The 57,671-nt window shown below is 37.5% G+C and carries 57 protein-coding genes (1 of these 57 running past the window's edge); 14 read left to right on the top strand and 43 right to left on the bottom strand.

What is annotated here, in order from left to right:
• Positions 1-722: the 5' portion of a cytochrome P450 gene (locus ACFX4N_RS04170; protein ID WP_013056782.1), read on the bottom strand. The gene continues 490 nt to the left of window position 1, outside the view; only the first 722 of its 1,212 coding nucleotides appear in the window; its start codon is at positions 720-722; its stop codon lies beyond the left edge, outside the window.
• 285 nt (positions 723-1,007) lie between these two features.
• Between ACFX4N_RS04170 and ACFX4N_RS04175 the strand changes: the two genes are divergently transcribed.
• Both ACFX4N_RS04175 and ACFX4N_RS04180 read left to right on the top strand, forming a co-directional pair.
• Positions 1,008-1,739 (top strand): ZIP family metal transporter, encoded by a 732-nt coding sequence (locus ACFX4N_RS04175; RefSeq protein ID WP_013056781.1) that lies wholly within the window; start codon positions 1,008-1,010, stop codon positions 1,737-1,739.
• An 83-nt stretch (positions 1,740-1,822) separates the two neighbouring features.
• Positions 1,823-2,365 carry a DUF4825 domain-containing protein gene (locus ACFX4N_RS04180; protein WP_029321421.1) on the top strand — a complete coding sequence of 181 codons (543 nt, stop codon included), beginning with the start codon at positions 1,823-1,825 and terminating at the stop codon, positions 2,363-2,365.
• A gap of 20 nt (positions 2,366-2,385) precedes the next feature.
• Here the strand turns inward: ACFX4N_RS04180 and ACFX4N_RS04185 are convergent, their stop codons facing one another.
• The 3 genes from ACFX4N_RS04185 to ACFX4N_RS04195 all read right to left on the bottom strand — a co-directional run bounded on the left by ACFX4N_RS04185 (position 2,386) and on the right by ACFX4N_RS04195 (position 5,304).
• Complete coding sequence (locus ACFX4N_RS04185) at positions 2,386-2,931, bottom strand: hypothetical protein (RefSeq protein WP_244659730.1); 546 nt, start codon at positions 2,929-2,931, stop codon at positions 2,386-2,388.
• The gene (locus ACFX4N_RS04190; RefSeq protein WP_235567292.1) at positions 2,924-3,289 is read right to left on the bottom strand and encodes a GNAT family N-acetyltransferase; all 366 of its coding nucleotides are present in this window, start codon (positions 3,287-3,289) and stop codon (positions 2,924-2,926) included. Before ACFX4N_RS04190 ends, ACFX4N_RS04185 begins: the two co-directional genes overlap by 8 nt.
• 155 nt (positions 3,290-3,444) lie before the next feature.
• Positions 3,445-5,304, bottom strand: coding sequence for an N-acetylmuramoyl-L-alanine amidase (locus tag ACFX4N_RS04195; RefSeq protein WP_057273069.1), 1,860 nt, complete (start codon positions 5,302-5,304; stop codon positions 3,445-3,447).
• Positions 5,305-5,803: 499 nt separating this feature from the next.
• Here ACFX4N_RS04195 and ACFX4N_RS04200 point away from each other — a divergent pair, with 499 nt between their 5' ends.
• Positions 5,804-6,184, top strand: coding sequence for a plasmid mobilization protein (locus tag ACFX4N_RS04200; RefSeq protein ID WP_013056777.1), 381 nt, complete (start codon positions 5,804-5,806; stop codon positions 6,182-6,184).
• Positions 6,185-6,240: 56 nt separating this feature from the next.
• Here the strand turns inward: ACFX4N_RS04200 and ACFX4N_RS04205 are convergent, their stop codons facing one another.
• The 12 genes from ACFX4N_RS04205 to ACFX4N_RS04260 form a co-directional block, all read right to left on the bottom strand.
• Positions 6,241-6,420 (bottom strand): DUF8096 family protein, encoded by a 180-nt coding sequence (locus ACFX4N_RS04205; RefSeq protein WP_025752091.1) that lies wholly within the window; start codon positions 6,418-6,420, stop codon positions 6,241-6,243.
• A 99-nt stretch (positions 6,421-6,519) separates the two neighbouring features.
• Positions 6,520-7,518, bottom strand: a complete 999-nt coding sequence (locus tag ACFX4N_RS04210; RefSeq protein ID WP_057273068.1) for an N-acetylmuramoyl-L-alanine amidase family protein — start codon at positions 7,516-7,518, stop codon at positions 6,520-6,522.
• Positions 7,519-7,614: 96 nt separating this feature from the next.
• Complete coding sequence (locus ACFX4N_RS04215) at positions 7,615-8,151, bottom strand: hypothetical protein (RefSeq protein WP_013056774.1); 537 nt, start codon at positions 8,149-8,151, stop codon at positions 7,615-7,617.
• A gap of 135 nt (positions 8,152-8,286) precedes the next feature.
• Positions 8,287-9,609, bottom strand: coding sequence for an LLM class flavin-dependent oxidoreductase (locus tag ACFX4N_RS04220; RefSeq protein ID WP_013056773.1), 1,323 nt, complete (start codon positions 9,607-9,609; stop codon positions 8,287-8,289).
• Between the two features lies 1 nt (position 9,610).
• The gene (locus tag ACFX4N_RS04225; RefSeq protein ID WP_377260887.1) at positions 9,611-10,342 is read right to left on the bottom strand and encodes a riboflavin kinase; all 732 of its coding nucleotides are present in this window, start codon (positions 10,340-10,342) and stop codon (positions 9,611-9,613) included.
• Positions 10,343-10,498: 156 nt separating this feature from the next.
• Positions 10,499-11,272, bottom strand: a complete 774-nt coding sequence (locus ACFX4N_RS04230) for an amino acid ABC transporter ATP-binding protein (protein WP_029321411.1) — start codon at positions 11,270-11,272, stop codon at positions 10,499-10,501.
• The gene (locus ACFX4N_RS04235) at positions 11,269-11,979 is read right to left on the bottom strand and encodes an amino acid ABC transporter permease (protein WP_057273066.1); all 711 of its coding nucleotides are present in this window, start codon (positions 11,977-11,979) and stop codon (positions 11,269-11,271) included. Before ACFX4N_RS04235 ends, ACFX4N_RS04230 begins: the two co-directional genes overlap by 4 nt.
• Positions 11,980-12,006: 27 nt before the next feature.
• Complete coding sequence (locus tag ACFX4N_RS04240; protein ID WP_013056769.1) at positions 12,007-12,705, bottom strand: amino acid ABC transporter permease; 699 nt, start codon at positions 12,703-12,705, stop codon at positions 12,007-12,009.
• Between the two features lie 74 nt (positions 12,706-12,779).
• Positions 12,780-13,601, bottom strand: coding sequence for an amino acid ABC transporter substrate-binding protein (locus tag ACFX4N_RS04245; RefSeq protein ID WP_013056768.1), 822 nt, complete (start codon positions 13,599-13,601; stop codon positions 12,780-12,782).
• Between the two features lie 69 nt (positions 13,602-13,670).
• Positions 13,671-13,937 carry a glutaredoxin family protein gene (locus tag ACFX4N_RS04250; RefSeq protein WP_192100716.1) on the bottom strand — a complete coding sequence of 89 codons (267 nt, stop codon included), beginning with the start codon at positions 13,935-13,937 and terminating at the stop codon, positions 13,671-13,673.
• Positions 13,938-13,963: 26 nt separating this feature from the next.
• Entirely contained in the window at positions 13,964-14,488 is a 525-nt protein-coding gene (locus ACFX4N_RS04255; protein WP_013056766.1) for a GNAT family N-acetyltransferase, read from the bottom strand.
• Between the two features lie 10 nt (positions 14,489-14,498).
• A complete protein-coding gene (locus ACFX4N_RS04260) occupies positions 14,499-15,029 on the bottom strand; it encodes a hypothetical protein (protein ID WP_057273065.1) in 531 nt (176 codons plus the stop codon).
• Positions 15,030-15,356: 327 nt separating this feature from the next.
• Here ACFX4N_RS04260 and ACFX4N_RS04265 point away from each other — a divergent pair, with 327 nt between their 5' ends.
• Together ACFX4N_RS04265 and ACFX4N_RS04270 are read left to right on the top strand one after the other, a co-directional pair.
• Positions 15,357-16,382 carry an LLM class flavin-dependent oxidoreductase gene (locus ACFX4N_RS04265; protein WP_057273064.1) on the top strand — a complete coding sequence of 342 codons (1,026 nt, stop codon included), beginning with the start codon at positions 15,357-15,359 and terminating at the stop codon, positions 16,380-16,382.
• Between the two features lie 397 nt (positions 16,383-16,779).
• Positions 16,780-17,601, top strand: coding sequence for a Cof-type HAD-IIB family hydrolase (locus ACFX4N_RS04270; protein WP_013056763.1), 822 nt, complete (start codon positions 16,780-16,782; stop codon positions 17,599-17,601).
• Positions 17,602-17,649: 48 nt separating this feature from the next.
• Here the strand turns inward: ACFX4N_RS04270 and ACFX4N_RS04275 are convergent, their stop codons facing one another.
• Both ACFX4N_RS04275 and ACFX4N_RS04280 read right to left on the bottom strand, forming a co-directional pair.
• A complete protein-coding gene (locus tag ACFX4N_RS04275; RefSeq protein WP_057273062.1) occupies positions 17,650-18,993 on the bottom strand; it encodes a 2-hydroxycarboxylate transporter family protein in 1,344 nt (447 codons plus the stop codon).
• A 143-nt stretch (positions 18,994-19,136) separates the two neighbouring features.
• A complete protein-coding gene (locus ACFX4N_RS04280) occupies positions 19,137-20,846 on the bottom strand; it encodes an NAD-dependent malic enzyme (RefSeq protein ID WP_057273061.1) in 1,710 nt (569 codons plus the stop codon).
• Positions 20,847-21,344: 498 nt separating this feature from the next.
• Between ACFX4N_RS04280 and ACFX4N_RS04285 the strand changes: the two genes are divergently transcribed.
• Positions 21,345-21,749 carry a hypothetical protein gene (locus tag ACFX4N_RS04285; RefSeq protein ID WP_013056760.1) on the top strand — a complete coding sequence of 135 codons (405 nt, stop codon included), beginning with the start codon at positions 21,345-21,347 and terminating at the stop codon, positions 21,747-21,749.
• Between the two features lie 27 nt (positions 21,750-21,776).
• Here the strand turns inward: ACFX4N_RS04285 and ACFX4N_RS04290 are convergent, their stop codons facing one another.
• The 8 genes from ACFX4N_RS04290 to ACFX4N_RS04325 all read right to left on the bottom strand — a co-directional run bounded on the left by ACFX4N_RS04290 (position 21,777) and on the right by ACFX4N_RS04325 (position 31,607).
• Positions 21,777-23,267 (bottom strand): peptide MFS transporter, encoded by a 1,491-nt coding sequence (locus tag ACFX4N_RS04290; protein WP_057273060.1) that lies wholly within the window; start codon positions 23,265-23,267, stop codon positions 21,777-21,779.
• 528 nt (positions 23,268-23,795) lie between these two features.
• A complete protein-coding gene (locus ACFX4N_RS04295) occupies positions 23,796-25,160 on the bottom strand; it encodes an allantoinase (RefSeq protein ID WP_057273059.1) in 1,365 nt (454 codons plus the stop codon).
• A 379-nt stretch (positions 25,161-25,539) separates the two neighbouring features.
• Positions 25,540-26,967: a sensor histidine kinase gene (locus tag ACFX4N_RS04300; protein ID WP_013056757.1), complete on the bottom strand. Its 1,428-nt coding sequence runs from the start codon at positions 26,965-26,967 to the stop codon at positions 25,540-25,542.
• Positions 26,957-27,631, bottom strand: a complete 675-nt coding sequence (locus tag ACFX4N_RS04305) for a response regulator transcription factor (protein ID WP_013056756.1) — start codon at positions 27,629-27,631, stop codon at positions 26,957-26,959. The genes ACFX4N_RS04300 and ACFX4N_RS04305 overlap by 11 nt, the downstream gene beginning before the upstream one ends.
• Positions 27,632-27,806: 175 nt before the next feature.
• Positions 27,807-27,965: a hypothetical protein gene (locus tag ACFX4N_RS04310; RefSeq protein WP_014460408.1), complete on the bottom strand. Its 159-nt coding sequence runs from the start codon at positions 27,963-27,965 to the stop codon at positions 27,807-27,809.
• A 30-nt stretch (positions 27,966-27,995) separates the two neighbouring features.
• Positions 27,996-28,871, bottom strand: coding sequence for a peptidylprolyl isomerase (locus ACFX4N_RS04315; protein ID WP_013056755.1), 876 nt, complete (start codon positions 28,869-28,871; stop codon positions 27,996-27,998).
• Positions 28,872-28,896: 25 nt separating this feature from the next.
• Positions 28,897-29,898 carry an acyltransferase family protein gene (locus tag ACFX4N_RS04320; protein WP_057273057.1) on the bottom strand — a complete coding sequence of 334 codons (1,002 nt, stop codon included), beginning with the start codon at positions 29,896-29,898 and terminating at the stop codon, positions 28,897-28,899.
• 296 nt (positions 29,899-30,194) lie between these two features.
• Positions 30,195-31,607 carry an amino acid permease gene (locus ACFX4N_RS04325; protein ID WP_025752074.1) on the bottom strand — a complete coding sequence of 471 codons (1,413 nt, stop codon included), beginning with the start codon at positions 31,605-31,607 and terminating at the stop codon, positions 30,195-30,197.
• A gap of 362 nt (positions 31,608-31,969) precedes the next feature.
• Here ACFX4N_RS04325 and ACFX4N_RS04330 point away from each other — a divergent pair, with 362 nt between their 5' ends.
• The gene (locus ACFX4N_RS04330; RefSeq protein WP_013056752.1) at positions 31,970-32,623 is read left to right on the top strand and encodes a GntR family transcriptional regulator; all 654 of its coding nucleotides are present in this window, start codon (positions 31,970-31,972) and stop codon (positions 32,621-32,623) included.
• Between the two features lie 177 nt (positions 32,624-32,800).
• Here the strand turns inward: ACFX4N_RS04330 and nhaC are convergent, their stop codons facing one another.
• Positions 32,801-34,207 (bottom strand): Na+/H+ antiporter NhaC, encoded by a 1,407-nt coding sequence (nhaC, locus tag ACFX4N_RS04335; protein WP_029321389.1) that lies wholly within the window; start codon positions 34,205-34,207, stop codon positions 32,801-32,803.
• Positions 34,208-34,535: 328 nt separating this feature from the next.
• Between nhaC and msrA the strand changes: the two genes are divergently transcribed.
• A complete protein-coding gene (msrA, locus tag ACFX4N_RS04340; RefSeq protein ID WP_081113323.1) occupies positions 34,536-35,441 on the top strand; it encodes a peptide-methionine (S)-S-oxide reductase MsrA in 906 nt (301 codons plus the stop codon).
• Between the two features lie 3 nt (positions 35,442-35,444).
• Here the strand turns inward: msrA and ACFX4N_RS04345 are convergent, their stop codons facing one another.
• Positions 35,445-36,140, bottom strand: a complete 696-nt coding sequence (locus ACFX4N_RS04345) for a YqjF family protein (protein WP_013056749.1) — start codon at positions 36,138-36,140, stop codon at positions 35,445-35,447.
• 19 nt (positions 36,141-36,159) lie between these two features.
• Positions 36,160-37,113 (bottom strand): NAD(P)/FAD-dependent oxidoreductase, encoded by a 954-nt coding sequence (locus tag ACFX4N_RS04350; RefSeq protein WP_061859737.1) that lies wholly within the window; start codon positions 37,111-37,113, stop codon positions 36,160-36,162.
• 199 nt (positions 37,114-37,312) lie between these two features.
• On the opposite strand from ACFX4N_RS04350, the gene ACFX4N_RS04355 reads away from it, so the two are divergent.
• Positions 37,313-37,645, top strand: a complete 333-nt coding sequence (locus ACFX4N_RS04355) for a hypothetical protein (RefSeq protein ID WP_013056747.1) — start codon at positions 37,313-37,315, stop codon at positions 37,643-37,645.
• 35 nt (positions 37,646-37,680) lie between these two features.
• Here the strand turns inward: ACFX4N_RS04355 and motB are convergent, their stop codons facing one another.
• The 3 genes from motB to ACFX4N_RS04370 all read right to left on the bottom strand — a co-directional run bounded on the left by motB (position 37,681) and on the right by ACFX4N_RS04370 (position 39,574).
• On the bottom strand, positions 37,681-38,514 hold the full coding sequence (motB, locus tag ACFX4N_RS04360; protein ID WP_013056746.1) for a flagellar motor protein MotB: 834 nt from the start codon (positions 38,512-38,514) through the stop codon (positions 37,681-37,683).
• Positions 38,507-39,301 carry a flagellar motor stator protein MotA gene (gene motA / locus ACFX4N_RS04365; protein WP_013056745.1) on the bottom strand — a complete coding sequence of 265 codons (795 nt, stop codon included), beginning with the start codon at positions 39,299-39,301 and terminating at the stop codon, positions 38,507-38,509. The genes motB and motA overlap by 8 nt, the downstream gene beginning before the upstream one ends.
• 129 nt (positions 39,302-39,430) lie before the next feature.
• Positions 39,431-39,574, bottom strand: a complete 144-nt coding sequence (locus tag ACFX4N_RS04370; protein WP_014460421.1) for a hypothetical protein — start codon at positions 39,572-39,574, stop codon at positions 39,431-39,433.
• A 140-nt stretch (positions 39,575-39,714) separates the two neighbouring features.
• Between ACFX4N_RS04370 and ACFX4N_RS04375 the strand changes: the two genes are divergently transcribed.
• Positions 39,715-39,993 carry a hypothetical protein gene (locus ACFX4N_RS04375; RefSeq protein WP_029321381.1) on the top strand — a complete coding sequence of 93 codons (279 nt, stop codon included), beginning with the start codon at positions 39,715-39,717 and terminating at the stop codon, positions 39,991-39,993.
• Positions 39,994-40,006: 13 nt separating this feature from the next.
• Here the strand turns inward: ACFX4N_RS04375 and ACFX4N_RS04380 are convergent, their stop codons facing one another.
• The 7 genes from ACFX4N_RS04380 to ACFX4N_RS04410 all read right to left on the bottom strand — a co-directional run bounded on the left by ACFX4N_RS04380 (position 40,007) and on the right by ACFX4N_RS04410 (position 50,265).
• Entirely contained in the window at positions 40,007-40,666 is a 660-nt protein-coding gene (locus ACFX4N_RS04380) for a serine/threonine-protein kinase (protein WP_013056744.1), read from the bottom strand.
• A gap of 119 nt (positions 40,667-40,785) precedes the next feature.
• Positions 40,786-42,072 carry a cytochrome P450 gene (locus ACFX4N_RS04385; RefSeq protein WP_192100735.1) on the bottom strand — a complete coding sequence of 429 codons (1,287 nt, stop codon included), beginning with the start codon at positions 42,070-42,072 and terminating at the stop codon, positions 40,786-40,788.
• 107 nt (positions 42,073-42,179) lie between these two features.
• Complete coding sequence (locus ACFX4N_RS04390) at positions 42,180-43,673, bottom strand: aldehyde dehydrogenase family protein (protein ID WP_013082880.1); 1,494 nt, start codon at positions 43,671-43,673, stop codon at positions 42,180-42,182.
• 128 nt (positions 43,674-43,801) lie between these two features.
• Positions 43,802-46,783, bottom strand: a complete 2,982-nt coding sequence (gene pulA, locus ACFX4N_RS04395; RefSeq protein ID WP_098382951.1) for a type I pullulanase — start codon at positions 46,781-46,783, stop codon at positions 43,802-43,804.
• A gap of 79 nt (positions 46,784-46,862) precedes the next feature.
• The gene (locus tag ACFX4N_RS04400; protein ID WP_013056740.1) at positions 46,863-48,257 is read right to left on the bottom strand and encodes an L-cystine transporter; all 1,395 of its coding nucleotides are present in this window, start codon (positions 48,255-48,257) and stop codon (positions 46,863-46,865) included.
• A 252-nt stretch (positions 48,258-48,509) separates the two neighbouring features.
• Entirely contained in the window at positions 48,510-48,878 is a 369-nt protein-coding gene (locus ACFX4N_RS04405) for a hypothetical protein (protein WP_013056739.1), read from the bottom strand.
• A 94-nt stretch (positions 48,879-48,972) separates the two neighbouring features.
• Positions 48,973-50,265, bottom strand: coding sequence for an ATP-binding protein (locus ACFX4N_RS04410; protein WP_013056738.1), 1,293 nt, complete (start codon positions 50,263-50,265; stop codon positions 48,973-48,975).
• A 325-nt stretch (positions 50,266-50,590) separates the two neighbouring features.
• On the opposite strand from ACFX4N_RS04410, the gene ACFX4N_RS04415 reads away from it, so the two are divergent.
• Both ACFX4N_RS04415 and ACFX4N_RS04420 read left to right on the top strand, forming a co-directional pair.
• Positions 50,591-51,967, top strand: coding sequence for a M28 family peptidase (locus ACFX4N_RS04415; RefSeq protein WP_029321377.1), 1,377 nt, complete (start codon positions 50,591-50,593; stop codon positions 51,965-51,967).
• Positions 51,968-52,132: 165 nt separating this feature from the next.
• Positions 52,133-53,611, top strand: a complete 1,479-nt coding sequence (locus ACFX4N_RS04420) for a potassium/proton antiporter (RefSeq protein WP_057273053.1) — start codon at positions 52,133-52,135, stop codon at positions 53,609-53,611.
• A 39-nt stretch (positions 53,612-53,650) separates the two neighbouring features.
• Here ACFX4N_RS04420 and ACFX4N_RS04425 read toward each other — a convergent pair whose 3' ends face one another.
• Positions 53,651-54,418 carry a polysaccharide deacetylase family protein gene (locus tag ACFX4N_RS04425; protein ID WP_013056735.1) on the bottom strand — a complete coding sequence of 256 codons (768 nt, stop codon included), beginning with the start codon at positions 54,416-54,418 and terminating at the stop codon, positions 53,651-53,653.
• Complete coding sequence (locus ACFX4N_RS04430) at positions 54,419-54,562, bottom strand: hypothetical protein (RefSeq protein ID WP_013056734.1); 144 nt, start codon at positions 54,560-54,562, stop codon at positions 54,419-54,421.
• Between the two features lie 139 nt (positions 54,563-54,701).
• Between ACFX4N_RS04430 and ACFX4N_RS04435 the strand changes: the two genes are divergently transcribed.
• On the top strand, positions 54,702-55,211 hold the full coding sequence (locus tag ACFX4N_RS04435) for a hypothetical protein (RefSeq protein ID WP_013056733.1): 510 nt from the start codon (positions 54,702-54,704) through the stop codon (positions 55,209-55,211).
• A gap of 21 nt (positions 55,212-55,232) precedes the next feature.
• On the top strand, positions 55,233-55,808 hold the full coding sequence (locus tag ACFX4N_RS04440; protein ID WP_029321371.1) for a hypothetical protein: 576 nt from the start codon (positions 55,233-55,235) through the stop codon (positions 55,806-55,808).
• A 46-nt stretch (positions 55,809-55,854) separates the two neighbouring features.
• On the opposite strand, the gene ACFX4N_RS04445 is transcribed toward ACFX4N_RS04440, so the two are convergent.
• On the bottom strand, positions 55,855-57,000 hold the full coding sequence (locus ACFX4N_RS04445; protein ID WP_013056731.1) for a toxic anion resistance protein: 1,146 nt from the start codon (positions 56,998-57,000) through the stop codon (positions 55,855-55,857).
• Positions 57,001-57,024: 24 nt separating this feature from the next.
• Complete coding sequence (locus ACFX4N_RS04450) at positions 57,025-57,669, bottom strand: 5-bromo-4-chloroindolyl phosphate hydrolysis family protein (protein WP_013056730.1); 645 nt, start codon at positions 57,667-57,669, stop codon at positions 57,025-57,027.
• Positions 57,670-57,671 lie beyond the last annotated feature (2 nt).

Here is a 57,671-nt window from a genome sequence, read left to right on the forward strand (position 1 = left end):
GCTACTAGCAATAAAATACAAAACCCCAGCACTTCCTCTTCTGTTAAATGCTCGCCGTCGATTTCTGCTTCTAAAAGAAGCGAAATGAGATCTTCTTGTTTATTTTGCTGACGCTCCGCAATAATTTCTTTAAAATACCCTTGTAAAAAAATCACGCCTTCATTACGCTTTTGCATCATTTTCGCAAAAGCTTCGTCTGAATTATTTTCAGCACCGCTCACTAAGTCATCGGAGTATTTTTTAAACAGTGCTCGGTCTTGTATTGGTACTCCTAGCAGCTCTGCTATTACAATAATCGGCAGTGGTCCAGCAAAGTCTTCTACTATGTCAAACTTTTTTTTGCTGCTTACTTCATCTAATAAATAATCTGCAATCTCTTCAATATGACCCTCCAAGTGCTGAATAGCTCTTGGCGTAAAAGCTTTGTTTACTAAGTTTCGTAACTTTGTATGTTTTGGAGGGTCCATCATTAAAATACTTTCTTGGCGTTCTTCCATTGCTCGTTTGGATGAAAAAAGCGACGGGTTTTTTAAAATATACTTTACTGTTTCATAATCAAATACATCCCAGCAGTTTCGGCTTTCATCGTAACGAATAGGTGCCTCTTGACGCAGACTGTTATAAATATCAAATGGGTAAAGCTGCTGTTCAACTGATTTGATTTCTTGCATAGGAATCCAGTTAGCATAGCGATTTTCTCTTTTTACTGCTTTTGAATTCATCTCGTATTCCTTCTTTCGTTTAAAAGTGACCTCGTTAAGTTTTTTAATCTTCTACAGATCAAAGAATTTTTTTCCATATTTGTATCTTTTGATCAGACTATCACAAGGTTTTTTCACTTTCAACGGACATAATCAGAAAATTTTGTCAATTATACAGAAGACTTATTTTATTTAAGGTCTAAATCAGTGATTCTTTTCCATTTTTTTAGTTCATTTATCTTGTTTCATAATAATCATAGAGATGGTTACACTACAAGTAAGTACGTAAGAAAGTAGGGATCTCATGTGATAGATGCCCTTATGTGGGGTGGTGTCTCAGGCTCAGCTGTATTAATTGGAGCTATTATAGCTATTTTTATACCTTTAAAAAAACAGTTGACTGCTTATATTATGGCTTTTGGCACGGGCGTTTTGTTAGGAGCTGCTGCTTACGAGCTCATTCAAGATTCGGTAAAAGAAGCGGGAATCATTGCTTCTTCTTTAGGCTTTTTAACAGGCGCAGCACTTTTTACTCTTCTTGACATCTCCTTAGCTAAAAAAGGCGCTCACAAAAGAAAACGTTCGGACCACCTTGTCCCCGCTAGCTCGGGACTAGCCATTTTTATTGGTACCATTATGGATGCTATACCTGAGTCACTGATGATTGGCGCAAGTTTGATTGAACAGCACCACGTTAGCTGGCTGCTTGTTGTTTCTATTTTTATCAGCAATATACCCGAAGGAATCTCCGGGACAAGCGGACTACTAAAAAGCCAATATAAGCAAAAGAAAATTTTTTCATTATGGCTTTCTGTCTTCTTTATATCAGCTCTTTGTTCTTGGATTGGATATCTATTTCTTCAAAATGCTACCCCAAACATGATGGGTTTTATTGCCTCATTCGCCGGGGGTGGAATTGTGTCAATGGTTGCTTCTACGATGTTGCCGGAAGCTTTTGAAGAAGGTGGCCCTGTTATTGGTTTTATTGCTTCATTAGGGTTATTAACTTCTATTATTTTGGATTATCTTTCTTTTTAGTGAATAAACTTATATTTTGTATGAAACAAAATATATAGGTCTTTCGTCTTTACAAGTAGATATAAATAAAAGGAGTTACCATTATGAAAAAAATATATGCTTCTCTTACACTTTGCACAGTGCTCACTTGCCTATCAGGGTGTGCTTATGCACCTCATAATAATCTGTCTGCCGAAAGAGTCTCTGCTTCTTCTATTCAACATACTTCTTCAAAACATGAGGCTTCAGTAGAGGAAATTACAAATAAGCTTCCAGGACACGTTTATTTAAAAGGTATAGCCTTTCAAGATACGCAAAAACCTTATTACTTAGCAATTAATTACGCTGCAATAAATAATCAGCATACGTTTGAAAAAAGCTGGACGTCTGTGAAAACTAAACGCATACTTTTACATAACGCAACCATCTTACTTTCTGCCGTACAAAATGCTGACAGCGTTCACTTTACTATTAATACGACTGTTCCTCAGACAATCACCATTACTCGAAAAGAGTTAACCGACTTCTACGGAATAGATCTTCGGAATTATAATGACGTGAAACAAGTATGGAAAGAAAAATTCGAAGGACAGCAAGAAAAAATCGAGGAATTTTATGATGCACATCCAATTACGGAAATGCAGTAAAAGCGGCCCATGGCCGCTTTTTAAAGTTGTTTTTTCATAAACACCTGCTCAAGTTTGATTCCTTCATCTGTATATAAATCTTGAAAACCAAATGATTTTAACATTTTCACGAGTAAGCTATTTCTTTTTTGAGGTACATTATATGTATTGTAAGCAATTGGTCCATACATATTAAAAATGGTTGCTAATAAAAAGCCCAGAACGTCCTCTGAATTTGAGATATGTTCCTTAACGCTTCCTTGATAAAAAGTAACAGAATTCACGATGCCTATGGAAGAAAAATTCTTTTGAAATAACAAATAGCCAACTTCTTCGTTTTTTTCATTCAACGTAATAAACGATTCTCCATCATGAATACAGTCAAATTGATTTTTCCACGGAACGTCGTATGTATAAAAGGGTAGGTTTCGAATATCTTTTGCAAGCCTTCGCTTTAACGAATACGTAAGCTGATTCTTCTTTTTAAGTAGAGAAGCGTGAAAACTACCTCTATGCTTTAGAAATAAAAGCGTATCTACAATCTCATATCCGTATTTCTGATAAAGGTGAATGGCTTTTTCATTCACCTTTAAATGCTTCCAGACTGGCTTCCACTACTCCTTGCTGCTGGTATCTCTCAAGTGTAGCTTTTAGTAAGGCTTCTCCAATTCCCATTTTTCGGTAAGGTAAGGCTACGCTTGTACCTCCATTCCAAGCATGTTTTTTTCCCTTGGCCTTTTTTATTCCATTTAACATAATTCCAGCTGGTGTATTATTATAAAAAGCCATAAAAGAATGGTCGACAGATAGCTGATCGAAACCAAATCTACAAGTGAATTGATCTAGTGACAGCTCAATCGGAAGATAATAATCTTCAAAACCTTTATTGAATGCTTGTAATGCATCAGAAAAAGAACACTGACTTAGAGGCTTAATTATAATCACGGGACATTCCTTCCTTTTGTAAAAAGATAATAAGCTAGAAAATCATTATAAGAAAACATCATCAATAACATTCTGAATTTTTGTGGTTTTTAAAAGAAAAGAAAGAGACATACCGTTTAAACACCCTGTCTCTTCCTTTCTTTTAACACTCTATTCTATTGTCTTTTAACCTCTACATCCGACGCTTTCACAAACGCATAGCGGTGATTAAAATAAATTTGATAATATTCGTCTTTTCCAACAATCATTTTGTGATCGTTTGGATTTGTTGTAAAAGTGGGTGCATAGTAATAGTCACTCCTTACTTTTTCTACCCCCACGTACACCTGCTCTGGAGAAATTTTATACTGAAGTGGCACCATAGCTTTAACTGGTATACCAGAAGGATAGGCTGAAGCTTCCGGAAAAGCTCCTCCGTATACTTGAATGCTTTCTTTTCCTGGTTTTGGCGTTAATAATATGCCTGTACCTTTACTTGTATTTTTATTATGCGGATTATAAAACCACGCTTTTTGCCCTCCGTACCAAATCGCTGTCCATTCTCCTTTTGTCTCAGCTACTGCATACGTTTGGCCAGTTACAGCTTTGCTTCCCCAGTCTAACGTTTGTTTCGTTCCCGGTCCTGAAGCTGCAGGCTCATTCAGTAGCGGTGAATCATTGCTGGGAGCTTGATGCAAATACACAAAGTTGGCCGGCTGCTTTGGTGCATCTGATACCTCCGGCTGATTGTTTTGAAAGACTGGATTAATCGTAACGGCTAGTTTGTTTGTGTGCTGGCGCTCAACCGGGCTTCCTACCAAATCCATATAGTGTCCCCAATCCCAAAACGGCCCGGGATCTGAATGCATACCTGATTGAGCCTTAGGAGACAAACCTGGCACCTCGTCATGACCAATAATGTGAGCTCGGTCTAACGGAATATTATATTCTTTGGCAAGGTGGCGTACGAGTCTTGCCGAAGAACGGTACATTTCTTCTGTAAACCACGTGGATCCTTCAAGCGCAAACCCTTCATGCTCGATTCCAATACTGTGCGTATTAAAATACCAGTTTCCTGCATGCCATGCTACGTCTTTGTTATGAATCATCTGTGCGATGTGACCATCACTTGAACGGATTACATAGTTTGCAGCTGCTCTATTTGGGTTAGCAAACAAATCAATCGTTCCATCATAACTTACTTCTGTATCATGAATAACAATATAGCGAACATCTGATTTTTGGCGATTCGCAATATCATAGTTTCCGTAATCTGAAGGACTTTCGCTGAATTTCCCGTAAAATGCAGGGATGTATTCACATTTTAAAGATGCGGGACAATCTGCTTTATTCGTATTGGAATTTTCAGAGCGAGGAATCGATATATCTATGTTTTGAGGAGAAATTTTAAGATGCTGTCCATCTGAAGTTGTAAGCTCTGCTCCTTTTTCCAATGTTTCATATACATCATCGGCAAATACTTGAGCGTTTTCTTTATCCTGAGAAGCACTGTAAGCGGCGACTGCATCGTACCATTTCTGATCAGTGGACGGTATGTTTCCATTTTTGTCTTTTGCGATAAAAGCTAGCACAGCAGCGCCACCGCGAATATTTTGCACAGGATCTTTTTTTAATCTTTCTTTATCTGAGTTAAGCAGCTTAGCAGCTAAGGAGAGCGTTTGCTGTTTGTCATATGCTGGTTTTGAAGGTGCAGCTCCGTTTCCTTTTCCATCTTCTAAAGAAGGGATGTCTGTTAAATGCATAAGACCGTATCCCCCGGCCGCACTAGGTTTTCCATTATGATTTTCCCAGCGCGACTTGTTGTAGGAAATTGCTTTTAAAAGCGAAGCTGGCACACCAAATTCTTTAGATGCTTGTGCAAATGCTAGCTCCAAAGAATCTGACTGATTCTCTGCAGCCAAAGCGACTACAGGCGCTTGTAGCGTATGAATAGACGTATAAGCTGTACACATAACCCCGGCTGCAAGCATGGCTACCCCTATCTTATTTAATTTTAATCGTTTCTTTAGTTTCAAACGTATTCCTCCCCCGTAAAGTATGTAAATGAAGTAAATGAAGTAAATGAAGTAAATGAAGTCAATAAAGACATAATATGACTTTACCTCGTTCTCAACCATTTCGTCTTCTTTCTTTCTATTCCCTTGAGACAATAGTCTAGAAGATTCGACAGAGTTACTAGGAGGAAAGATGTGGTACGAGGAAAAAATCATAAAAATCATCCCTCTTCTTTAAAGCTGCACTCTCAAAAATGGTTGAGTACAAAGGCGGTCCATTCATCCCTTTTGCTGCCTTTTTAATAAAGCAGCAATATTGTAGATAATGACATTCCTTCTATAATTCAACTATTACTAAACCAAATTTCTTAATTTACCAGTTTTTTAACAGACTGTACGTTCGACATTTTAGTAACTTTTCACCATAGTTAACCATGGAAAAGGTTGCTATTATTAAAGACAAGAGAATGTTTACATATGATTGAACGCAGCAAGAACTGCTCTTGAAAGGAGATACCTTATGAGAGGACACAGCATTCCAGCAATTAAGTTGAATGAAGAAGAAAAAGAAAAATTAGAGGAACTTATTGAACACTATAATTTAAAACGAACGTCTCTCATTCGAAAATTTATTATGGATGGAAAAGTTAAGCCTCCTTTAATCGGCAAAGAAGCAGGTGTGGAACTATTGGTTAACCTCCGAAAGATTGAGTCTGAACTAAGCCGGCTAAGCAATAATATGCATCAAATTGCAAAGTACTTACATAAACCAAAAGATAAGCAAAACCATTCACAGAATCTTGAAGAAATACTATTAGAAATGATGAAAAAACAAAAACATGTACAAGAAGATGTAGAGACTATTTCAGAGCAGCTTAGCGATCATTTATACGTTAAATAGAGAAAAAACGCTCTTTTCATTTCAGAAAAGAGCGTTTTTTATAAAGAAGTAGGGATTTAAATGCTTTTTTTCATCCCGCACTTTGCGCATGTACGGATAAAAATAAAGTCTTTTACTAAGCTTTTAAATTTCACATGTCCACAGTTATCGCATCTGCCTGCAACTTTATCCGGAAACTCCTCATATACATATACTTTTGTTAAATCAATCGCTTCTTGTTGCTCTTCCATTTCCATCACACCTTTATGCATCTTTACGATTCAGCTCTTTATATTCTATCAAAAATAAGTAAAATTACTAGGGTGAAAGCTTCAAAAAACAAGCAGGTTTTTTCACTATTTTTTTATCCGTTCAGCTTTGTACCACCATTTTTCTCTATCTAAAAATGCTTTTACATTCAGTATTTTTTTATCCCGAAGTGTAATGATGGCTACTGCAGCTCCTTCTTTGGAAAAGGTTACCGCTGTTTCTAACTTTTCTTTCGTCACAAATACTTTTAATGTTTCCATATTCTCTTTTGTTAATTCCGCAGTTGTGATGGTTTCTCCTTCAATGATTGTATCTTTTTTTTCAATAAAATGTTGTCCATCAATCACCCAGGCTGCACGCGTTTCACCATAAACTTGAAAGAGGGTATTCTTTTTTAAATAACCTGTTCTCTCTGACATATTTGCATCCTTATACGTCTCCGTATCCTCAGTTGTTTTGATCCATAAAGGTTTATATAAAAAAGTAGGCTTTGGACAACCTTCCTCGTCAGAATCTCCCAAAGGATTTGTAGATTTAGGCTCCAAGTTTAAAAACTGTGCAACCCCTTTTGCATATGCCACCCCCATATCTTTTAGAAATTGAGGATTTTTTAAGAGCTTTGCATCATGTTCTGTATCAATAAACCCAATTTCAGTTAGTACAGACGGCATATATGAACGCCTTAACACACTATGATTAGCCAATTTCCTGCCTCGGTTAGAGTGATTGTATTTAGTGAGAACAAATTTCACATGATCGTGAATATCGTTTCGTAACACAATGGTTTGGTTATTTATATTTTTGCTATAAATAAAATCTTCATATCCCGTTTCGCCGCCTGAATTTATATGAATAGATAAGTATACATCAGCACCCCACGCATTGGCTTTGTTGACCCGTTCATTTAATGACAAAAACACATCGGTTGTACGCGTTGTACAAAGAGAAAATCCTTGATAGTGAGTAGAAAGAAAAGAGATGATGTACTGTTGAACAGCTAACACTAAGTCTTTTTCATATAGCCCGCTGGCGACAGCCCCTAGATCTGCCCCTCCGTGACCTGCATCTAAATAAATTTTTTTCATATAACCTGTCTCCTCCTTATCCGTAGCATATGCATGAATAAGCGAAGACGTTTGTTATACAAAACTACTTTTATGTATAAAGCTTTTTGCTATGGCTCATTTAGAAGTCTTTACAACTGATTTACCATAGCTGGTAACATCAAAATATGTATTTGATCCATCGTCTTCATTGATCACAACATCTAAGTCATGAAAATAACGATGAAGTTCTTTTAACAGTGCTTGATCTTTCGTCTGCTCTAGCTGTCCAGCGAGCTTCTCCATATGCTGAAAGTCTTTCTTTAAAACAGAATCTTTTACTTCAATCGTGCCAATCGTATTTTTAATGGCTGTCGCTTCTTCTTGTACGGCAGGCCAGTCTGGGTGCTCAATGGCACTCCACCCCGTCAAATCATTTAGTACGTCATGATGTTCAGCTATAAAATCTTTTGCCTGCTGATCACTGCTTTCCAGCTTATCAACTTTTTGTTGATTCACTTTAATGGCACTTGCCTTTATACTTTGCTGTGATAAAAAAGGAATTTTTCCGTTTTGGTACAATATCCATCCTGTCGCTCCTCCCCCGACTAAAAGAACGGATAAAGATATCGAAATGATCATACGCTTTTTCTTACTTTTATGTCTTTTTTCCATTTGACTCCTTTCCGGGTATTCAAAACCCTTTAGGCCTTATGAACTGAAACGAATAACCTACAAAAAGAATTTTACCATATTTTTAATATTAAAAATATTAAAAAAGAGACTCCTTCGAGTCTCTTTGAATCCACTTCAATTAACTTTCACCTGTGTGTAGCGATTCTTAGGAACATTCAACTGCAAGTTACTTCTTAACGTACTCCCTTCGTATTCTGTACGATACAGGCCTCTTTCTTGCAGTATCGGTACAACGTGTTCAACAAAGTCATCTAAGCCATGGGGAACGCTTGAATGAATAATAAAGCCGTCAGCTCCTTTTTCTTCAAACCACTGTTCCATCAAATTAGCGATATGCTCTGGCGTCCCAATAAATTGTGTTTTAGGTGTAGCAATTCGCAGCGCTGCTTCTCGCAGTGTCCACTTATATTTTTTAGCATTTTCTTTAATTTTGTCTGTTGTACTGCGGAAACTATTACTTCCTATATCTCCTAAGTCAGGAAATGCCTCATCTAATGGAAACTGTGAAAAATCAAAATGATCGAAAAAGCGTCCTAAGTAGTTTAACGCATGTTCAATTGTCACCAATTGAGAAAGTTCTTCATATTTTCTTTCGGCTTCTTCGTTTGTACTACCAATTATAGGACCAATTCCCGGGAAAATTAAAAGTTCGTTTTCATTGCGCCCTTGCGCTGCGGCTCTTGATTTTACATCTTGGTAAAAAGCTTTTGCTTCTTCTAAATTGTCTTGTCCCGTAAACACTGCGTCAGCCGTTTTCGCTGCTAGATCTTTGCCGCTTTCAGAAGAGCCTGCTTGAAACACTACGGGCTGCCCCTGAACTGAGCGGCCAATGTTTAACGGGCCTTCTACAGAAAAAAATTCGCCTTTGTGATGCAATCGGTGCAGCTTTTTCTCCTCAAAAAATTGTCCGGTTTCTTTATTTCGAATAAAAGCATCATCTTCCCAAGAATCCCATAATCCCTTTGTTACTTCTAGAAACTCTTCAGCTATTCTATAGCGTTTGTCATGAGTGGGGTGCTCTTTTCCATAGTTAAGCGCAGATCCTTCTAATGGAGATGTGACAACATTCCATCCCGCTCGGCCGCTGCTAATATGATCAAGTGAAGCAAATTGTCTAGCCACCGTAAACGGTTCGCTATACGAAGTCGATAGAGTGCCGACTAAACCAATATGAGAAGTGACAGAAGCAAGTGCTGATAGAATAGTAAGAGGTTCAAAACGATTCAAAAAATGCGGAAGCGATTTTTCATTAATATATAACCCATCGGCAATGAACACTAAATCAAATTTTCCTTCTTCCGCTTTTTGAGCCTGCTGCTTGTAAAAATCGAAATTAACGCTGGCATCTGACAAAATTTCAGGGTGTCTCCACGCCCCCATATTTCCTCCGACTCCATGAATAATAGCCCCTAGCTTTAATTGTCTTTGATGTGTCATATTACCATTCTCCTTTTTCATATCCATTCATAAATTCTCGTAATTGATTAGTTAAACCGCCTGCTCCAAAGCGAAGGACTCCTTCTTTTTCTGTCTTTCTTTCATTTCCTTCTTGTGCAAATTGTAAAAAAGCGATAACGTGAACTCTTCTAAGGTGAATATTTTCAATTCCTTCGTCATAAAACCATTGATCAATTGTATTGTAAATCCCTTTATTGACTTTGAATTGACTGTGGCACCAATTAAAAAACTGGAGATCAGGCAGATTTAAATATCTCGCTTGCCCTAGCTTGGAAGCTGTAGCTTCACTAGATACATAGCCCATATGTTGAAATCTTTGCTTAGCTTGTAGCGTATCAGCTTTAATTTGATGCTTTAAAAACTCAATAGAAGGGAACTTTTTCTCTCCTCGCACCCGAAAGATTACGTCGCATTGAACTGTCTCTCCATAAATAACGTCGTTAAAATCCAAAATATGAACCTCAAATGTTTTAGATAGTTCCGATCCAAATGTCGGCTTAACCCCTACATTCATAACTCCTATATGTTCAAGTCCCCGCAGATGAACGAGGACACCATACACGCCATTTTTTAATTCCTCATGCTGAGTATCTATATTAGCTGTTGGAAACCCTAAGTATCTTCCTTGCTGCCTTCCAGGTACAACCTGGCCTTTTATAATAAGTTTTTTGCTTGTTTTAGCTTTTAATGCTCCTCTATTCACTACGTTCACCCTTCTCCCCTTAAGTCTAGTAAAAAATAAAAGGTTCTTTGCACAATGTCACACATTGTGCAAAGAACCTCTAGTGATCTAGTCGGTTTGTTTAATTTGATGATTTTATCATATACTTATTATTCCTATGAGTCAAGTTGGTTTTTAATTAAAATATTAGATTGTTTTTTCATAAATATAAGAGTAAGGAGAATGCGTTGGGTTAATACGCTTGAAAAATTGCTTTGTTCGATCTTCTTTTGGGTTTAAAAATATGTCTTCAGGATGACCTTGTTCGACAATCTTTCCTCCGTCCATAAACACCACGTGATTAGAAACTTCACGGGCAAAACTCATTTCGTGCGTCACAATGATCATCGTAATTCCTTCTTCAGCAATTTTACGAATAACAGACAGTACTTCACCCACCAGTTCAGGGTCCAAAGCAGACGTCGGCTCATCAAATAAAATGACTTCAGGATTTAAAGCAAGCGCTCTAGCAATGCCCACTCGCTGCTGTTGACCTCCTGATAACTGACTTGGATAAGCATTTGCTTTTTCAGCAAGCCCAACTTTTTCAAGGACGTCTAAACTGCGTTGTTTCGCTTCTTCCTTTGGCAGCTTTTGAACAATAACTAGCCCCTCCATAATATTTTCAATAACGGTTTTGTGTTTGAACAAGTTGTATTGCTGAAAAACCATCGTTGTTTTTTGTCGAAGAGTTAAAATGTCTTTGCGATTTGGCTTTTGGCACTGAACCGTAAATTGATCAATCGAAACTTCTCCTTCATCTGCTTTTTCTAAGAAATTAATGCAGCGTAAAAACGTAGTCTTTCCAGAACCACTCGGTCCTAAAATGGTCACAACGTCGCCTTTTTTAACAAGTAAATCAATACCGTCCAATACTGTATTATGACCAAATGTTTTTTTTATATTTGTTAGTGTAATCATACAACCCCTCCTCGATTATAAACAGTTAATTTACGTTCAAGCAGCGCTGTTATTCCTTCTATTAACATCGTCAGCATCCAATAAATAAGAGCAGCAGCAATATAGGCTTCTAAAAACTTGAGATTATTCGAAGCTACGATATTAGCAGCACCGTTTAGCTCTTTTTGCGATACGATGAATGCGATAGAAGACGTATGCAAAAGGCCGATGAAGATATTACATAAATTCGGTAAAGACAAAGCAAACGCCTGTGGAAAAACAATTCGTTTCATCGATTGAAAACGATTCATCCCAATAGCATACGCAGCCTCAATTTGTCCTTTTTCTACAGCTAACAAACCAGAGCGAATAATCTCTGACATATAAGCTCCCGCTGTAAAAGACAAAGCGATTAATACAAATACGACAATAGGAATGCTGTTTGCATTGAAGCCCCATCCATAGTCACTCGATAGTTTATTAATAAATAGCGGGAACCCTAGGTAAATAACCATAATATGAAGAATAGCAGGCGTTCCTCGGAAAAATGATACGTATACGTTGGCAATTGGCGTTATTATTTTCACTGAATTGATTCTCACAGCCGCAACAGCAATACCAATAAGCAACCCGCCTAGTAACGGACCGATGGTAATAAGGAGCGTTAAAGGTAATGCCTTTAAAATTTCTACAAATGCTGTCCATATAAACGGTACGTCAATAATCATGTTTACACCTCTTTTAGTAAGCTCGTTTTATACATGAACAGGCTGATCATGTTTTTGCAGCTTCTGTTCTGATTTCACAAAAAATTTCTCTAATATAATCGCCACAAAATAATAAATAATGGCAAGTGCGATATATACCTCCACTGCATGAGCCGTTGCAGCGATAATGGTATCTCCTCTTCCCATCATATCCATCACACCAATGGTAAAGGCTAAAGACGTATCTTTTAAGGACCCAATCACAAGATTTCCAAAGTTAGGAAAGGCTACAACGAGAGCTTGCGGCAGCACAATTCGAGTGAACGTTTGTTTTCCGGTCATTCCTATACTATAAGCTGCTTCAGTTTGCCCTTTATCTACACTATTAATGGCACCGCGCATCATTTCAGAAAAAGACGCCGCCGTGCTCAGTGAATACGTGATAATAACAAATACGAGCGGAGCCATTCTTGAAACGTCAATATGAATCAATTGTAAAAGGGCAGGTATCCCGTAAAAAACTAAAAATAATTGAATTAAAATAGGCGTTCCCCTCATAAAAGAAATATAAACTGCTGCTATTTGACTTAACACCGGTACTTTATAAATACGAGGCAGGGCAATAAACAATCCCAAGGTACTGCCAATCACAAGTGAAGCAATCAAAATCCAAATTGTAATATGCAAATAAGATAATAATTGAGGAATAGAGGTGAAAATCAGCTCTATATCAAATGCTTTTCCCATCTTTTTCTCTCCTTTGTTTCCCTCTACAGGTAGCGAAAGGACCCAAGTTCAAGGCTTGGGTCACAGTAAGTGCTTTAGTTATTTCCAGCTGCTTTTGTATAATCTTCTCCCAGCCATTTTTTACTTAATTTTGTCAATGTTCCGTCTTCTTTTATTTCTTTTAACGCTTTATCAACATCTTTTTGTAAACCTGTTTCATTTTTGCGAAGCATAAAATATACTTTTGAATTTGAAATAGCAGGCCCTACAACTTTTTGCTCTGCGTCCGCTTGTTTATTGACAAAGTCAACTGCAAACGGCGTACTAATCGTGGCATCCGCACGCCCTGTTTTCAGCTGCGTTTTTGTATCATCAGATCCTTGGCCTGAATAGACGATATTAATTTTATTTCCATGTTCTTTGTTATACTTATCGATTAAGTTAGCAGAATTACTCGTTGCTCCTACAATTACCTTTTTACCGTTCAAATCTTTAATTGATTTAATAGACGTATTTTTTTCGTTTACAACTACATGTAGCGGAAAGATATTATAAGGTTCTTTATTAAAAAGGAACTTTTGTTTTCTCTCTTCATTCACTTCCATCTGATGGGCTACTAAATCAATTTTGTTCGATTCTAAGCTCAAAAGTAAATTAGAAAAATCCATTGTCTTAAATTCGAACTTATAGTTTGGAAGACGTTTGTCTATTTCTTTAACAAGTTCTACGTCATACCCTGTTAGATTTCCTTTATCGTCAAGAAAGCAAATGTTCGGAAATTGCGTACCCGTTCCTACAATAATTTTTTGTACTTTGTCTTTGCTTGCGTTAGCCGCTGTTTCTTTATTTGGTGTTCCGCAAGCGGCTAGTAATAAAAGAAGTGATAAAAAGATAGCTGTCAGCTGTAGTTTTTTCATGTGTTTTGTCCCTCACTATGTCTCAAAATAATTTATTGTTTTAATGAATTAATAAAATACATGTTCCAGCTATTTAACGATTGGTGAATAGTCTTCAATCAATTTTTCTATTTGTTCATAATCTTTTTCAATTACTCCTTTAAACTGCCCCTCGTCTCCAATTTCAACGACCGGTACATGGCGAATACCGTATTTAAATTCAAGTAAATCCCGCAAATAATCTTTTCCTTCTACATCGATACTTTCATATTGATATCCTTCCTCATGAAAATATGCTTTTAGTTCCTCGCAATGATGACAACCTTTTCGATTCCATAATAAAATCTTTACTGACATTTTGTCTCCTCTTTTCTTTTTAATTATTAATTAGCTTTTTGCAACTCTTTGTGTTTTTCTAACTCGTATCTTTCAGGATGTAAGATTTTCCTTAAGAATACGCCTTTTCCTTCTTCTCCTTGATCGACTTCAAAAAAACGTTCGTACCCTTTCCTTTCATACATAGGAATCAACCACGGATGTCGATCAGAAGTAGCCAATGTAACGGCAGGTTCCCCCAATTGATCCCGAATAATTGTTTCTTCAACCCATGTTAAGAGTTTAGAACCTACTCCTTTCTTTTTAACCAAAGGATCTACCGCAAACCACCATAAGAAAGGCCAGTTCGTTATTTCTTTATACGTTCTTGCTGTAATCGTAGCTACGATTTTTTTATCACTTTCCAGCACGTAGCAACGGCTGTTTTGAATGTTTTCTTTTACAAGTTCAATCGTTGCCGTTGCGGCTGGAAACTTAATTCCTAGCTCTCGAATCGGCTCGTATGCTCGAAGTGTTAAATTCAACAGTTCTTCAGCATCTTCTACGGTTGCTAATCGAAATAATTCACTCATTTTCTCCACCTCATTTTATAAATGATTGAAGAGATAGATCGGCTTTATAAATCAGCTCATCCACCGCTTCCTTTAAACGACTTTTAGCATTCATATTGTTGATGCCTGCAAAAGACACGTATTCATGCAGCAGAAAAAGACTGCTGAGCCAATAAGGTCTACCTAAAAAAGACGCTAAAAGTTTTAAATCATATTTAGCTTTTAGTAAAGAATTCACATTTTCCCCAACAAGAATCGGCAGAAGTATTTTTTTATGCAATAAATCTTCCGGCAATACTTTTGTTAGTTGTTCAAAAGACTGTACGTATGTTTCATTTACTCCAGATAACAGAACGACAATACTTTTAGCTTGGTTCACTTTTGAAATGAATACCTTTACTTCTTTCTGAGCTTCCTCCGTTAAAGCGTGTACATCATGATACAAAATAGCTTCTGCGTGCACTCCTTTTGAGGTTAAGCAAGCTTCTAGCTCATCTTTTACTGAAGCTATTTGTTGATAATTATGAGAGCTTCCGTTATATAAAATACATACATCGCTCACTTTCTTCCCCTCCTTTTTATAGCAAAAAGGCTCCTGGAGTTTACTCAGGAGCCTTTGGTAGACCAATCAGCTTTAACTGTTTGTTTGATAAAACTGGAGAATGAAGTGAAGTGTCTTTGAAACATACTCACTTAATTCTTATTTATCCAAGTTGTTTTATCGGCTTTTCTGTTTGATGATTCAACTATATAGCCTCAAAATGGCAAAGTCAACTTATTTTTTTAAAAATATTTTTCTTTTAAAAAACTCTTTTCATTTGGAAAATCCTTTGCTAAAATAAATCCCAATTATTCTTACCTTTTTTATCAACTTTAAGGAGTGTTTTCAGTGAAATTAAGTATTTTAGATCAAAGCCCACGTTATGAGGGTGAGCGTGCTGAAGATGCATTTCAGCATACCATTCAATTAGCTCAGCTAGCAGAAGAACTTGGTTACCATCGCTTTTGGGTAGCCGAGCATCACGACTCTGAACATGTTGTAGGATCATCACCTGAAGTGTTAATTTCTCACCTGCTCGCTAAAACGCATCATATCCGTATTGGTTCAGGGGGCGTTATGCTTCAGCATTACAGCCCTTATAAAGTAGCAGAAAATTTTAATGTTTTAGCCTCATTATCTCCAAATCGCATCGATCTTGGAATCGGTAGAGCACCAGGAGGACTACCTCATTCTACTCAAGCCTTACAACAAAACTCTCAGCCCACTAAGTCCTTAACAGACAAACTGATAGAACTTAAACAATACCTAAACGATACGCTGCCGGAAGATCACCCTCTTTACGGTTTAAAAGCCTATCCAAGACCGGAAAAAGCAGCAGATATGTTTTTACTGGGAGCAAGTGCGTCAAGCGCAGAGCTTGCGGGTTCATTAAACCTTCCTTATGTATTTGCTCAATTCATTAATGGTGATCAAAAAGTGCTAGAAGAAGCGATTTCTGTCTATAATCAGCACGTTTCATCTCGCGCACGCTTGCTTGTCGTTGCCCTTTCCGTCATCGTAGCGGATACTGTAGAAGAAGCAAAAGTATTAGCATCCAGCACAAAAATATTTAAAGTATACTTACAAAATGGGAAGTCCGCTACATTAGGCTCCAAAGAAAAAGCTGAAGAATTTGGTCAGCAGTCCAAAGAAAGCTATCGAATTGAAGAAAAAGAAGCAAACGTTATATACGGTACAAAAGAAACCATTCGTCAAAAGCTCCAAGCTTTGAAACAGGAATTTTCTATTGATGAATTTATCATACTTACTGCTATTCAAAATTTCGAACAAAAAAAGCAATCTTATACGCTCTTAAAAGAAGCATTCAATGAAGGAGATGTGCAGAAAACTAATCAGACTCTAGCTGCTTACTAATCCAGAAGCTGAGACAAAAGTATTTTAGTAGAAGTAAAACACGAACTAATAATCAAAATTACCGATTATTAGTTCGTGTTTTTTCGTTAGTAAGATGAACGTAGCTTTCATGTGTTTAGTTGCTTCTGGCTGGTGATTGGAGGGCAAAGCGAAGTCTTGCACGGAAAGCACCAGCGGTGTAACAAGTCATCCATACTAGATCATTTATCTCATTTGTTCGTCTATAGATCCGAGTGATTTCGTTATATCTCAATTTCTTTGTTTCATCTACTTACGAGGAGTTCAAACAAAGTATACGCATGCTTCTTTTTTTCAAAAAATCATTAAATTGAATCGAACGTTTTTTTATAGTACCATATGAAGATATGAGTCTAGTAAAAGAAGGGAATTTACACATATGCCTTACAAAATGATTGTTTTAGATTTGGATGATACACTATTATGCGATGATCACACTATTTCTCCGCGCACGAAAGAAGCATTAATGAACGCGCAAGAATCAGGAGTAAAAGTTGTACTTGCTTCTGGACGACCAACTTACGGAATGGTTCACATTGCGAAAGAGCTAGAATTAGAAAAGTACGGAAGCTTTATTTTATCGTTTAACGGGGCAAAAATTATTAATTGCTTAACAAATGAAGAGCTATTTAGCAGCACATTATCTCCGAGAACCGTTGCACGTCTCAACGATATTAGCCGCGAAGAAGGCGTTTTAATTCATACGTACGTTGGAGATGAAATTATAACAGAAGTAGAAAATAAATTTACGGATATTGAAAGTGACATTACAGGTCTGCCGATCCGTGTTGTTTCATCTTTTACTGATGCCGTTACAGAACCTGTTGTAAAAGTACTCATGCTTGCAGAACCGGAAATGCTGGTTCACGTTGAAAAGAAACTTCAAAAGCAGCTTCAAGGAGAGCTAAGCGTAATGCGCTCTAAACCATACTTCCTTGAATTTACAGAAGAAGGCGTCACAAAAGGGACAAGTCTCCACTTATTAATTCAACAGCTTGGCATTACACGCGATGAAGTGATCGCCATTGGCGACAGTTATAATGATCTTGCCATGATTGAATTTGCTGGACTTGGCGTAGCAATGGGAAATGCTCCTGAAGATATTAAAGAAAAAGCCAACCACGTAACAGATACAAACATGAACGACGGTGTGGCAAAAGTTGTGGAAGAATTTATCTTAAAACCCGTTAGCGTTTCATAAGACAAAAAAAGCAGCTCGTACGAACCGAGCTGCTTTTTTGTTTTGATTTTATACTCCTAAAAGTTTCATAAGAAGCGTAGCTAAAATAACAGTAGAAGCGCCTCCAAGTCTTGTTGCTACTTGAGCAAATGGCATAAGTGACATACGGTTGGAAGCTGATAAAATCGCTACATCTCCCGTACCTCCTAAACCGCTGTGACAGCCGGTTACAATGGCAGCATCCACTGGATGCATTTTCATCATTTTACCTACAAAATAACCCGTTGCTACCATAGCAATAACAACTGCAGCACATACAACTACATAGCCTGGTGTAACAATTTTCACTACATCTTCAAGAGGAATATACAAAATTCCTAGCCCCACCATTAACGGCCATGTTAAGCTCGTAGAAATGAATTTGTACATATGGTAAGCACCTTGCTCCATCTTAGCAGGCATTACTTGCAAACATTTGACTAGCGTTGCCGCTACGATCATTAAGACTGGACCTGGAATTCCTAAAAACTTATGTGCTAAGCCTCCGAAAATAAAGAAACTACATGCAATTAAAAGGCCTGCACCCATTAACGAAAAATCTACTGGCTTATTGATGTTTGTTTCTTCTGAAATTCCATCTCCACCTTTTGTCTTTACAAGAACTCCGTTACCTGTTAATTCTGGCTTTTTCTCTCCAAGACGTTTCATTAAGCCGGCACACACAATCGCAACGATGTTTCCAATAACAGCAGCTGGAATCATTTGCGACACAAAAGATTCTGCTGAACTACCTAAAATTTGAGAATAAGCAAGTGAAAGCGGTAAAATACCTTCACCAATCCCTCCTCCAATGATTGGTACAACAATGTAGAAAAATGTATGTTTTGCCCCGTAACCAAATAACGTCCCAACAGCTACCCCTGCAGCTACAGCGGCTAGCGTACCTAATACAAGCGGTACAAACATACGTGTAAAGCCTTGAATTAAAACTTTGCGGTTCATACCAAGGATACTTCCGGCTACTAAACAAGAAATATAAAGGTATAAAAAGTTTGATGTTTTCATCAAAGTTGTTACCGCTTCCATAGATGCGGGATTTAAAACATTATAAAAAACTAATACGGAAGGTACAAGCAGCGATAAAATAGCTGGTCCGCCAATATCTTTTAAAATCGGAATTTTTAATCCTAAATCACCAAGCAGCATTCCCATTACCATAATAATTGCAAATCCGCCAATCATATCTGGAGGAAGCTCGTTGTAAACGGCCGCGCCATATACAATTAAGGCAAGTAACACATATAGCGGCAGAGGAATAACTCCTACTTTAATATTGTTGATGCGCTTCCAAAAACCCTTATTTTCAGGCTGTGAATCTTGAGTAAACGTTTCCAATTTACGTGCTGTATTCATGTCATAACCCCCTGTGGTTCTAATATAGAGAATCATACACAAGTTTAAAAAAACTATATACGTTATGTAACTTAAGAATTCTTTTTGTAACTAAAAAAAGCACAGCTTCTTTTTTGAGAAGCTGTGCTTTTTCTATCTAAAAATTAAGCATTTACTGTTTCTAAAGCTTTAATTTCTTTGTATGTTGGTTCCCACATTGCTGCTTTCACTGCTGCTTTAACGTCTGATGGAACTTCTTTTGCAACGCCATCTTTAATCGCTGCGTTAGCAACTGCTAAAGCAACGTTATATGATACTTCACGTAATTCTTCTACGCGCGGTAGTAATGAAGCACCTGGTTTGCTGCTGTCTACCATCTCAGCTACAGCGTGTGCACATGCTGCGAACATGCTGTCTGTAATAACTTCTGCTTTTACCACGATTGATCCAAGACCAAGACCTGGGAAAACAAAAGCATTATTAGATTGACCAATTTCATATTCTACACCATCGTAGTTAACTGGTTCAAATGGACTGCCAGTTGCTACAAGTGCTTTTCCTTCTGTCCAATTTAATAAGTTTTCAGGAGTAGCTTCCGCAAGCGGAGTTGGATTTGACATTGGTAAAATAGCTGGGCGTTCTACATGCTTCGCCATTTCTTTTACGATTTCTTCTGAGAATGCGCCTGCTACACCAGACGTACCAATTAAGATTGTTGGCTTAACTTGTCTGACAACTTCCAAAAGAGAAATTTTGTCTTCTTCACGGTTCCAGTCCTTCACTTCTTCTGCTTTTCGTGCATAAGGCGTTTGGAAACCTAATAAGTCGTCCATGTCATCTGTTAAAAGGCCTCGGAAATCAACTGCCCAGAAGTTTTTGTATGCTGCTTCTTCTGTAATACCGTCTAATACCATCGCGTCACGAACTTGGTCTGCAATACCGATACCTGCTGTACCCGGTCCAAAGATTAAAACGCGGTGGTCACGAAGTGGCATTTTAGACACTTGAACTGCTGAGAAAATAGCGGCAAGCGTTACAGCACCTGTTCCTTGGATATCATCATTAAACGTTAGAATTTCTTTTCCGTACTTGTTAATAATGTTACGAGCATTTACATTACCGAAATCTTCCCAGTGTAACAGTGCATTAGGGAATATTTCAAGAGATTTTGAAATGAATTGATCTACGAAATGATCATAACGCTCACCGCGGATACGTTCATGACGGTTTCCGATATATAAAGGATCATTTAATAATTTTTCGTTGTTTGTTCCTACATCAAGAACAACTGGAAGTACTCTGCTTGGGTCGATTCCTGCTGCAGCTGTGTATACGGCTAATTTACCGATAGCAATATTAATACCGCCAACGCCCCAGTCACCAATTCCTAAAATACTTTCTGAATCTGTAATAACCATTAAATCAATGTCTTCACTATTTGCATCGATATTTTTAAGGGCTTCTTCAATGCCTTCTACATTATCGATTGACAAGTATACGCCACCCGGACGGCGATATTCGTGGCTGTATTCTTGGATTGCTTGTCCAACTGTTGGTGTATAAACAACTGGAAGCATTTCTTTTAAGTGATCTTGCAATAAACGATAGAATAATACAGCATTACGGTTCTGTAAATCGTTTAAATACACATTCTTACCAAGGTTATCCGCCTGAGCTAAAAATTGCTCATATGCACGTTTTGCCTGCTCATCTAAAGTTAAAGTCATTGGAGGAAGTAAACCTTCTAATCCTAACGTTTTACGCTCTTCTTTTGTAAAAGCTACTCCTTTGTTTAACATTGGAGCTCCTAAAATTTCTTTCCCACGTAAAGTCGTTTCAATTGTTTCATTATCTGCAAAAAATACGTTGCGCATACGACTATCTTCCTTTCTGTAGACTTGTATGACAAGCATACAAGTTGGTTAGATTTAAGTAATTAATACCTTATATGGATATTACTCATATTATTCAAATGTCCGTTAACTTTTTATGAATAGCTTGCTAATTCATTTGACAATAGTATATTTTATGCCTATCTATTTCTGCTGTCAACTATTTTAGTAGAGCAATTTTTTAGTTATAAAGAGGTGGAAATTTCTGAATTTAATATCTTTTATCAATTTTCTTTTTATATAGGTACTAAGAACCCTCTTTATTCTATTCATCTCTTTTTGAAAGTCAAAATAATCCTTTAATATGGAAAAAATGTTTAATTATAAAAAATTTATTTTGAAATAATTTTAATTTAACTATAAAAGAATATTTTTTATTTTTTTGTCTATGCTGATTAGTGAATTACTATGAATATTTTTTCCTTTCTATCTATACATATAAACTACATAGTTCTTTTTTATAATAATGGAGGTTATTGTATGTTAAAACCAGATACAGCTATTATTTTTGGATTTCTTATCGAAGAAGCGGCCAGTCGATTAGACGATCAAGAGATTAAAGAAATTGCGGCTAAAGAGCTAGAAAATGGAGAATTGGTGTTTGAAGAAGCGAGTTATTTTTATAAACGCTTTTTTATCCCTGCTTCCTCTGAATTAAGACAAGCTCTTCGCCGAGAGGTCTTATCGCTTCATTTAACATTAAATCAAATCAAAAATGCTCATGGCAACGGATCTATGTCTAAGATTGCTCATATGCATCAAATTATTGCAGAAACTGAAAAATCAACAAACGAACTTAACAGACTTTTAAATCTTGCGTTCTATGAGGGTGAGGACGATCAGACCTACGCCTCCTTCATGAATATTTTTTCAAATAAATCATAAAAAAACCGTCCTTAAGGACGGTTTTTCTTATTGAACACCTTTCATTAAACGCTGAATTTTTGGAGAAATCATTAGCACAATTAGACCTAAAATGACCGAAACTCCGCCCAATGCAGCAAAATAAACAACTTGCGAAATGTTTTCATAGTATTGAACAAGCTGAGCATTGATTGCCTGCGCCGCTGCGCTTGTTAGGAACCATAAACTCATCGTCTGAGCAGAAAACGCTGCAGGTGCTAGTTTTGTTGTAGTTGATAACCCTACTGGTGATAAACAAAGCTCTCCAACTACAACTAAGAAGAAGCTTAGCACTAGCCATAGCGGGCTCGCTAACGTTTCATTTCCATGAATGCTAGCCGGGATAACCATGACAAGGAAAGAAAGCCCTGCAAATAAAAGTCCTAATGAAAACTTCTTTGGTGTAGAAGGCTGTCTGTTTCCTAATTTTACCCAAACCGCTGCAAAAACTGGCGCAAATATAATAATGAATAGCGGATTTAACGATTGGAACCAGCCAACTGGAATTTTAAAACCACCATACGTTAGCTGCGTATGATCTTTTGCATACGTTGCTAAAATTGTTGACCCCTGCTCTTGAATCGCCCAGAACATTACTCCAGAGATAAAAAGAGGAATGTACGCTAATACGCGTGAACGCTCATCAGCTGTTGTCTTGGGGCTCTTATACATAACAACAAAGTAAATAATAGGAATAACAATCGCTAAAATACTTACAAATAAAATAACGCCTTCAACAGTTAAAATGCCCGCTAAAGAAGTCAGTACAATAAAGATTGCAAGTACAACTACAGCAAGTGCAATGGTACCAAAAACTTTTTTACGTTCTTCTGGTTTTAAAGGGTTTGGAACTTGTCTGCCTGCACGACCTAGGTTTTTGCCTCGTGTAGCCATAAATACGATTAGACCTAAAAGCATTCCTACTGCCGCGATTCCAAAACCTAAGTGGTAGTTATACTTTTCACCTACTGTTGAAACAACTAGCGGCGCGATAAATGCTCCAGCATTTACACCCATATAGAAGATACTAAATCCAGCATCTCGACGGTTATCAGTAGGGCTATACATATCACCCACAACGCTTGAAACGTTTGGTTTTAATAAACCTGTTCCGATGATAATTAAGAACATTGAAATAAACAGCGCGGTTACACCTGCTGGCAACGCAAGCACTAGATGTCCGAGCATAATAAATATACCACCGTAAAACACCGTATTAGACGTACCTAAAATGCGGTCTGCAATCCAACCGCCAATAATTCCAGACATATAAACAAGGGAACCATAAATAGAAAAGATCGCTAAAGCGGTTCCTTGTTCCATTCCTAATCCACCGTTTGCAATTGTATCGTACATGTACAATACAAGTAGCGCACGCATTCCATAGTATGAAAAACGCTCCCAGAATTCTGTAAAGAACAAGGTAAATAACCCTTTAGGATGTCCGAAGAATCCTTTTTGAGGAACTGTTTCATACACTTTTTCTCTCTCTACTGACATATTCCTTAACCTCTCTTTCAACCGTAAACCATCATAGACAAAACTGTCAAAAAATTATGATGATATAAAAAAATAGAAACAAGAAAATTTTATTCTTATAAAATGATTCTGTCAATATCAGAATTTTACAATGAGTGCATAAAATACGGTTTTCCATTATAAAATTGCACCTATAAAAAGCTTTAAATCAAGATTTCTTTTCTTAAAATATCTTTTTGAAAATTTTTTTATACAAAACCCTTGATTACAAAGCATCTGATTATCTACTTTTCATACAACCAGATAATATTTTTCTTTTTGGAAATTTTTTCTCCATATTAAAAAAGAAGCTTTATTATTTTTTTATTATGCTTCCCTCAACCAAAAATATATTTTTTCAGAATAATAAAAACCTCTTTAGAAATGTCTCTTTTGTTATAGTAGATACTCATTCTTCTCCTATGTATTACCTTTAATATAAGTCATCCTCATTTTTTTATGTAAAAAAAGAGATAAAAGGTTTATTTTTTATCTCTTTTTTCACTGTACCTACAATTTTACGTATTCACCGTTTACCATTTGTCCTTTGTGAAGAGGAAACACACCTTCTTCTTTATTGTATACAATCGTTCCTCTATTAATAGTGGTTAAAATAACGCTATTAAATACCGTTCCTTCATATATACTGTGCTTATGTTTGAAAACCATTCCTTCTTTTGTCACTTTTTCAGTTTGATCCAGATCAACGATAACCAAATCCGCATCCGACCCTAGCAAAATGCTTCCTTTTTTAGGATATAAACCGAATCGTTTAGCTGGATTGGTTGATACAAGCTTTGAAATGTGAGAAAGAGAAATCCCTCTAGTGATGGCTCCCTCACTAATCATTGCTTGCAAAGAGTACTGACCGCCTGATATTCCACCCCAAACTTTAAATAAATCATTCTGATGAGCTGTTTTTAACTCAATTGGACAAGGAGAATGATCCGAAGAAATCATATCTACCTCCTCTGATTGAATACAAGCCCATAATTTTTCTTTTTGACTCCTGCTGCGAAGAGGAGGTGCACACTTAGCCGTTACGCCAATTTCTTCAAAGTCTTCCTCTGTAAAAAGTAAATAATGCGGACAAGTTTCCAGCGTAACGTTCATTCCATTCTTCTTTGCTTCCGTAATAAGCTGCACTGCTTCATAGCTGCTAATGTGCACAAAGTGAAGTGGACATCCCGTTTCTTCACCGTACTCAAGCGCTTGCTTTACTGCGTTTACTTCTGCTACAACCGGTCGCGTTTCTAAATAATCTTTAATAGCAGTTTGCTTTTGCTTCTGTTTAGCCTGTTCAAGCTTTTGTATTAAGTCATTTCTTTCAGCATGCAGGGCAAGCACTTTATTTAGTTTTGCAATCTCTTTCATTCCTTCGTATAATGTGAGGTCATCTGAGAAATCAAATTCAGAACCGGCTTCTGACATAAATGCTTTAAAACCTATTACACCCGAATGAGCCATTTTGGCTAATTCTTCTTTATTACCAGGAACCACCCCTCCCCATAGACCATAATCTACTACTGACTTTTGATCAGCCAGCTTTTTCTTTTCCCACAGCGCTGCTTCTGTTACGGTAGGAGGAACGCCGTTTAAAGGCATATCAAAATATGTAGTGCAGCCTCCCGCAGCCATAGATGCTGAACCGTAGTCAAACCCTTCCCAATGGTCTCGGCTCGGTTCATCAAAATGCACGTGAATATCAATCATTCCAGGCAGAACATATTTGCCTTTAGCATCTACGTATTTTTTTGCTGGTGTGCTAACACCTTGCGCTATTTCTGCAATCTTTCCTTTTTTAATCCCTATATCCGCTTTTACTATTTCGTCTTCTAATACGACCGAACCATCCCGAATAATTAAATCGTACATGTTATCAAACTCCCCTTTATTTAACTACTCCATCTTCTTATTAAACGAAGCAGTCTGCTATTGTTCTATCATGCACTGTTTCCTTTAAAAAGTCTTTATCCTTGTAAAGAAACCTGACACATAGACTGGTTATTACGCTAGTAAATATAACTGAATTATCTGATTTTTACACTCGCCATTTTGTCTAAACTTTTCTTTTTTATTTGGTCACTTTCACTAACTAAAAAGAGATTAAGACATAACCAAATCAACAGCTAGAAGCAACTACATACATGAAATCTACGTTCACCCTAAACATAAAAAAACCGAACGAGTTTGATTCCCCATTAAGAATCAACTCGTTCGAATCTTCTTTCAACTAATTTTTCCACAGTCTCTTTTAACTCTTTTTCACTTTTTGTGACATTGGCAACCTTACTGTAAATGTACTTCCTTTTTCTTGTTCACTTTCTACGTCAATTTTCCCTTTATGTGTTTCTACGATCCATTTAGCGATTGCTAAGCCTAGCCCATGACCTCCCATTTGACGAGATCGCGATTTGTCAGCACGATAAAAGCGGTCAAAAATCCGATCCTTTTCATCTGGATGGATCCCAACGCCCGTATCACGTACTTTTAATATACATTCACTTCCATGCTGAACTACTTGAATGTTTACACTTCCATGAGGAGTCGTATATTTAATCGCATTGTCTAACAAAATGTAAATCAGCTGAGTTAGACGCTCTTGATCTCCAGTTACTACTAATTTTTCCGGCGTATCCAGCTGCAAATCAATATGTTTAGAAATCGCTAGGGTTTCAACGGATTCCATTACCTTTTGCACCGCGTCTGTAATATCAAAGGGCATCATTGCTTTTTCTACTTTATTAGAGTCTGAGCGTGCAAGCGTAAGCAAATCACTGACGAGACTCGTCATGCGCTTCACTTCAGCTTTCATATTATTGATTAATTTTTTAGAAAAAGGATCTTCTGTTACTTCCTCCTGCATTTCTAAAGCGTTGATAGAAGAAAGCATAACGCTAAGCGGCGTTCTTAACTCATGGGATGCATCCGCCACAAACTCTTTTTGCTTTTGGAAAGCTGTTTCAATTGGAACCATGGCCCGTTTTGACATTAAGCGGCTAATATAAATGGCTACTCCTACAAACAGTACGGTAAGGCTTAACATAATAATAAGGAGCCACTTTAACAGCTGATAAAGAAATGAAACGTCTTTTCCAATATAAAGCATCCCTAAAAATTGACCTTTATAAAAAATAGGTTCACCCGCCATCATCAAATCAATATCTATTTTGCCTTCCCCGTTTTGCCCTTTTACTCCTTCAATGTGTTCGAAACTAGGACGCGGGGCTTTTATTCGTTCTTTCCTCACTTCATTTTCAATAGGGATCCACCCATCAATTAAATCTAATAAGTTAGAGCGAAGCCGCTCGCTCGCTTCGTTTCCCATAATAAGGTCCCCTTCAGGACTGATTACATAATAAAAAAATTGATCTTCACCAGCTACGACAATGTTTTTGTACTCTTCTTTTGACTGTTGATTGGAGCTGTTTATCGCTTGTTTAATTAAGATGCTTTGGACAATTCGGGACTCTTGCTTTAGCATGCTATTTAAGTTTTGCTGCTGACTATTGGATACAACCACATATACCAATGCATAAACAATAAACACGAATAATAGCAAAAACAGCATTAGTAATGCGCTATATCGGAATGTTAAACGATTTTGCGTCTGGCTGAATAAATCTTGCTTTACTTTTTGTTTTACTTTCTGTTTAGCTCTTGTAAGGAGTTTAGCTTTCAATTTTGTAGCCTACTCCGCGAATGCTTTGAATAAGATCCTGTTTGTTAAATTTCTCTAGTTTTTTTCGCAAAAGTTTAACCGTCGCATCAATCGTTTTAATGGAAACATCTGATTCATATCCCCATACCCGGTCTAAAATAATATCTCGAGAAAGAACTTGTCCTTTGTTTTTCACTAAAAAATCTAGGAGTTGAAATTCACGAGGACTTAATTGAATAAACTCCTCGTCAAACTGTACGGTTTGACTTGCTCTTTTTAATATCATGCTGGCAATCTCTACTTCTTCTTCTAAAATCGGTGCATAATTACGACGAGACAAAGCACGAAGCCTTGCAAGCAGCTCGTCAATTTCAAATGGCTTAATAACGTAATCATCCGCTCCCGCATCTAAGCCTTGTATACGATCTTGAACCGCATCTTTTGCTGTTAACATAAGAATAGCTCCGGCGTATCCTTCTTTTCTTAGACGTTTACATACATCGATTCCGTCGCCATTGGGCATCATCCAGTCAAGAATTAACACATCATAATGCGCTTCAGATGCATAATCATATGCATCATTCCCTTCCGTCACCCATTCGACGTTATAGCCTCCTTTTTTCTTTAGCATATAACTAACTAATTCACCTAGCTGCAAATCATCTTCTGCTAGCAGTACATTCATTCCGCGTAACTCCTTCCTTCGATACATTTCGCTGCATCCTTTTGTTTACTTTATTATACAAAAAGAATCAGCAGAAACAAGCTGCCTCTACTGATCTCTTTTCATTTTAAATTCCCTTAGCTATACTCAGCAGGGGCGTAAACTGCTGTTCAGCAGTTTGCGTCTTTTGTACTCTTTATGAATGCCTAACGATTTGATTTGAATATGAAGGATTTGATCCATTAACAGTTTCTGTGACCTTTACAACACGCCGGCATATCTCAGCTCGTACACCTCTGTGCTTCAATTGCTCGACGATTTTTTCTAACTTACTATAAGACGCTGTTTGTTTCATATCCATCCCCTCATTTCGTTAAGGTATTATTTATGAATCAAGTTTGTTTGTAATATCATACTTTTTCTTTAGCTTTTGTAACCATGTTGGATACTCTGTTTGGTATTTTTGATCAAGCAGCGTTTGCTTGATTTTTGCTTTACTATTTTCATATGTTGCTTTTTGCGCTTCTTTTTTGCCTGTTACTTTAATAATGTGATAACCGTATTCTGTTTTAACTGGATCACTTACTTCATTTACCTTCATTGAAAATGCTTTGTTGGCAAAAGCTTCGACCATATCACCTTTTTTGAAATATCCAAGGTCTCCGCCATTTGATTTAGAAGCTGTATCTGTTGAGTATTCTTTTGCTAACTTCGCAAAATCTTCTCCTTTATCAAGCTTTGCCTTTACTTCTTTCGCTGTTTTTTCGTCTGCTACTAAGATATGACTAGCTTTCACCTGTGCTTCTGTAGCTAGTGAATCTTTATTTTGATTAAAGTACGATTTCATTTCACTATCTTTAATATTAATAGTCGACTCGACCATTTTTTTTGCTTCAATATTCGTCTTTAAATCTTTTTTCAGCTCTGACAATTTTACACCGCTAGATGCTAATGCTTGATTTAATGCATCTTCTCCCCCGTACTGACTTTTAAGGTTTTCTAATTCAGCATTAATTTCTTTATCGGTTACTTTAATATTTTGTTTAGCTGCTTCTTTTGAAATAACTTTTTGTTCAATCAGTGAATCAAGGACACTTGATCCTCCTTGAGCAAGAAGAGCATCGTACAGCTGATCTTTTGTGATTTTTTCATCACCAACGGTAGCAACCACCTTTGATTTATTCATTGCTACGGCACCAATAGCTACTGCAGCAATAATCACAACGGCTGCAATAATTATAATTATTTTGTTTTTAGACATCGTTAAACTCCTTTTCCATTTCTCATTACTTACCTAAACTTAAACTTTTGCGCCTTGGTAACGGTTTAAGCTCAATTAAAGGTCTTGCAATAGTAGATACGTATTTACTCGACAACAACCACGCCACTCCACAAGCTCCAATTAAAAGAATACTGTATCCTTGTACACTTTCTATCCAGTCTCCAAAAGAAGATAGGCGGATATATTTAATCAGAAACCCATGTAGCAGATATACATAAAAGGTTTGAGCACCTCGAGATGTAAAGGACATCGTTTGTGTAGGGATCAAAGCTAGAAAGGAAATCGTCATTGCTAAGCTGATGCTATAAAATAGCGTACGAATGGTCATTCCCTCTAATTGATTTACACCTAAAGAGGCATAAGATTTTGAACCAAATAACCACTCTTTCTCAAAATCCGGTGCTATATACTGAATCCATAGAGCAATAATCAGCAAAGTGCCTCCAGCTACTTTTTTGCAAGAAACAGACGTCAACTTTTTAAAATGTTCTTTTTTCATATAAAATCCTGCTAAGAAGAAGGGAAAGAACACAAAGGTTCTAGAAAGGCTTAACGTTGTTTCCAGCGGTTCACATAAGCCAATCATAATTCCTAAAACTGCCGCAACGGCTAAAGGATATTTGATTTTTGTAAAAATGAACAACATGGCGTTCCAACAAAATAAACTCAACAAAAACCATAGCGACCAAGCTGGCTGAAACACTGAAACTTCGAATGTGGATTCATCATACAGTTTATAGTCGTATACCGCATAGATAAGTTGAAAAATAATATAAGGAAGTAATACTTTCTTCGCCATCTTCCACATATATCCTTTTTTTCGGTATCCCTTTGCAAAATAGCCGCTTATTAAAATAAACGCTGGCATATGAAAGGTGTAAATAAATATGTAGAGCGTTCGTAGCCACTGTTCATCATTGATGAAGGGAGTTAACAAATGGCCAAACACTACTAATACAATTAAGATAAATTTTACATTATCAAAATACGCATCCCGCTTAGCCATTTGACCTCCTCCTTTCTTTCGCGTTCTACGGATCTGTACGACGTGCTGCTGCGAATATCTTTTCTTTACATTCCTTACTATACATAGTGAAAATGAAAAAACAGTGAAAACCTTGCTTATTTCTATTTTTAAATAAGGCGCGGCTAAATAAGTTTGACAAATGGCGCCTCTTTCTCTACTATATAGATACGCACCCTATCCAATTCAATTTCGCTTGTTGCGGGACACTTAACCAGTACGGATGGATAGGGTGTTTTTGTATGCAAAAAAAGCAGAAGACCTAGGTCTTCTGCTTTTTATTTTGCTATAGGCTGACTTTCGTTTTTTCTGTTTCCTTTTTTATTTTTCAAATAATAAAACAAGTAACAAAAAAGGACAAATGGGATACCGCAGTATAATGCGATACGCTGACTCTCATCAAAAGCCAGTCCTACACAAGCAGCAAAGCATAAAACAAACGCTAAAATAGGTACAATAGGATATAAAGGAGCTTTGTAAACAAGCTTCGATACATCATTCCCTTCTTTAATATAGCGTCTTCTGAACATAAAGTGAGAAGCCGCAATAGCCATCCATACAGCTACAACCGCAAATCCAGAAATAGAAACTAATACTAAGTAAACAGTTGTTGGTGCAACTACGCTTGACAGCAAGGACAGACATGCCACTCCCATGCTGATAAGTAACGAATTAAATGGAACTCCTTTAGACGTTACTTTCCCTAACCAAGTGCTGACCATTTTTTGATCAGATAATGACCATAGCATTCTCGAACATGCGTATAATCCTGCATTAGCGTTTGATAATAAAGCTGTTAAAATAACCAAGTTCATGATATCTGCTGCGTAAGGAATACCTATTTGATCGAATACCGTTACAAAAGGACTTTCTAACACTCCTGCTTGTTTCCATGAAATCAATCCAGATAGTACAAACATGGCGCCAATAAAAAAGAAGAACGTACGCCAAATGATATTTTTAATTGCGCGAGGTATGTTCTTTTCCGGATCCTCTGTTTCCCCCGCCGTAATACCAATTAATTCTGTTCCCGAAAAAGCAAAGCTAACAGAAACCATCGTAATTAATACAGGCATAAGTCCATTTGGAAATAAACCGCCCTCTCCTGTAAAATGAGAAAGCATCGGCGCTTTTTCATGACCGCTAAGAGGAATGAATCCAAACATCGCTGCTGCGCCTAAAATAATAAATACAATAATCGTTAATACTTTAATACTTGAAAACCAAAATTCTGTTTCGCCGAAAAAACGTACAGATGTTGCATTTAAACCAAATAATAAAAGGGCAAACAGCGCGCTCCATATCCAAACCGAAACGTCAGGAAACCATCTTTGCATAAGCAATCCAGACGCTGTAAACTCCGAACCGACAGATACCACCCAAGTCAGCCAGTAGAGCCAGCCAACCGCAAAACCAGTTCCCGGCCCGATAAACTTCGTAGCGTATACTTGAAATGATCCTGACACAGGCATTGCTACGCTTAGTTCCCCTAGACATATCATGACTAAATACATAATTAATCCACCGATTAAATAAGCAAGGAGTGTTCCCCCAGGACCTGCTGCATTAATTGTGTAGCCTGAATTAAGAAACAGCCCCGTACCGATAACACCACCAAGAGAAATCATAAATAAATGACGGCTTTTCATTTTTCTTTGTAACTGATTCATAGATGTTGTATTCTCTCCCATTATGTACCTCCTTTTTGTAGTAAACCCATCCAAAAACTTGGTTTATTTACATATTCTCTATAGTCTCTTCTCTGCAGGAGTAGGCTCTATTTCTTCGATATGTACGAATTTTGTATATTGTATACAATATACACTTCTTAAATCTTTTTACGATTATATCATTTTTCAGATTTTTTACAACAATGAATAGTAAAAAATATTTCAATAATTCTATTTTTTATATTCTAACTAAGATTAAATGAAGTGATATGATATGATTATTTTTACACCTGTACGTTCTTTCATGCTATTTTTATACTTTTTCATCACCATGACATGAAGAGAAAGAACGGCTGATGCGATATTTATTTTAGGGGGAAACAATGAACAAGGGGCCTATGATTTATCATTCATTAAAAGATCATGTATATAACTACATAGCAAGTCAAATTCAAGACGGTACACTGCTGCCTAACGACAAAATAAATGAAGCCAGTATTTGTTCTCAGCTGAATGTCAGCCGAACGCCTGTGAGAGAAGCGCTTATTAAACTGGCTTCAGACAATCTATTAGAATACAGACCGCGCAGAGGGTTTACTGTAAAGGAAATTGACACACCAAAAAAACTAGAAGTATTTGAAATCGTCGGTGCTTTAGATGGTCTTGCAGCTGCGCTGTCGATTGATCACTTAACGGAAGAAGATTTTACGAAGATGGATGAGCTTATTAAAAAAATCGATGTTTCGATTGAATTAGAAAATTATCAGGATTATCAAAAATATCAAACGTATTTTCATCGAGTATATTTGAACCGATGCGGTAATGTGACCTTAAAAGAACAGCTTATGTCTTTGCAAGACGGATTCATCAGACAAACGTACTTTAGCAATGACAATAAAGAGCTATACGCCATTTTACATGTGATGAATGAGCATCACCGCCATATTCTAAAACTTCTGAAGCAGAAAAAAAAGGCGGATGTTCAGCTTTACCTTCAAAATGTCCACTGGAACATCGAATATCCAGAAATGATTTGATCAAAGAGCTCGAGACATAACTAAATCAATCCAATCAACAGCTAGAAGCAACGAAATACATGAAACCTACGTTTATCATACCAATAAAAAAATCCGAACGAAGTTGATTCTCCATCAAGAATCTCAATTCATCGTTCGGATCTTCTTTCAACTAACATACTGTTGTCTCAGCCTCTTTTATTTCGCTATAGAAGAACGCTGTTTTTCTTCGGTTACGTACCAAATGAATTTCCCTGTATATCCGTAAATAATCGCCAAAATAATAGAGACAAAGCTTAGCCACATAAACGGCAGATAAGCGAATGTAGAAATCCCAAGCGTTGTAGCTAGAAATACACCGTTGTCCGTCCACGGAACCATCCCTGAAGTTAAGGTTCCCCCTACTTCCGAGTTACGGGCAAGCACTAGACGCTGTATTCTTAACTTGTCATAACTTTTCTCCATAATTTTCGGTGTTAAAATTAATGAAACATACATTGCACAACCAAATATATTCCCTAATAACCCAACGAAAATAGTAGAAGCCGTAACGTTTCCTGAATTGACAAGAATTTTTTCGAATTTAGATAACAGGACTTCTAAGACGCCGAGCTCATCTAATAACCCGCCAAAGCCTAGTCCAAAAATAATGACAATAATGGAACCGACCATGCTTAAAATTCCGCCACGATTTAACAGCTCACTTAAAAATGTGTTGTCGGTATTAATTTTAAACCCTTCATAAGCCGTATTAAATGCGCTCGCCACATCCATATGTTGAAAGACAACTGCCCATATAATTCCTAATAATGAGCCAATCGCAATTGCTGGAAGAGAAGGTTTCTTGAATGCTAAAAGGACAATGACAGCCAAAGCCGGAATCAGCATCCACCCGCTGATATGGAATGTATCCAACAGCGAAGATTTTAATCCTTCTACCCGTCCAGCATCAAAATCTTTTCCTCCATACATAAACCCTGTTACCGTAAATAATACTGCCGTAATGAGGTAAGCAGGAATATCCAACACTAACATTGCTTTTACGTGATCAATAACGTTCACTCGAGCCATTGACGCAGATAAAATGGTACTGTCAGAAAGAGGAGAAAGCTTGTCTCCAAAATAAGCTCCTGAAATCACAGCTCCAGCTACTAAAGCGAGCGGCATGCCTAAGCCTTGTCCGATTCCCATCATCGCGATTCCAGCTGTACCAACCGTTCCCCAAGATGTTCCTGTTGAAATCGAGGTAATAGAGCAAATGATAAGTGTAGCAAGTAAAAAGAATGTTGGATTAATAAACTCTAATCCAAAATAAATAAGAGAAGGAACAACTCCTCCGGCAATCCATGTTCCAATTAACGTACCGACGGCTAATAAAATTAAAATAGCTTCTAAGCCGTTTGATATTCCTCTTGTAATGGCCCCTTGCAGCTGATTGTACGTATACCCAAGTCGTACTCCTAGCGCCATAACAATAAACCATGAAATAAATAAAGCGAGCTGAATAGGTAAATCAAAAACAGTTGCAAATGAAATAACAACTGCTAAAAATAAAGCAAGCACAATCATTATTTCCCACATAGCTGGTAAACGGGTTGTGTTCAAACTAGCTCCTCCTAAACTGGTATGTAGATTCTGGAATGTGGTATCGTTTAAGAGTAAAACGTCCTTATTCTATTCTTTAATTGTTCCTCTTACTGCTTGAACCTATGTACTTCTTTGAATGCTTAAACAATAAACTGCATCTTTTTAAGAACATAAAATAAGGATACTCGTGTAAACAATAAGCCATTTTTCTTTTATCCAGTGGTCATAATACCACAAGAGCGTGCTTTCTTACAAGACTAGTTATAAAGCGCTTTCTGTTTATTTATACATTTTAATACATAAATATATTTTTATTTATTTCATTCAACGAAAAGAGGTAAGTAACGTGAAAGAATATGCAACATTTGCGGGAGGATGCTTTTGGTGCATGGTCGCTCCTTTTGATCAGCTTCCAGGAATCAGCAGTATCCGCTCGGGCTACGCTAAAGATGAACAAATCACTTCTGAAGCTAAACAGGAAAGCGAATACGTAGAAGCAGTACAAATTGTATGGGATCCTTCTCATATTATGTTTGAAGAACTGCTTAACCTGTATTGGCAGCAAATTGACCCTACGGATTCTGGCGGACAGTTTTCAGACCGCGGACCGGCATATCGAGCCATTATTTTTTATCACAACGAAAAACAAAAAGAAGCGGCTTTCGATTCTAAAAAAAAGCTAGCCCAAAGCGGACGCTTTAAGCATCCTATCGTCACACCTATTTTACCTTTTTCTTTTTTTTATGAAGCAGAAGAGCAGCAGCAGGATTATTATCGAAAAAACACATTTCACTATAAATTATACAAAGAAGGCTCGGGGCGAACTGATTTTCTGGCACAGCATTGGCCAAAGGACCGCTCCTATCTAAAAAAAGTCCTAACGCCCATGCAATATTTTGTTACGCAGGAAAACGGAACCGAACCTCCTTTTACAAATTTATATTGGAATAACAAAAAACAAGGAATTTACGTTGATCTTCTAACGGGAGAAGCACTGTTTAAAACGTCAGATCAACTCCCTTCCCATACAGGGTGGCCGGTTTTTAAACGCCCTATTTTATACGGAAATATAAAAAAAGTTCCGATGCAGCATGAAACAGCACTAAAAAGCAAAGAAGGAAATAACTATTTGGGTTTACTATTAACCGAAGAAAACAGCGAATACTATCAAGTAAATTCCGCGGCTTTGCGCTTCATTCCAACAGAGAAGCTTAAAAAAGAAGGGTATGAAGACTTTTTAATTTTGTTTTGATACTTATACTTTTTTAAAAGGATAAAAATAAGCCGTGACTTGATTTGCATAGTGCACAATTAAATCGCGATTGTCCGCGGGACGCAAAAAAGGCGGAGTAATAGAATCATCTCTTATTTCACACTCCCCTTTTTGCAGCTCCCAAGGATCATGATAAAGGTCTCCTCTGTAGACATTTCCTTGATGAGTGGTAAATAAGCAGTAGCGCTCTGTAAGCCAATGAGCTAATTCTCCTTTTCTACTGCGATAGGACGGAGAAATACCTCTATATGTAAGCTTTACTCGCTCTTTTTTTGAGTCTCTGTGCGTTCGAACTGACTGAAAAGAAATATGGTTCTGAGTTTTGTTGAATGTCATAGTAGCGTGGTAATAAGGCAAATGAAAAAACTGACGAGCAATCCATACCCCTAGCGGATTGCTTGCGTCTAAACTAAAAAAATAAACGCCTTTTTCCCCTTTATATGTAACATATGTACGCACATTCAGCTCATATAGCCGTGAAAAGATGGGAACTGCGGGCGTTCCTTTGAATCGAATGTCTGTCATCGTAAAAGGCACAAGTGCAATCCATCCTTGACCATCATAGGTGTCAGGCTCTAACTGACTAGGCAATAAAGAAGCCAAAAATGTCGGATCTACAGGCCAATGAATAAACAGTAAATCTTTCCACGTTTGTTTCATTATCCAATTATTTTTCACTTCTTGGTCCCTCCTTTTTCTAGATGTTCTTTCCCATTAATTCAGCGGCTGCCGATTTCCCTGACAAATATGCGCTCTCTAACCGTGAGTGATTTGTTTCGTCTTCCCTTCTTAAAAAAGCATCTCCTGCCACCAGTAGCGACGGCATAATTTTAGCAAAGGGCTGATGAAGAACTTGTTCAACCTCTGCATAGCGCCATTTCTTTAACTGAATGCTTTTAATATGATTTGCACCTATCCATTCTTTTATTTCATTTTTTATCGCCCGCAGCAGCTCATGTTCATGTTCATCAAAATGTTTTTCTGACCAGTCTTTATTCATATATATGCTAAGAACGGGCGTCTTTGATATTCCTTTTTGCTCATGATTAACGATTCTTTGGATTGTGCTAGAAGGATTCGTGATTTGACCATGATCACCATACAGCATCTCTGTGTAAAGCTCCACGATAGCAACCAAGCAGGGACTAAATTTCAGTGTATTAAGAATTGATTGGTCCGTTTGCAGCTTACTATTATTAAGTACCTCAATAACCTGAGGAGACGGAGGTGTAAGAATGATATCAGTCGCTTCAAAAATCTCATTTTCTTCTGTATACAGCTGATACCTTCCGTTTTGAAAATCAATGGCTTGAACTTTTCGATTCACGTACACGCGTAGATCTTCAGCTAAATATTTAGCTAGCGCATTCATGCCATTCATACTTTGATACCGAGGGTGATGGTCACCAAACCACTTCTTAACCTTTCTATCAGCTATCCATTTATTTACGTCTTGTTGAAATTCATCGGATCTCACTGTAAAAAATTGAGCTCCGTGATCTGCTTTTCCATCTCCTACTCTTCGGGTAGCCATTCGTCCCCCTACACTTTTACCCTTATCAAGAAGAAAGACCTCTATTCCTTCTTTTTGTAATTCAGCCGCTGCTGTAAGGCCCGTCATCCCAGCACCTACTATTCCTACTCGTCTCATTTTTTCCTCCTTATTTAACGCATTTACTTACAGTATAAAAAAAGCGGAATGATTGAGCTAATTTAAACTGTCTTTTTCATTTAACTGCGTTTCTGCTTGTCTCAAAAAAATAGTCTACGATTCCATTCAGCTGAGTATACTTGTTGTATACAAATATATCTTTACCTGCTAGCACGTCTATAGATAGGAGGACTGTCACATGATGCTCTATGATATTAAGCACAAAGTATATTACGAAGTATTTAATACAGCTCGCCCTAAAATGAAGGACGCTCACCAAGGACGAAGCTGGGGATATGTTTATAAAAATCTCAATGGACAACCTACAAAGTTTTGGATTGATTTTACGCACGGACGGTTTATGTACTTTCAAGTTGAAGACAAGTGGTATCGCGTGCAATATTTGCAGTCCAATGATAAGAAAAAAACAGCGGATGTCTTTAAAGGCGCTCTCATTGACTTGATTTTAGATGGAATGGATCTCAAGTTAGTACGAGGAAACTTTGAAAAGAGAAGACTCTTAGCTTTATAACACATAGAAAAACAGCCGTAAAAGCAGGACTGCTTTTACGGCTGTTTAATTGTACGAGGAGTAATCAATATTTCAACCCTCCTATTTTTCGCTTGTCCCTCTGCTGTATTGTTAGATGTCACCGGTTTGAACTCTCCAAATCCTTTTGCACTGAACATGCTTGGATTAAGCTTATCGTTTTTTAAGATAACTTTCATAAAGTTAACTGCTCTCATCACGCTTAACTCCCAGTTGGATTCAAAACCAGCGTTGCGAATAGGTACGTTATCGGTGTGACCGCTAATAATAATATTACGAGGAGGATCAATCACCAAAAGCTCTGAAATATCATTTGCGATTTTTGTATCTTCACTCCGAACTTGTGCTCTTCCCGAATCAAACAATACATTGTCTCGAATGGAAATTAAGAGACCTTCCTCGGTTAGCGAAGTCTGTAATTGATTTGTTAAGTTTTTCTTTTTAATATACGCATTAATTTTAGATTGAATTTGCTGAAGCTCTTCTTGATCAGCTTCTCGAATGGTTTGCTCCTTTTGTTCGCTCGTCAACGATTGTGAAGAAGCAGGAGACTGATTGGGGGCTGTCTCCACTTCATTTGTTTTTTCCGTACTTTTAGCTGCAGGAGTATTTGAAGGCTGAACCGCTTCTTCAGATTCCTGCAGAGATTGAAATTCCATCACGCCCGTTCCTCCAACGAACGCTTCATTAAATGCGCGAGAAAGGTTCTTAAATTTCTGCGCATCCACTGAGCTCATTGCAAACAATACAATGAATAAAGCAAGTAAAAGTGTAAGCAAATCTGAGTAAGGAAGCAGCCAGCTTTCGTCAACATGGTCCTCTTCATGCTTTCGTTTTCTGCGTCTACTCATTTATGCCCACTTCACTTTCTTGAAGAAGCTTTTTACGTTCCGCTGTTGGCAAATAAGAAGCCAGCTTTTGCTCAATTACTTTTGGTGTTTCTCCTTCTAAAAGTGAAAGCACTCCTTCGATCATCATATACTTTACCTTTACTTCATGTTTCGATTTACGCTTTAGTTTATTTGCAAACGGATGCCATAGTACATACCCAGTAAAAATACCAAGAAGCGTAGCAACAAACGCCGCGCTGATCGCATGTCCTAGCGTATCTGTATCTTCCATGTTCCCAAGCGCAGCAATTAACCCTATAACAGCTCCAAGTACACCCAGAGTTGGAGCATATGTACCTGCTAAAGCGAAAATACTTGCACCCGTTTGATGTCTTTCTTCCATAGCATCAATTTCTTCAGACAACACGTCTCGTATATAATCCGCACTTTGACCATCAATAGCTAAATTCAAACCATTTTTTAAGAAAGGGTCATCTACATCAATAATTTGGGCTTCAAGTGATAGTAACCCTTCTTTTCGAACAACTTGTCCCCATTCAGAAAACATGGATACTAAATCAACGGGCTGCAGCATTTTTTGTTCTTTAAACAGGACACCAAACAGTTTTGGGACTCTCTTGATTTCATTTGAAGGAAATGCAATCACTACTGCTCCGACGGTTCCGACAATAATAATTAAAATAGCAGCCGGATTTCCTAACACAGATGGATTAACCCCTTTGAAAAACATGCCTACAATAAGAGAGGCTATTCCTAAAATCAGTCCAATAAAAGATGTTTTATCCATATGTAATTCTCCTATCCTTAACTTCCTGTTCTTTCTTTTTGTGTATTTTATCCTCATCTTTTATTTCGACTATTTCATAGAATTTTTAAGCTTTTTATGAATCATATTTACAATTACAGCTTTTCTCTATTATAAAAACACTTTTTTTAACTTTTCATAAAGAATATCTGAAGGTCCAGCTATAATCGCTACAATTTGATTTTCCACATAAATAGCAGCCGTCATCTTATTATCAATATCAGCTAAAATTGCAAATCCGACGTTAATGTTCAACTTTACTCACCTCTATCACGTTCTTGTTTATCCAACATATAAAAAGAACAGTCTTACCATTTATTTTTCCGTCTTTTATTGACATTTGTAAATTTTATATTAAGATTATGTAAATGAGTTGACAAAATGGAGGTGATATCATGCTACTAGAAAAATACTGTAAAGACACTGATTTAATGATTATCCAGTTTACAATCGAACTAACAAAAGACATTCACGCTAAAATCTCCGCACGTACTTTATTTTATGAAGAACAGGTGATACGTTATGCTAATAAAAGAATACGTTCTTTCTTACATCCTCTTTCCCTTAAACATACGCTAAAATTTGTCTATCAATCTGAAATACTACAAACCATTCTATTCAAATTAAAACCAACTTTTGAGCAGCAGCATGTATTGCGCTGTATTTCATCTTAAAAAGGAGTTTCCTTTAGCGGAAACTCCTTTTTGATTTGATTCTACGATATAGACGATATGCTTTTCTGATAACGTTTAAAAGCGGGTACGGCAAGCGGATATGGTACTTATCAATAAACGGATAAAAGGTGTAATAAGCTTTTACAAGGTCTGTCCATTTTTTATCAATACCTTCTTTATAAAAGTCAGAGATATCCACCACATACCCTCGTCCATCTTTCATCATGACATTTTTACCATGCACATCATATGGGTTTAAACCCTGGCTTCTTGCATAGTCCAAAGCTTTATTCACATCTTTTATGACTTGTTCTGGAATCTTTATGCCCCGCTGGACGGCATCATACAGTGTAACGCCTGTAAGCCTTTTTAAAATCAAGTACGTCTTTCCCTCATGAAAAAGTTGAGAATAAGCTGGGTGAACGCCCAGCTTTCTATACACTTGCGCTTCTTTTTTTACACCATAAATTTCTCTTCCGTATACTTTCACGACAAATTCAGGATAATTTTCGTGCGTAAACACACCGGCATAGTTTCCTTTACCAATAAGTACCCACTCTTTTGTTTTGTTCGTAACTTCAACTGGATCATAGTCACTTTCACTTTGAATCGTAACTTGCGTTAGTAATGATGTTTCAACTAGCGACACCAACTGTTTAATTATTTTATCCATAGTCCCCTCTAAAAATCCTTCAGTAATCTCTATCAAATATTACCCTATGATAAATCTCAATGCAGGATGTGTCAATAAATTGACAGCCTGATATAAAGAGGGAAAGTATTCCCATTCATTCAAGACTGCGTGTGAACTTTGTGAACATTCACATTCAGTTCTTCTTTCATATTCAGCATTACGCCCGCCATCGGAGCAATAGATTCGGGCTTAGTCAGCTGAAATAAAAAGCGCTTTGTCATTTCTGACATAAAAATGGTTACTATTTCAGTGATATAGTCCATGCCCCTTTCCGCTTGATGCTCAATCCCAAGCGGCATATACATATAGCTTGGGACATCAATGGACCCTCCTTTTTCGAAACGGTCAGGTAAAAATTCACTTGGCTCTAAAAAATAGTCTTCATGGCGATGCATCATATAAGGGCTAATTAACATAATCTCCCCTTTTTTAATACTATAGCCATCTATTTGTATATCTTCACGTGCTTGACGCCCAAATAGCCAAAGAGGCGGATACAACCTCATGCTTTCAGCAATTATTTTACGCATATAGGTCAGGTTTTTGGTTAAAAGTGATTCGCCGCTAGCATAGGCTTGAATTTCTTTATGCAGCTGAAGATGCTCCCTAGTATTTTGAGACAGTAAATGAATAGACCAGCTGCATACGTGCGTAATCATTTCATACATCGAAAGGAATATAGATTTTAGCTGTTCGTATATTTCTCTTTCATCGATTTCTTCTCCGCAAGAATTCAATATATACTCCAGTAAATCATTTCCTTCGGTTTTGTTTTGAACACGCATTTGAACACGTTCAAAAAGGAGTTGTTCTAGCTGCTCATCTGAGTCAGGCTGGTGCAAAGGTAGACGAATATAAATTTTGCCTAACTTTTCTTTTTTTCTCATAAGCGCTTGAACATAGTGAATTTTATCTTTATCCTGAATCGAAATGCCAAATACAAGTTGAAGGAGTACAGCTACGACTATCTGTCTTATGTCTTTTACTATCGTTCGAAGCTGCCCTTCTTCCCACGTTTCCGTATGCTTTTCAATTATTTTTGCGATTACTTCCTTATTATAAGTTAGATGTTGTTTAAGTTGTGAGGGTTGAATGGGGCTCATGTATAATGCTTCATCTGTCCATAACATTTCTTCGCCTAGCAGTGTTTTAAACATGTGCGTTAGTTTAATTTTTTGAAACGCCTTGCTGTTTGTAATGACTACATCTTTAATAAGTTGAGGGTCTCTCGTTACATAAAAGCGTTTGTGCGCAACTCTAAATGTTGCAATTTCTCCATACTGAGTCAAGTTTTCCAAAAAACCCAGTGGGTTCTCTCTAAACTTTTGCAGGTGACCGGTAAGCTTATACGACGAGGGGCCCTGTATAACCGGCAATGTTATCACTCCTTTTCTAAAAATGCGGGACTTAAACAAATAAAAGAGTAGTCCACTAAAGACTACTCTTTTTCACACAAAGATATGCTATTGATTTTCACAAAAAATCTTACTTATTATTCCATATTGATCCATACGCTTTTCACTTCAGTGTAATTATCAAGCGCATAGCTTCCCATTTCACGACCAATTCCCGACTGTTTATAACCTCCAAACGGGCTTGCTGCATCAAATACGTTGTAACAGTTCACCCAAACTGTACCCGCTTTAATACCATGAGCAATATAGTGTGCTTTCTTTAAATCCTGTGTCCAGACGCCCGCTGCTAGACCATATGCTGTATCATTTGCTTTGGCAATCAAATCATCAAGATCGTCAAACGGCATAGCAGCTACAACCGGACCGAAGATTTCTTCACGAGCAATCGTCATCGAATGATCGACATCTGCAAAGATAGTCGGTTCTACGAAATAGCCTTGATCAAATGGAATGTTTCCTCCTGCGAGTACTTCCGCTCCTTCTTCAATTCCTTTATCAATATAGGTTTTCACTCGTTTTTGCTGCTGCGCAGATACAAGCGGACCCATTGTCGTCTCATCTGCTAATCCATTTCCTTGTTTAATAGATTTCGTTTGAGAAACTAAATCAGCTACGACATTATCATATAAGCTTTTTTGGACATACAGACGACTTCCAGCACAACATACTTGTCCTTGATTAAACATAATACCTGAAAGCGCACCAGGCACTGCTTTTGTTAAGTCTGCATCCGGGAGGATAATGTTTGGTGATTTACCTCCAAGCTCTAACGTCACACGCTTTAAGGAGTCGCTAGCTTGCTTCATAATTGCTTTTCCGACAGCAGTAGATCCTGTAAAAGCAATTTTATCGACAAGATCATGATGAACGAGCGGTTCACCTGCTGTTTTCCCGTAGCCTGGCACAATGTTTAGCACGCCTTTTGGGAACCCTGCTTCATCGGCTAGTCGAGCTAAGTAAAGTGCAGAAAGCGGCGTTTGCTCTGCTGGCTTGAGCACAATTGTACATCCAGTTGCCAAAGCGGCTCCGAGCTTCCAAGCGGCCATTAAAAGTGGAAAGTTCCACGGAATAATTTGGCCAACAACCCCTACTGGTTCATATCTTGTATAGTTAAAATACGCTCCTTGCACAGGAATAGTTTGTCCAACCATTTTAGTTGACCACCCAGCAAAGTAGCGGAAATGTTCAATTGCTAATGGAATATCTGCATTTGATGTTTCACGAATTGGTTTTCCGTTATCAAGCGTTTCAAGCTGCGCAAGCTCCAATTGATGTGTTTCCATTAAATCAGCTAATTTATAAATAAGTCGACTTCTTTCAGCTGCTGACATCTTTGTCCAAGGTCCATGATCAAAGGCTTCTCTAGCCGCTCTGACGGCACGATCAATATCCTCTGGATTTGCTTCAGCTACATCTGCCAACTTTTCACCCGTTGCTGGATTTACTGTTTCAAACGTTTTTCCTGAAACAGAGTCTACCCATTCGCCGTTAATGTATAGCTGTTTAACTCCTTTTAAAAACTCCACTACTTTCGGACTCATTTCAACTTTTTTCGCTCCAAGATTTTGCATCAAATACATACCTCCCCACGAATTTTGAAAACGCTAACAATGAATATTTTACCATGTTATCTAGTAAAATCAACAATTTCGCATACAATATTCTGAATTTTTCTACATATATTCTAGTTATCTAAAATTTATCTTACTAGCACAAATGTCGAAAGAGGCGAAACGTTTACTGTATTTCCCTTCACCGTACGGAGCGTTTTTGTTCCTGCCTGCTCGCCGTCAACAAGTAATCTCCACGTTCTGTTAGAAGGTAGATGAACCGTTTGAGCTTGTTTATTTGCATTATGAATCACCATTATTTCGTTTGCTTTATCTTTATTGGCTTTAGCATTTAACGTATAGCCTACTACGTTTGCTGATGCATCAACAAAGCGTAAATTTTGATGAATAGCCTGTGCACTCGTCATTCTAAATGAGGAATATTGCTTTCGAAGCGCAATAAGTCCCTTCATATAATCTACTTCTTGGCTGAAAGCTGCTCGGCGCTTCCAATCTAGCTGATTGACAGAATCGGGTGACTGATAGCTATTATGATCTCCGCCTTTTGTTCTCATAAACTCTTGACCTGCATGTATAAAGTTCATTCCTTGAGATGTTAAAATAATAGAAGAAGCAAGCTTATGCATTTGCTTTTTCGTTTGTTCGGTTTCAGCAGGGTTCGTCAGCTGAAGTTTATCCCATAATGTATGGTTATCGTGTGCTTCTACATACGTCACAACTTGATCTGGGTCTTCATACGTGGCAGTTGAATGATCATAATCAATTCCAGCTGCTATACTTTGCTGTATGAGCTTTTCTTGACCCTGTTTTCCATTGACAAATCCGTTGTCACGATCAAAAAATACGCTGCCTTTAAGACCATCTCGCATACCGTCATTAAAGTGAGCGATGCGCTTCATATCCTGAGCGTTTTTCTGATTAGCTTTTAGCTTAGCATCAAGCTCGGTTTCTAGATCCCAGCCTTCTCCTAAGACGATAATAGAAGGATCAACTTCATCTAACTTCTTTCTCACTTCATTCATTGTCTTTATATCGTGAATCCCCATTAAATCAAATCGAAACCCGTCAATGTGGTACTCTTTTGCCCAATACGCAACAGAATCTACAATAAACTTCCGAACCATTTTCCGTTCAGACGCCGTGTCGTTTCCAACACCTGTTCCGTTGGATAGAGTTCCATCTTCTTTATAACGGAAGTAGTAGCCTGGAACTAGTTTATCAAAGCTATGCTCACTCACTGCATACACATGATTATAAACAACGTCCATTATCATACGAAGCTGCTTATCATGAAGCGTTTGAATCATTTGTTTGAGCTCAATAATTCTCGTCTTAGGATTATATGGGTTTGTTGAATAGGAACCTTCTGGGACGTTGTAATTTTTTGGATCATATCCCCAGTTAAACTGCGGCTCGTTTAATTTCGTTTCATCCACCGTACGATAATCGTAAATAGGCAGGAACTGAACGTGCGTCACACCTAAATCTTTAATATGACTGAGTCCTGTTTTTACGCCATTTGGTCCTTTCGTATTCCACTCCGCTACGCCTAAATATTTTCCTTTATTTTTGATACCGCTCTCTTTTTGAGACGATAAATCTCGTACGTGCAGTTCATAAATAATCGCATCTTCTGGATTTTTAAATTTCGGCTTATTTGTACTCCACTTTCTCGGATTTGTCTTAGCCAAATCTACGACAACTCCGCGATCTCCATTCACCGTTGTTGCTCGTACATATGGATCAACCGCTTCGCTCCAGCTGTTCCCAATTTTTACTTTGTACGTATAAATTAGTTCATCTTGATTTCCTTTTAATTCCGCTTTCCACGTTCCTTTTTCACTTTTGGTCATAGAAATTTCTTTTACAGCTTTGGAGTTCCATGACGAATAAGTCACTAGCTTGGCTTCACTTGCGGTTGGAGCCCATACGCGAAAATTTGTTTGTTTCTTAGAATACGTGTTTCCTAAATCGTTTCCGCTATATGCATACTTTTCGTCAAATTCTTTCGTGCGAACGACATTTCCATTGACTACATCAGCTGAGCCGTAGCCTTTTTGCTTAACTCTATACGTTTTTGTAACGTCCAAAGGCTGTTTTGTTATAATTTTAACTTTAGTAGTAGCAGCGTCTCCTCCCTCTTTATAAGGTGTCACTTTCTCAATTTGAGCTCCGTCAATTTCAATGTCTCCTACACTCTTAGAAGAGTCAAACGGCACGTTTGTTTCTAAGGTGATTTGATTAAATGTATCCATAGTCGCTTTCGTGATTTTCCGAGTGATATCTACTCCAGCTCTATCATAATAAATTCGATTTTGTCCTTGAACAATCCATACTTCTACATTCCCATCTTTACCAACCTTGGTAATAAAGCGGTCCCCTCCGTCTTTATTTTCCCAATCGCTGTCACTAGTAGAATGGCGTACAATAAAACCAATTTTGTCAAATAAATTACCGCTTCCACTGTTAATGGCGTAAGTCGCTCTCTTCCCAAAATTCGTGTCTTCCGTAAATTCGATTTGCTTGCCTTCTTTTTCATCACCTGGCCATGTCCAAATGTTCCACCCGCTGTAATCTCCGTCGTACCGATGATAATTTAAGGTAACGTTTACTTTATCAAACTTCGGTAAATCTCGGTATTCACCGTCAGGAGGAGACGTATATGTATGTTCATCTCCACTTTTCACCCATACTTCTCCTTCACCGTTCTCCACTGAAACGAAGCGGTCTCCTCCATCTTTTTCCCACGACTCTGTTCGAACAATAAAACCTACTTTGTCATAAGTACCGGGTAATTCAACTTCAGCTACTTTTCCAAACTGGTCTTCTCCTGTAAATGCGTAAGGCTTCCCTTCTCCTCCTTCAGGAAAAACCCATAATCCCCATTCCTTTTTATCATTTGGAGCAGACTGATAGTGAATCGTGATTTTTGTTGCGTCTGCCGCAGATGCAAACGATTGCATAAACGGGCTAAAAAAAGAGCTTACTAGTAAGAGCAAAGCCGTCAGTACCATTGCATATTTAGTCCAACTACGTTTCAATGAAAACCCTCCCGTAAAATAGAGTACGTACACATTTTTCACTATAACCTTTTTTGAAAGCGTTATCATAAGTATTTTTTCCTATTTTATGTGAATGAAGAAAAAAAATCCATAGTTAACAATGTTAACTATGGATGACGTATCTCTTTTACACTTCTGCTGTTTCAGGTGAAATGGTTTGATCGTTGTATACGCTTGTATCTAGCTCTTTTGTTAATTTACTAGTGACGACTCCGGCTGTCATACTTCCACTTACATTAAGCGCCGTACGCCCCATATCAATTAATGGCTCTACTGAAATTAATAAACCTGCTAGCGCTACTGGTAAATTCATAGAAGATAATACAAGTAAAGCCGCAAATGTCGCTCCTCCGCCAACGCCTGCTACGCCAAACGAACTAATTGCTACAATGGCAATCAACGTGAAAATAAATGAAGGCGTTAAGGGATCAATACCTACCGTTGGTGCAATCATAACGGCTAACATAGCTGGATATATTCCAGCGCATCCATTTTGACCAATTGTAAGACCAAATGAACCTGCGAAATTTGCAATTCCTTCTGGAACCCCTAACTGTCTTGTTTGTGTATTAACATTCAAAGGTAATGCTCCAGCACTTGTACGGGAAGTAAAGGCAAAAGCCAATACAGGAAATACTTTCTTAACATATGTGATCGGATTTACACCGATGATTGTTAGAATAACTAAGTGAACAATAAACATAGCTGCCAATGCGACATAGGATGCTACAACAAATTTTCCAAGTTTAACAATTGCATCAATATCACTCGTTGCTACTGTTTTGGTCATAATTGCAAGTACCCCATAAGGAGTTAAACGAAGAATTAGCGTCACTACACGCATTACGATTGCATAAAGCGTATCAATAATTTTTGAAAATAACGCCGCTTCCTCAGCTTTTTTACGCTTCACGCCTAAATACGCAATTCCAACAAATGCCGCAAAGATGACAACGCCAATCGTGGAAGTTGAACGTGCGCCTGTTAAATCAAGAAACGGGTTAGCAGGTAATAATTCTACTACTTGCTGCGGGATTGTTTTTGCTTCTAAACTAGATAAATTGTTTTCTAAGTCCTCTCCGCGCTGAAGTTCCGCTTCCCCTTTTGTGATTTGGACAGATTCTAAATTAAAGCTCGTTGTTGTAAAAATACCAATTGCAGCTGCTATCGCTGTTGTGACAAGCAAAATCCCAATAATTAAACTACTAATCTTTCCAATATTGCTCGTCAATTTTAAGCGAGTGAATGCCGCTACAATCGATACAAATACAAGCGGCATAACAATCATTTGAAGAAACTTAACATATCCGCTTCCTACAATGCTAAACCAATCGGCGGTCGTCATCGTTACTTCATGAGTCGGACCATACACCCACTGAAGAGCAAAGCCAAAAATAATCCCTAGTCCAAGCGCTGTAAACACACGCTTTGAAAATGATACATGTTTTTTCTGCATCATAAACAGCCCCGCAAGCAGTGCGAGCATAATGAAGATGTTTAGAATGACTAATAAGTTATTCATAGATGTTCCCCCTGTAATTTTTCCATAAATTATGTCTCTATTACTTATAATATAACAATACCAATAAGTCAACTAGGTTTTATGTTTTTTCCTAAAGACAGTTTTTTTGAATAATTTTGATAAAGCAAAAAAGCTAAGGATTTTCCTTAGCTTTCTATTTTACGCTTGTATGTACTTCAGTGGTCTTTTGCTCCGTTACCAGAGATGGTCCTTCTTTCATCACACCGGATGTACTACGATTCATATATAGGATTACATTTCATATAATTCATTTAGCCATTTTACAAACAAATGTCTCGGTAATTCTAGTTCGTGAAGCTCGACATATTGAATATCAGATAGCGTCGTCCCTCTAGCCATATAAAAGTACCACTGCCAGCCAATATCTTTAGCAATGGCATAGGATTTAGCTAGATCTTGTCTATTATCTGTCTGCTGCATATCATTCATCCACTGCGTTTCATCCGCTTCATACTCATAATAATGGAGAGTATATTTATCACACCAATACGCAAGGTCTTGATGGGAAAACGGATTTTCCCCGTCACATACTTGAAGCAATAGCATTCTTAAATTTTCCGGTGTATACGGTAATATAATTTTTTGATCTGCACGTCTCATTTTGCTACCTTCCTGACATGTTCGTTTCTTTTATTACATCATGTACGGCTGTGTTTAGCAATAAGAAATGGATGACGTTTTCATTACTTTTCGTTTACAACATTTCATTTGCTTGCAAAACCGCCGTATCTTCGACATACAGAGGCAGTCGGATTTTAACAATCGTCCCTTTGTTCTGTTCACTCTCAATCTGCAGGGTACCGTGATGATCATGAATAATTTTGGAGCTGATTGTTAATCCAAGCCCCATTCCTTTTTCTTTTAAAGTAAAAAACGGTTCTCCTATATGTTCTAGACGGTCTTTAGAAATTCCTACTCCTTCATCTCTAACTTCTATAAAAATATGGTTATCCTGCGCTGTTTTGATTGTAATGTAAATATTTCCAGGCCTATCCATGGCTTCAATTGCGTTTTTAAAAACATTAAGTAATACTTGAATAAGGTGATTTTTATTTCCATACACACTAGCGTTATTTGTTTGTTCATCGTATAAGAAGTCAATGTTTTTCAATAAAGCTTCATGGGAAGTTAAACTCATTACATACTTAACCGCTTCTGTAAGAGAAAACACGCGAAAATGTTCACTTTCAGGTTTTGACAAAAGGAGCATTTCACTGACAATACCATTAATTCGTTCCAGCTCATCAAGCATGATGTTAGCATACCCTATTGCGGATCGGTCTGTTTCTTTCATGAGCTGAACAAACCCTTTAATACTCGTAAGCGGATTTCTAATTTCATGAGCAATTCCAGCAGCTAATTCGCCTACTACAGAAAGCTTTTCCTTTTTTATCAGAAGCGCTTCTGCAAGCTTTTGCTGAGTAATATCTCGTCCAATCGTGATAAGAGCTTTTCTTGAGCCATCATCAAAAAACACAGGTATTTTAATAACATCAAATGTTTTGACCTCGCCGTTTGGTATTTCAAATGCTTCTTCCGTGCGTACCTTTTCCTTTTTTCTCCAAGCTTCTTCATCCGATGAAATACAGTGTAAGAAAGCCGCTTGAAAGAAAGGCACAAGCTCCCCAAGTTCTGCATCGGTTTTACCCCTGTAATCAATACCCTTTAAATGATAAAGTTCTCTTCCAAAATCATTCACCGCCACCCATTTGCCAGCTCCATCTTTAAAACAAATAAAATCTGGCATTGAATTTATTAATGTAGCAAGCTGATACTGTTCATCAGACACCTGGGTATGAACCGAACGCTTATGAAGTAAATAAAACGTGCCAGCCGTTACGCCCACTAGTAAACTATCTTTTATCAAACTGCTAAGAGCATATGCTCCTTTAAAAAATGCCATTGTTTGAAAGACGATGTACGCCCCTACAAGCAGAAGACCCGCTACCGCCGCTGCTTTTCGTACACCCTCCCTATTTTTTATCAATATTTCCCACCAGCCTTTGTTTTTTACGTGAATACTCTCTATGTCTCATCAATTAAGTTCTGAACATTCTTCTTGCTTTTAAACTAGTTTACCTTATTTTTTTATTCTTATCTAATACCTTTTTTTATTACTTTTGACACAGTTTCTTTTATCCTCTTTATTTGTTTCCACATTTTCATTTTATTTGAATTATTTTCTCTATCAAAATAGGAATTTAGATACGGAATACCCTGGAACATTTAGGTAATAATACTCTTTTTTGTATTTTCTTAATATTGTAAATTCGAGTAGTACCAACTACATCGATAAATTTAGGGGGATTTTAATGAAAAAAACCGTGATTTCTTTGGCTGTAGCAACAAGTTTGACTTTATCTTTTACAAGTGTACAAGCTTCTACTTCTGCAAATACTTCTCACCATCAAAGTTCTGAACAAAAAGTATTAAAAAAAATCAATGCTGAGAAAATTTATCAAGACATTGCGTATCTCTCAAAAAAACCTCGTGTGGCAGGAACTGAAGCTGAACGCGAAGCTGCTACATTTGTTCAAAAGCGTTTGTCTAAACTAGGCTATGAGAGCGCAGTAGAGCCTTTTACCTTTACCGGTTACACACCAGCAGCTAGTTTTTCACTAAGCGTAAACGGTACGAGCTACTCTCCAACAACTTTTACTTATAGCACCAATGGAAATGTCACCGCTGAAATTGTAGATGGAGGGCTGGGTACAAAAGATAATTTAGCAAACAAAGATGTGACAGGTAAAATTGTATTAGTTCAGCGAGGCACTATTACTTTTGGTGAAAAAGTATTAAATGCTGCTGAAAAAGGGGCTGCAGCCGTCATTATTTTTAATAATACAGACGGTGAGCTAAACGGAACGCTTGGCGGCGCTAATGATAACTACATTCCGTCTCTTGCTGTTACCAAAGAAGAAGGTGAAAAGATTCTTACTTCTATTCAAAAAGGCGAAAAGCCTTCAGGTACAGTAAAAATTGAAGGAGCTGTCGTAAGTGAGCGAACATCTTATAATGTAACCGCTACTAAACCTTCTACTTTTAAGAAAAAAGGAACAAATGATATTATTGTAGTAGGTGCTCATCATGATTCTGTGGCCGGAGCGCCTGGGGCAAACGACGATGCTTCTGGAACAGCAATGGTGCTTGAATTAGCTCGCGTATTTAAAACTCTTCCTACTGATACAGAACTGCGATTTGTTACATTCGGAGCTGAAGAAGTAGGCTTACTAGGATCCGAGCATTATGTTAGTGAGCTATCTGAAGATGAGAAAAATCGTATTGTTGGAATGTTTAATTTAGACATGGTAGGAAGTCGAGATGCGGGAGATTTGGTGATGAATACAGCTGATGGAACACCAAATCTTGTCACAGAATTAGCTCAAGCTTCAAGTACAAGATTAAATGGATCACCTACGCCATTTCAAGCTGGCGGCCGCAGTGATCACGTTCCTTTTGCAGAGGCAGGAATACCGGCTGCTCTATTTATTCACAGTCCGTCTGAACCTTGGTATCATACGCCTGAAGATACCCTTGATAAAATAAGCAAAGAAAAACTTCAAGATGTGGCTGAGATTGTTGGAACAGCTATTTACGATCGTTCCAGTCCCGACCAACAAGGTTCTTCAGTTAAAAAGAAAGCAACATTTAAAGCTCCTCACCTTTATCACGAGCAAGATGTTAAATAAGAATCTATCCCTGTTATTCATACATGATCAAAAAAAGAGATGTTTATGCATCTCTTTTTTTGATAAGCAGATTTCTCAAGGTTTTAAATCCATTATGCTACAATTATTATAGAGGAACCTCACTTATTGCTTACATAAAACTTTTGAACAAAAGAGGTGTATTTTTTGAATTTTACGGTAGACCATTCAATTCTTTTATTATCTATTCTCCTTGTCATAGGGGTACTTACTGCAAAGTTCTCTACTCGCCTTGGAGTCCCTTCGCTCGTACTCTTTATTATTGTAGGAATGGTTGTTAGCCACTACATCTACTTTGACAATGCTCTTTTAACACAAGGATTCGGAATATTAGCACTTATCATTATTCTTTTTGATGGGGGTGTGCAGACAAAATGGAAAGATGTTAAACGCGTTGTTCGCCCTTCCGTTTCATTAGCTACTTTCGGAGTCCTCATTACGACAGTTTTAACGGGTGTACTTGCCAAATATATTTTAGGTGTTACTTGGCTTGAAGGCTTTTTATTTGGGGCAATCGTTGGCTCTACAGATGCTGCGGCCGTGTTTTCTGTACTAGGGACACAGAATATCCGCCAAAAATTAAACTCCACGCTAGAAGCAGAATCTGGTTCCAATGATCCGATGGCCATCTTCTTAACCGTTTCTATTATTGAATTAATTCAACATCCGGACTCTCCTATCCTCTCATTAATCCTTAATTTCTTTTGGCAAATGGGAATCGGGCTGGTACTTGGTTTAGTACTTGGAAAAGCATCCGTTTGGATTATTAATCGAATTAATTTGGATTCTTCAGGTCTTTACCCTGTGCTTACATTGTCATTGGCCGCCTTAACCTATGGAATTTCCACATTTGTAGAAGCAAGCGGTCTACTTGCTGTATATGTAATGGCAGTGGTAGTAGGAAATGCAGATCTAACTTATCGTCATACAATTGTCCGCTTTAACGAAGGTTTTGCATGGATGATGCAAATTTTAATGTTTATTTTACTCGGCCTTCTTGTCTTTCCTAATCAACTGCTAGATATCATTTGGCAGGGTATACTGTTATCTCTTTTACTTATGTTTGTCGCTCGTCCGCTCGGCGTATTTCTTTCGATGATGTTTGCTAAATACTCATCCAAAGAAAAACTGTTTATTTCTTGGGCCGGTTTAAAAGGAGCTGTTCCAATTGTATTAGCCACTTATCCTATGATGGCAGGTTTGGAGAACAGCACGCTCATTTTTAACGTCGTTTTCTTTGTTGTCTTAACTTCCGCTCTTCTTCAAGGAGCAACAATCGCTCCTTTAGCCAAATTTCTAAACCTTTCTCAAGGTGAAAAAGAGACGGTTCCTCACAGTCTCGAGCTTGTTTCGATGGGCAAAACCAAAAATGAAATGATTGAGTTGAAGCTCGTGGAACATGCAGATATATCAGGAAAATCGCTTGAAGAACTTCACCTCCCTGAAGACATTTTAGTGACTGCTGTTATTCGAAATGATAAACTACTTACACCTAGAGGAAATACACAAATTTTTGCAGGTGATACATTATATATTCTTATTTCGAAGAAAAAACGGGATAAAGTAAAAGCATTTTTCCAAAAAAATACGTCTGACGGGGACGAAAGAGAAGGAAAAACCAGTTAAAAAATTGGTTAAAGCCTTTACTAGAAAAACAGCACCCGATTATTGAACGGAGTGCTGTTTTTGCTGTTGCATCAAATAAAGAGATTTATAATTAGGGTGATGTTTTAAAAGTTCTGAGACCGTTACAAATTTATACCCCTCTTCCTTTAACTTCGGTAAAATTTGTTTTAATGCTTCAATGGTTTGGGTTCGATCTCCTCCAGTATCATGAAACAATACAATATCTCCTGACCTGGCATGGTTAAGCACTTGACTTACAATTTTACCTACGCCTGGATTTCTCCAATCAAATGTATCTTGATGCCAAGACCAAAGAATAATGGTATACTGCTGATTTTTAGCAGCTTTTACTACCCGATCGTCATAATAGCCAGTAGGTGGACGAAACAGGTAAGGTTTTATTCCTGTAATAGCTTGTATACGTTCATCCGCTTTTTCAATTTCTTGTTCAATTCTCTCTACTTCCTGGCCCCTTACTTTCAAATGGCTATATGTATGATTAGCAAGTTCATGACCTTCGCGAACTTCTCTTTGAGCAAGCTTGGGAAACGACGTTATTCGATCGCCGACTACAAAAAAAGTTGCTTTGGCACCGTACTTTTGCAATAAATTTAAAATGGTCGGCGTATATTTAGGATCTGGTCCATCATCAAATGTAAGCGCAATCAACTTTTCATCTTTCATGGGAACTTCCCACACGATATCTCCTTTTTTTTCATAATAAAATCTGCTCTTCTTTGCAGCATCCGCCTGAATACCATAGAAATTAATGGAAACAATAATGATAATTGACAAGCACCATTTCACTCAATGACCTCCTTTTTTGTCTAGGTGTGATTCATGCGTATTGTCAATAAACGCTTTAATACCAACTGCAAATAATCGTTCATCACCCAAACACACGCGCTGTTGACGGCGATTAGCTGCAGAAGTTGATTTACGGTTTTTCATAGTCTTCTCTCCATTACTAATTGATTGTGTTTTTAGCTTTACCAAAAAGTCAAAAATAAACCTACGGGTTCTAACATGCCGAAAACATTTTTATATAGTAACTACACGCTGTCTAGCGTTTTGAATAGGAGATATATACATGCGAAAATTTTATTTAGCGCTTCTGTTAATGATAAGCGCAACCATAGTTATACTGCCTTCTGTTAAAGCAGTCAGTGAAAGCAATGAAAAACATCAGCAGCTCACCGTAAGCGAACAAGGATATTCTCTTTCATTGCCCAATGAATATACGCTTCAAAAAGAAGAGGATGGAAAAGATATTCTTTTTTCAACCAAGACTCCCTATACGTGGATGCGAATTGAAGTCCTTTCCGGGAAAGAAAGTACAAGCAAATCATATCTAGATCATTCAAAAGAATTGTTTGATGACCAGTTTGGAAAATCGTTAAAAATTTCTTCTACATCCCTATTTATTCAACCCGTTGTATTTGCATCTATATCCGGGAGTAAAAAAGAAACGGCAAAGCTATATGTACTAAGAGAAACAAAGGGGCACCCTCCTTTAAAAATCACGATGGTTACAGCTAAAAATTCTGATGATGAAAAAAAGTTAATTTCAATTGTTAACTCAGTAAAAACGCATGAATGAAAATAGATAAGGAAGCCAGCTATGAAAAAAAAGATATTTCTTGTTTGCTTTATATGTTTGATGAGTGGCTGCTCAACTGCTTTTCGTGAAGAGCTTATTAACACACAGGAAGAAATTCCAAAAGAACGCTTGCCACAGCAAGAATTCACCTATCCTTACAAAGGAAGCAGTAGAACAGATGTGGGTTATCTTAAAAGAAGCATCAATCAAAACTATACGCTTTACGTACTAGAAGGATACGAGTTTACAGAAGAAGAGCCCCGAAAAGATGTCATTTACAACAAAAAAAATGATGCTTTGTGGATGCGGATTGAAGTGTTTCCCTCAAATAAAAGTGTAGAGGAGCTCAATAAAGAAACAAAAGAAATTTTAAGAGCTGGCTTTTCAGAAGTGGCTTCCCTTGATACGCACCTCATTCACCATAACTTAGAGATAGAAGCTGCGTACAAAGCATCAGATGATAAAAGTAACGCATACGGTTTTCTCGTTCGAAAGCAAAATCAACACCCTACTTTCCGGTTAACGATCTTTGCTCCTAAATCTGAAAGAGATTTAACTCCGTTTTTAGAAATGGCGAGAACGCTTCAAAATGCATAAAACAGAGAAAAAGTCGGTTTACAAAGTGTGTAAACCGACTTTTTCTTTATTTCATATCTAATAGTTTAGTTTTTAAATCTTTTTCCATTTGATACAGCTCTGATTCTGCCTCGGTACGCTTCGTACGTCCTTCTTCTTGTATCTTTAGCACTTCTTCTAACGTGGTAATCAAATCGGACTGCGTTTTTTTCAATGTTTCGATATCGACAATCCCCGCCTCGTTTTCACGAGCTACTTCAATCGTATTCTGCTTGAGCAGCTCTGAATTTTTAGTAAGCAAGTCGTTTGTTGTCTTAGATACTTGCTTTTGGGCTTCCATTGCTTTCTTTTGGCGTAATAAAGTGGTTGCGATTACTACTTGATTTTTCCAAAGTGGAATAGCTGTTAAAATAGAGCTTTGAATTTTTTCCACAAGGGTCTGATTGACTTCTTGAATTAATCGAATCTGCGGTGCACTTTGAATGGCAATTTGACGGCTCAGTTTTAAATCATGCACTCGTTTTTCTAGCCTATTGATAAATTGATTTAAATCATTGACCTCCTGAGCCATCAAGTAGTCATTTTTTTGAGATGCTGTTTGCTGAAGCTGGGGCAGCGTTTCATTCTGCAGCGCCACTAACTTGTATTCTGCCGCTGCAATGTAGACGTTAAGCGCCTCGTAAAACTGTTTATTTTTATCATATAAGCTATCTAGCATCGTAATGTCTCGATACAGCATTTGTTTTGAGCGCTCTAACTTATCTGCAATTTTATCAATTTCAACATTAATGCTTTGATATTTTGTTAATAAATTTTGAATAGGCCTAGAGACTCCTGAAAATAATCGACCGATGACTCCTTTTTTCTTTGCAGAAAAATCATCGGGATTCACTTGGCGAATCTTACTCATTAAATCTCCTATAACGTCTCCTACTGGTCCCGTATCTTTCGTTTGAACATGCTGTAGTACAGATTGAGAAAACTGAGATAGTTCTGACTGAGCTGCTACCCCGTACTGTAAGATAGCCTGCTGATTTTTATAATCAATTTGATTTGCGATTTTCTGTGCTTTTTCCTGATATTCCGGTGTCAAATCATCGTATGTGTTTCTTTTTGCAGCGCGAGAGTCCGATTGTACCTGCGGGGTAGGCGACGCAAAAGGATCATCAAGCAGCGCATCTAACGATTGATTTTGATTATATTCTTTCATCATAAAATCCCATCCTTTGCATTTACGTTACTTTGTGCGATTAGTAGCTGTCGGTATATACGGCTGCTCCTCTTCAAATGCTTGTTTTAGCACTTTAAGCTCTACATCTAACGTCAGCTTATCTTGTGAAAGAGCACTTGTTAATAAATGCTCATACTTCCCTGATAACCCGCGCAGCATGTCTTCCGCTTCATGAAGACTTTCTTTTACTTCTATGCTTTTTGTTGGTTTTGATAATAAAAACATATACCTTTCAATGACGGTAACCGTTGATTGTAAGTAGTTCGTAAAAAAGGGCTGAACATCTTTATATCGTGCGGGCTCTTTTTCTACCATTTCAATGATGCTTTTACCTACTTTGTATAGTTTAGAAAGTTCTGTCCACATATGAACAGACCGAATTTTAAAACGATAGCTTCCAATGGTTCTTAATTGCTTTTTTGCCTCTTTTACTTGATGACGAACGTATGCAATTTCTTCTCTATACGGATTTTGATAATGACGTCGAGCACTGCTCATAATAAAAAACAGGCTCGTCACGACCATTACTCCTATACTAATGCCAAAGGATTGAATCATCGTGGTACTAAATCCAAAATAGCTGACCGGAACGGCTACTGCTCCTGTTACCCAAATGGCAAGAATCTTTTTTATGATTCGAACGACTTTCATCG

Origin of the sequence: Priestia sp. YIM B13551 (genome assembly GCF_042787905.1) — a bacterium.
GTDB lineage: Bacteria > Bacillota > Bacilli > Bacillales > Bacillaceae_H > Priestia.

Excerpts from the sequence above, each read along its gene's own strand:
- ACFX4N_RS04430 (WP_013056734.1), bottom strand. The coding sequence starts at position 54,562 with ATGAAAAACCGTAAATCAACTTCTGCAGCTAATCGCCGTCAACAGCGC.
- ACFX4N_RS04285 (WP_013056760.1), top strand. The coding sequence starts at position 21,345 with ATGTTAAAACCAGATACAGCTATTATTTTTGGATTTCTTATCGAAGAA.
- ACFX4N_RS04325 (WP_025752074.1), bottom strand. The coding sequence starts at position 31,607 with ATGGGAGAGAATACAACATCTATGAATCAGTTACAAAGAAAAATGAAA.
- ACFX4N_RS04220 (WP_013056773.1), bottom strand. The coding sequence starts at position 9,609 with ATGACACATCAAAGACAATTAAAGCTAGGGGCTATTATTCATGGAGTC.
- ACFX4N_RS04380 (WP_013056744.1), bottom strand. The coding sequence starts at position 40,666 with ATGGATAAAATAATTAAACAGTTGGTGTCGCTAGTTGAAACATCATTA.
- ACFX4N_RS04250 (WP_192100716.1), bottom strand. The coding sequence starts at position 13,937 with ATGTCAGTAAAGATTTTATTATGGAATCGAAAAGGTTGTCATCATTGC.
- ACFX4N_RS04450 (WP_013056730.1), bottom strand. The coding sequence starts at position 57,669 with ATGAAAGTCGTTCGAATCATAAAAAAGATTCTTGCCATTTGGGTAACA.
- ACFX4N_RS04290 (WP_057273060.1), bottom strand. The coding sequence starts at position 23,267 with ATGTCAGTAGAGAGAGAAAAAGTGTATGAAACAGTTCCTCAAAAAGGA.
- ACFX4N_RS04405 (WP_013056739.1), bottom strand. The coding sequence starts at position 48,878 with ATGAGACGTGCAGATCAAAAAATTATATTACCGTATACACCGGAAAAT.
- ACFX4N_RS04215 (WP_013056774.1), bottom strand. The coding sequence starts at position 8,151 with ATGGAAAAAAGACATAAAAGTAAGAAAAAGCGTATGATCATTTCGATA.
- ACFX4N_RS04280 (WP_057273061.1), bottom strand. The coding sequence starts at position 20,846 with ATGCGCAACGTATTTTTTGCAGATAATGAAACAATTGAAACGACTTTA.
- ACFX4N_RS04255 (WP_013056766.1), bottom strand. The coding sequence starts at position 14,488 with ATGAGTGAATTATTTCGATTAGCAACCGTAGAAGATGCTGAAGAACTG.
- ACFX4N_RS04445 (WP_013056731.1), bottom strand. The coding sequence starts at position 57,000 with ATGATGAAAGAATATAATCAAAATCAATCGTTAGATGCGCTGCTTGAT.
- ACFX4N_RS04230 (WP_029321411.1), bottom strand. The coding sequence starts at position 11,272 with ATGATTACACTAACAAATATAAAAAAAACATTTGGTCATAATACAGTA.
- ACFX4N_RS04180 (WP_029321421.1), top strand. The coding sequence starts at position 1,823 with ATGAAAAAAATATATGCTTCTCTTACACTTTGCACAGTGCTCACTTGC.
- ACFX4N_RS04235 (WP_057273066.1), bottom strand. The coding sequence starts at position 11,979 with ATGATTATTGACGTACCGTTTATATGGACAGCATTTGTAGAAATTTTA.
- ACFX4N_RS04435 (WP_013056733.1), top strand. The coding sequence starts at position 54,702 with ATGCGAAAATTTTATTTAGCGCTTCTGTTAATGATAAGCGCAACCATA.
- ACFX4N_RS04305 (WP_013056756.1), bottom strand. The coding sequence starts at position 27,631 with ATGAATGTACTGCTAGCAGAAGATGATTTGCAGCTAGGTGAATTAGTT.
- ACFX4N_RS04375 (WP_029321381.1), top strand. The coding sequence starts at position 39,715 with ATGCTACTAGAAAAATACTGTAAAGACACTGATTTAATGATTATCCAG.
- ACFX4N_RS04210 (WP_057273068.1), bottom strand. The coding sequence starts at position 7,518 with ATGAAAAAAATTTATTTAGATGCAGGTCACGGAGGGGCAGATCTAGGG.
- ACFX4N_RS04415 (WP_029321377.1), top strand. The coding sequence starts at position 50,591 with ATGAAAAAAACCGTGATTTCTTTGGCTGTAGCAACAAGTTTGACTTTA.
- ACFX4N_RS04275 (WP_057273062.1), bottom strand. The coding sequence starts at position 18,993 with ATGAATACAGCACGTAAATTGGAAACGTTTACTCAAGATTCACAGCCT.
- ACFX4N_RS04200 (WP_013056777.1), top strand. The coding sequence starts at position 5,804 with ATGAGAGGACACAGCATTCCAGCAATTAAGTTGAATGAAGAAGAAAAA.
- ACFX4N_RS04355 (WP_013056747.1), top strand. The coding sequence starts at position 37,313 with ATGATGCTCTATGATATTAAGCACAAAGTATATTACGAAGTATTTAAT.
- ACFX4N_RS04390 (WP_013082880.1), bottom strand. The coding sequence starts at position 43,673 with ATGCAAAATCTTGGAGCGAAAAAAGTTGAAATGAGTCCGAAAGTAGTG.
- ACFX4N_RS04350 (WP_061859737.1), bottom strand. The coding sequence starts at position 37,113 with ATGAGACGAGTAGGAATAGTAGGTGCTGGGATGACGGGCCTTACAGCA.
- pulA (WP_098382951.1), bottom strand. The coding sequence starts at position 46,783 with ATGATAACGCTTTCAAAAAAGGTTATAGTGAAAAATGTGTACGTACTC.
- ACFX4N_RS04270 (WP_013056763.1), top strand. The coding sequence starts at position 16,780 with ATGCCTTACAAAATGATTGTTTTAGATTTGGATGATACACTATTATGC.
- ACFX4N_RS04310 (WP_014460408.1), bottom strand. The coding sequence starts at position 27,965 with ATGAAACAAACAGCGTCTTATAGTAAGTTAGAAAAAATCGTCGAGCAA.
- ACFX4N_RS04320 (WP_057273057.1), bottom strand. The coding sequence starts at position 29,898 with ATGGCTAAGCGGGATGCGTATTTTGATAATGTAAAATTTATCTTAATT.
- ACFX4N_RS04240 (WP_013056769.1), bottom strand. The coding sequence starts at position 12,705 with ATGGGAAAAGCATTTGATATAGAGCTGATTTTCACCTCTATTCCTCAA.
- ACFX4N_RS04205 (WP_025752091.1), bottom strand. The coding sequence starts at position 6,420 with ATGGAAATGGAAGAGCAACAAGAAGCGATTGATTTAACAAAAGTATAT.
- ACFX4N_RS04440 (WP_029321371.1), top strand. The coding sequence starts at position 55,233 with ATGAAAAAAAAGATATTTCTTGTTTGCTTTATATGTTTGATGAGTGGC.
- ACFX4N_RS04315 (WP_013056755.1), bottom strand. The coding sequence starts at position 28,871 with ATGTCTAAAAACAAAATAATTATAATTATTGCAGCCGTTGTGATTATT.
- ACFX4N_RS04330 (WP_013056752.1), top strand. The coding sequence starts at position 31,970 with ATGAACAAGGGGCCTATGATTTATCATTCATTAAAAGATCATGTATAT.
- ACFX4N_RS04245 (WP_013056768.1), bottom strand. The coding sequence starts at position 13,601 with ATGAAAAAACTACAGCTGACAGCTATCTTTTTATCACTTCTTTTATTA.
- motA (WP_013056745.1), bottom strand. The coding sequence starts at position 39,301 with ATGGATAAAACATCTTTTATTGGACTGATTTTAGGAATAGCCTCTCTT.
- ACFX4N_RS04295 (WP_057273059.1), bottom strand. The coding sequence starts at position 25,160 with ATGTACGATTTAATTATTCGGGATGGTTCGGTCGTATTAGAAGACGAA.
- motB (WP_013056746.1), bottom strand. The coding sequence starts at position 38,514 with ATGAGTAGACGCAGAAAACGAAAGCATGAAGAGGACCATGTTGACGAA.
- ACFX4N_RS04400 (WP_013056740.1), bottom strand. The coding sequence starts at position 48,257 with ATGAATAACTTATTAGTCATTCTAAACATCTTCATTATGCTCGCACTG.